We start from the raw sequence: 57,063 nt of genomic DNA, 5'->3' as shown, positions 1-57,063 counted from the left end.
CCTTGACGGTGTGCCCCTTGATCTTCGTATCGCTGGTCTGCTTCTTCTCGACCGTGCCGTGCGCTTCGCCGCCGTGCGATTTCCAGGTGACCTCGTCGCCCTTCTTCGGATCCTTCATCGCGCCATCTCCTTGATTTGAAAGGATCAAGCGCGGCAACGCGGCATTGGTTGCATCGCGTATGGGTTGCAGACGCAGGGCACGGGGGGCATCAGGGCGGCAATCAAGGAGACCCACTCATGAAGACCCGCGCCGCTGTAGCCTTCGAGGCAAAAAAACCACTCGAGATCGTCGAACTCGACCTCGAAGGGCCGAAATTCGGCGAGGTCCTCGTCGAAATCATGGCGACGGGCATCTGCCATACCGACGCCTACACGCTCGACGGGCTTGATTCGGAAGGGTTGTTTCCGAGCGTACTGGGCCATGAAGGCGCCGGCATCGTCCGCGAGATCGGCGCGGGCGTGACCAGCGTCGCGGTCGGCGATCACGTCATCCCGCTCTACACCCCCGAGTGTCGCCAGTGTAAGTCGTGCCTCAGCCAGAAGACGAACCTGTGCACCGCGATCCGCGCCACGCAGGGCAAGGGGTTGATGCCGGACGGGACGACGCGGTTCAGCTACAAGGGCCAGCCGATCTTCCACTACATGGGCTGCTCGACCTTCTCGAACTTCACGGTCCTGCCGGAGATCGCGGTCGCGAAGATCCGCGAGGACGCGCCGTTCGATACCTCGTGCTACGTCGGCTGCGGCGTGACGACGGGCGTCGGCGCGGTCGTTCACACGGCCAAGGTCCAGCCGGGCGACACGGTCGTCGTGTTCGGGCTCGGCGGGATCGGGCTCAACGTTATCCAGGGCGCGCGACTTGCCGGCGCGGGGATGATCGTCGGCGTCGACATCAACCCGGACCGCGAGGAGTGGGGCCGGCGCTTCGGCATGACCCACTTCGCCAACCCGAAGGATGTCGGCGACATCGTCCAGCACATCGTCGCGCTGACCGATGGCGGCGCGGACTATACGTTCGACGCGACCGGCAACACAACGGTGATGCGGCAGGCGCTCGAGGCGTGCCATCGCGGTTGGGGGACCTCGATCGTGATCGGCGTAGCCGAGGCGGGCAAGGAGATCTCGACGCGGCCGTTCCAGCTCGTCACCGGGCGCAACTGGCGCGGCACCGCGTTCGGCGGCGCGCGCGGCCGGACCGATACGCCGAAGATCGTCGACTGGTACATGAACGGCATGATCGAGATCGACCCGATGATCACGCACCGCCTGACGCTCGACGAGATCAACAAGGGCTTCGACCTTATGCACGCCGGCGAGAGCATCCGCTCCGTCGTGATCTACTGAGGGGCGGGACCATGTTCAGTCACATCATGCTCGGCGCCGACGATATCGCGGCCTCGAAGGCGTTCTACGACGCGGCGTTGGGCGCGCTCGGCGTTCCCGAGGGCGTCGTCGATGAATGGGGGCGGGTGGTCTACGCACACGCTGGCGGCCGTTTCCTGCTGACCAAGCCGATCGACGGGCAGCCGGCGAGCCACGGCAACGGCAGCACGATGGGCTTCGTCGCCGCGTCGCCCGAGGCTGCGGATGCGTGGCATGCCGCGGGGATCGCGAATGGCGGGACCGCGTGCGAGAGCCCTCCCGGTATCCGTCAGGGTACCGCCGGCCGCACGCTGTATCTCGCCTATCTGCGCGATCCGTCGGGCAACAAGCTCTGCGCTACGCACCGGGTCGCGTGATGGAGACCGTCTCCACCAGCAAGGCGTACGGTGGCACGCAGGGCGTGTACCGCCACGCCTCGACCGCGACCGGCACCGACATGACCTTCGCGGTCTACGTGCCGCCGCATGACGAGGGCGCGCGGTTGCCGGTGCTGTGGTTCCTGTCGGGCCTGACCTGCACGCACGCCAACGTCATGGACAAGGGCGAGTATCGCCGCGCGTGTTCAGAACTTGGCGTGATCCTGGTCGCACCGGATACCTCGCCCCGTGGCGACGACGTGCCGGATGACGAGGCGTACGACTTCGGCAAGGGCGCAGGCTTCTACGTCGATGCGACCGAACAGCCTTGGGCGAAGAGTTTTCGCATGCGGTCCTATGTCGAGGACGAACTGCCAGCGCTGATCGCGGCGGAGTTTCCCATGGCGGACATGGCGCGGCAGGGGATCTTCGGCCACTCGATGGGCGGCCATGGCGCGCTGACGATCGCGCTGCGCAATCCAGATCGCTTCCGGAGCGTGTCTGCGTTCGCCCCGATCGTCGCGCCGTTGCAGTGCGCCTGGGGCGAGAAGGCGCTCGGCGGATATCTCGGACCGGATCGAACGACGTGGCGGGCGTACGACGCGTGCGCGCTGATCGAGGATGGCGCGCGGGTGAAGGACATCCTGGTCGATCAGGGCGATGCAGACGGTTTCCTGGTCGAGCAGCTGAAGCCGGAGTTGCTGGCAGACACGTGCAAGGCGGCGGGGATCGACCTGACGCTACGGATGCAGCCTGGGTATGACCACAGCTACAACTTCATTTCGACCTTCATGGCGGATCATGTGGCGTGGCACGCCGAGCGCCTGAAATAATCGTCTCTCCTCTCCGGTGAGGAGGGGCATCTGCTATCTTCCCCCTCCCTGAAAGGGAGGGGCCGGGGGTGGGTCGGCTGCTTGGCAACCACCGCGGCCATTCCGGGCCGACCCACCCCCAACCCCTCCCTTCCAGGCAGGGGAGCAAATCGGTGGCTAGCCCTTCGAAAGCTTAAGTCTGTGCCGTACGGCAGGCACCTTGCTCCGGTTCTGTCACGCCGCCGGGAGACCGGTTAGTGTCCCCGCCATTGCGAGGCGGGGGAGGGTTTGAAATCCTCCCCCGCAAGGGGGAGGTGGCTGGCTCTTGCCAGATGGAGGGGGAGGCACGCGCCGAACTCTGCTCCGTGTCCGCCCCCTCCGTCACCTTCGGCGCCACCTCCCCCTGGCGGGGGAGGATCGTTTGCGCCGTCCCTCAGAACTTGAACCCAGCCGCAATCCCATACCGCCGCGGGTCGATCGTGAAGATATTCGTGAACAGCCCCGACGACTGGTCGCCGACCGCCTGACCTGTGATCGAGTCATTGTTCGTCAAATTCTGCACGAAGCCGCGCAGGAACCAGCGGTCTTCCGCGCCATTCAGCTGCACCTGCGCATTGATCACCTCATAGCCCTGCACGCGGTCGACCAGCTGGTTGAAGATCGATGCGGTAAAGCCGCCGGTGTAGTTGAGGTCCACGCGCGGCACGATCGACATTCCGTTGCCGAACCCGATCGTGTACTGCGCGCCGGCCGAGAATTTGTAGGTCGGTGCCTGGGGCAGCTTGCCGCCGCGGATGTTGACGCCGACGCCGTCGATGACGCTGTACGGCAGGGCACCGGTCGGCACGCCGAACAGCGCGCGCAGCGTCGCTGGAGGATTGGCCGCAGTGGAAGCCAGCACCGAACACAGGCTGTACGCGCCGGTGGTGTTGGTCGTCGGGATCGCCACGGGTGCGCGCAGGCCGAGACCTGAGTTCACCGCGCCGACATAGGTGTTCACCCCGACGATATTGCCCGCGGTGGTCGGCACGACCGCACAGTTGGCGGCGCTCTGCAGGTCCTTGATGATCACCGCGTCGGAGCGGCCGCCCGACGGATCGCGCGGATTGACCAGGAACTTGTCCGCCGACACCTCGCTGTGAAGGTAGCTCGCGTTCATATTGACGACGAACGCCGGGATCGGGCTGAGGATCGCCTCCGCCTCGACGCCGTAGACATTGGCGTCGACATTGTCGTTGACCGCGGTCCGCGCGACGATCCGGCTCAGCTGCAACTGCTTGTACTTGTAGTAGAACCCCGTGACGTTGAGCCGCAACGCGCCGTTACCGAAGGTATTCTTCGAGCCGATCTCGAAAGAGTCGATCTTCTCGGGCGTGAACGTCGTCGGCACCGAGAAGGTCGCGGGCAAGGGCGGATTGATGCCGCCAGACTTGTAGCCGCGCGAATAGGACGCGTAGATCAGATTGTCCGGCGAGATCTTGTAGTCGATCACCGCGCGGCCGGTGAGCCGCGAGAAGCTGACCTTGTCGAGCGCATATTCCTGCACCCCGGCGCGCGTGGAGTCGAAGTCGGTAGTGGTGTAGTTCAGCCCCTGCGTCATGTTCGACGCGCCGATCGGGGTCAGCACGTTCAGCGTGATGTTGCGCGCCTTCACGTCCTTCTCGTCGTGGTTGTAGCGCAGGCCCAGCGTCAGCTTCAGCTTGTCGTTGAACTCGAAATAGGTCTCGCCGAAGATGCCGTAGGATTTCAGGCGGAAATCGTCGCCGTCGTTGCGGTAGAACGGGGTGGCGAGGAACGCGTTGCCGTTGACGCCCGGGATCGCCGCCGAGCTGGCTGCGCCGAGCACGCCCGATGCGTAATCCAGCCCGAACGCGTTGACGAAATAGTCGGTGTTCTGGCTGCGCGAGTCGACATAGATGCCGCCGAGCAGGAAGTTGAACATGCCGTCGAACGAACTGTCGATATGCGCCTCGGCCGAATATTGCCGGTTCACCTGGCGCGAGCGATCGACGTCGAGGCTCTGCGCGTAACAGCCGATGCCGTTGCCGCCGAACACGCCGACATTGTTCGGATCGGCACCCGACTGGCACGCGCCGCCGGCGGGGCCATTGGGGATCAGCACGGAACGGACGCCATTGAGATAGCCGGTATTGACCAGCGCACCGCCGGGAAGCGGGATCACCACGCCGGGGCGGCCGATCGCGTTCAGCGTGTTCAGGCCGACATTGGCCGCGAGGGGATTCTCGACCGCAAGGTTGAAGTCGGTCGTGCTGTCGACCGTATTGCGCGAGAACCCGCCGGTAAAGTTGAACGAGACCGGACCGAAATCATGGAAGATCTTGGCGGTGTACTGCTCTTCCTCGGCGAAATAGGTCGGGTTGGAGTCGATCCGGACGGTGCGGACGTCGCCGGGATTGACGACCCCGGCATAGGTGTCGGTCGCATACAGGTTCTGCAGGCCGATCGCGGCAATCTCCGGGTGCCCAAGCTGCGTGCCGGCGATCCCGAAATACTGCGTCGAGGCGAGCGTCGCGGCCAGCGTCGAGTTGCCGTTCGGCGTCTCGTTGGCGAGCCGGTCGGGAAGGCAGCCCAGGATGCCGGTCGGATCGCGGTGGCATAGCTGCTTCTGGATACGGCTGCGATTGTCCTTCTCGCGGAAATAATAGCCGATCAGGTCGACGCGGGTATCGCTGGTCGGCTCCCACGACAACGTGCCGCGGATCGAATACAGGTCGCGCCCGTCGATCTTCGAATTGTCATAGGTGTTCTTGGTATAGCCGTCGCGGTTGAGATACGTGCCCGCGACGCGGATGCCGAGCGTATCGGTGAAGGGCAGGTTGATCATCGCCCGCGCACGCTTCGAGTCATAGTTGCCGTATTCGGCCTCGGCGGCCGCGTGGATGCCCGACAGGTCGGGCTTGGCGGTGATGAAGTTGACCACGCCCGAGGTCGCGTTACGGCCGAACAGCGTACCCTGCGGGCCGCGCAGGACCTCGATCCGCTCTAGATCGAAGAACTCGCTTTCGAACAGTCGCGTGGTGACCAGCGGCATGTCGTTGACGTGGATCGCGGTCGCCTGGTCGCAGGTCGCGCCGACGCACAGATCGCCGATCCCGCGGATCGTGAAGCTCGACGTGGTGAAATTGGTCTTGGTGAAGGTGACGTTGGGCAGCGTCTGCTGGAGCGCACTCGGGTTGACGATCTGCTGCTTCGAGATCGTATCCGCGGTAAAAGCGCTCACTGCAATCGGAACATCCTGCAAACGTTGCGATTGGCGTTGCGCGGTAACCACGATATCCTGCGACGCATAGGCGCTGGCGGCGGTATCGGCGGCGGCGGTCTGCGTCGATGTGCTGGGCGTCGACGGCGCTTCCTGCCCGGGGCCATTGGTGGGGCCGGCGTTTTCAGCCGATGTGGTGGCCGTCTGGGCCATTGCCGGCGCAATCGACAGGAGTATCATCGCCGAGGCGGCGAGCAATTCGAACTTGGCCATGTCAGTCCTCTCCCCGATCGTGCCGGTCTGTGCCGATTCACGATTTAGTTTTTCAGGTATGGCGAAGTAACGACGAAAACGATCTAGCGTCAACGCATTTTGAGCCCCGGAATACGGGGATTTACGGCGCGTTGCTGAAATGAAACAGTTGCAAAAGAGGACCCATGTTCCGATGGTTGGGTATGCTGACAAAGGGTGTTGCGATGCGGGATGAACTGAACGGGTCCGAGAGGCGGCCGGTTGAAGACGATGTGCTCGGTTCCGACGGCAAGGTGATTGTGCCCGAAGACGTAGCGTCGGCGATCCGTACGCTGATCCGCTGGGCGGGCGACGATCCGACCCGCGAGGGGCTGCTCGATACACCGCGCCGTGTTGCACGTGCGTGGAAGGAATATTGCGCGGGCTATGGCGACGATCCGGCGAAACATCTCGAACGCGTGTTCGAGGAAGTCGGCGGCTATGACGAGATCGTCCTGCTCAAGGACATTCCGTTCCAGTCGCATTGCGAGCATCACATGGCGCCGATCATCGGCAAGGCGCACATCGCCTACCTGCCGCGCAATCATGTCGTCGGCATCTCGAAGCTCGCGCGCGTGCTGCACGGCTTCGCGCGGCGGTTGCAGGTGCAGGAGCGGCTGACCGCGGAGGTGGCCGACTGCATCTGGGACAATCTGAAACCTCAGGGCGTCGCGGTGGTGATCGAGGCGAGCCATGCGTGCATGACCGCGCGCGGTGTCCGCACGCCGGGGGTGACGATGGTCACGAGCCGGATGATGGGCGTGTTCCGCGACGACGAGCGCAGCCGCAAGGAAGTGCTGGCATTGATGGGGCGCGGCGTTTGATGCGAACCGTCCTGGTGACGGGCGGGGCGAAGCGGCTGGGTGCGGCGATCGTCCGGCGGCTGGCGGCGGACGGACACGCGATGGTCGTGCACCAGGGACATTCCCCCGACGAGGCGGCCGCGCTGGTGGCGGAGATCGTCGACGGGGGAGGGCGTGCTGCTTCGATAGCGGGTGACCTGAGCGATCTGGGCACGATCGGTGACCTGTTCGCGGCGGCACGCTCGGCGATTGGCGGGCCGATCGACGGGCTGGTGAACTGCGCGTCGAAGTTCGAATTCGACCGACCGCCGGCCGTCGATCCGGTACTGTTCGCCGAGCTTGGCGCGATCAATTGCGGCGCGCCGGTGCTGCTGGCGTCCGCGCTAGCATCGCAGGACGACGTCGCGGACGGCGCGGTGGTCAATGTGCTCGACCAGAAGGTCGCGAACCTCAACCCGGACTTCTTCTCGTACAGTTGCGGCAAGATCGCGCTGGAGGGGGCTACGATGATGCTGGCACAGGCGCTCGGCCCGCGCATCTCGGTCAACGCGGTGTCGCCAGGGCTGACCTTACCGAGCGGAGACCAGACTGAAGAAGAGTTCGCGGCCGTGGCAAGCGACAATTTGCTCGAGCGACCGGTCGGCGCCGAGGCGGTGGCGGATGCGGTCGCGTGGCTGCTGATCGCAAAAGGCGTGACGGGGCAGAATGTGTTCGTCGATTGCGGACAACGGTTTCTGACGCGAGACGGTGACGTGATGTTCGATCGGGACCCTGGGGGGCGGAATGGCTGAATTCACGACGATCCTGGACGGGCTCGAGGTGATGATGCGCCTCGGCATCCACCCGCACGAGCTCGCGCCACAACGCGTGGTCGTCTCGGTCGAGATGACGGTCGTGTATCCAGGCCCGCTCGGCGAGGATGCGATCGAGGAAGTGCTCGATTACGACTTCGTCCGCGCAGGGATCCTTGCGATGGTAGCGGAGCGCCCGTTCGCGCTTCAGGAGACGCTGTGCGAGGCGATTGCTGCGCTGTGCCTGGGTGACGAACGGGTGCGGCGGGTCGAGATCGAGACGATGAAGACCGACATCTACCCGGACGCGGCCATCGGATGCCGCATCGTGCGGGAGCGACGGATCTAGCGGGAGATCAATACAGCGTTTGGGAAAGACTTGTTTCCCCGCGAAGGCGGGGATCCAGACTGGGCTCCCGCCTTCGCGGGAGAACAAGGAGGGGCATGGCGTCGTATGATTGCCGACCGGCCCTGCCCAGGGCGATCGTCCCACGTTCGGGCGCAATTCGTTTCACAAGCGTAAGGCGCCGATCCTAGTGCCGGGTCGTTCTCTCCCCATAAACCCCGATCCGGAGACCAAAGTTGAAAATTCTCGTCGTCCTCACCTCGCATGCCGATCTCGGCGCTACCGGCCGCAAGACCGGCTTCTGGCTCGAGGAACTCGCTGCGCCCTATTACGTGTTCAAGGATGCGGGTGCGGACATCACGCTCGCGTCGCCCGCCGGTGGCCAGCCGCCGCTCGATCCGAGCAGTGCCAAGCCCGACGCACAGACCGACGCGACACGCCGGTTCGAGGCGGACGCTGAGGCGACCGCCGCACTCGCCGATACGCGCAAGCTCGCTGAGATGCGGATCGCCGATTATGACGCGGTGTTCTATCCCGGTGGGCATGGACCGCTCTGGGATCTCGCCAACGATCCGGCATCGATCGCGTTGATCGAAACCGCGATCGGCGCAGGCAAGCCCGTCGCTCTCGTCTGCCACGCACCCGGCGTGCTGCGCGACGTGAAGGCCGCCGATGGCGCGCCGCTGGTAAAGGGCAAGACCGTCACCGGCTTCACCAACAGCGAGGAGGCCGCGGTCGGGCTCAGCGAGGTCGTGCCGTTCCTGGTGGAGGACATGCTGCAACAGAAGGGCGGCAATTATTCCAAGACCGCCGACTGGGGCGTGTACGTGGTCGAGGACGGCTTGCTGATCACCGGCCAGAACCCCGCCTCGTCGGCAAAGGCGGCGCAGGCGCTGCTGGCGAAACTGGCGTAAGAGGAAACGGCCACCGGTTCAGCCGGTGGCCGTCTTTCATAAGGTCAGGCGCGATTGGCGGCGCTCAGCACAGCACGCACCGAGGCAGTGGCAATGTCGGTGTCCATGCCGACGCCGAACACTGTCCGACCCTCGGCAGTCCGGCATTCGACATACGCCGCCGCCTGCGCATCCGCACCGTGGCCGATCGCGTGTTCGTTGTAGTCGACCACGTCGAGCGTCGGCCCGGTCGACTCCGCGATCGCCGCGATCACGCCGGAGATCAGCCCGTTGCCTCGCCCCGAGATCGACCGTTCCTCGCCATCGATCGCCACGCGACCTATGAACACGCGCTGCCCCGAGGCACCGCTTTCCTCGTAATCGCGCAGTTCGACCCGGTCGTCCGCCTGCGGCATGTACGTCCGCTCGAACAGGCTCCAGATATCCGCGGCGTTCAGCTCGCGGCTGGTCTCGTCGGCATAGGCCTGCACGTGACGGCTGAAGTCCGCCTGCAACCGCTTGGGCAGCTTCAGACCCTTGTCCTGCTCGATCACCCAGGCGACGCCGCCCTTGCCCGACTGCGAGTTGACGCGGATCACCGCCTCGTAGCTGCGACCGAGATCGGCTGGGTCGATCGGCAGATACGGGACCTCCCACAACGTGTCGTTCTTCGCTTCCTGCGCCGCGAAGCCCTTCTTGATCGCGTCCTGATGCGACCCCGAGAAGGCGGTGAAGACCAGGTCGCCAGCATAGGGCGTGCGCGGGTGGACGGGGATGTTGGTGCAGTAATTGACCGTGTTCACGACGCCGTCGATGTCCGAAAGGTCGAGCTTCGGGTCGACGCCCTGCGTGTACATGTTGAGCGCGACGGTCACGAGATCGCAATTGCCGGTGCGCTCGCCATTGCCGAGCAGGCAGCCCTCGACGCGGTCCGCGCCCGCCATCATGCCGAGCTCCGCCGCCGCGACGCCGGTGCCGCGGTCGTTATGCGTGTGCAGCGAGATCGCCACCGCATCGCGGTTGCGGATGTTGCGGCCGAACCACTCGATCTGGTCGGCATAGATGTTCGGCGTCGCGCACTCGACGGTCGCGGGCAGGTTGAAGATGATCGGGTTCTCGGGCGTCGGCATCAGCACCTCCATCACCGCTTCGCAGACCTCCAGTGAGAAATCGAGCTCGGCGGTCGAGAAGGTCTCGGGGCTGTATTCGAACTGCCAGCGGACGTTCGGCTGCTTGGCGGCTTCGTCGCGGAGCACCTGGGCGCCGTCCACAGCGATCTGCTTCACCTGCGCGCGGTCCATCCCGAACACGATCTTGCGCCACGCCGGCGACACCGCGTTGTAGAGATGGACGATCGCGGTCTTCGCGCCGACCAGGCTGGCAAAGCTCGTCTCGATCAGGTCGCGGCGCGACTGGGTCAGTACCTGGATCGACACGTCGTCGGGGATGCGGCCGGTTTTCACCAGTCCCGAGATAAAGTCGAACTCGGTCGCGCCTGCGCTCGGGAAACCGACCTCGATCTCCTTCAAGCCAACCTTGCAGAGCAGGTCGAAGAAGCGCGTCTTCTTCTCGGCATCCATCGGGTCGATCAGCGCTTGGTTGCCGTCGCGCAGATCGGTGGAGAGCCAGCGGGGTGGCTTGACGATGGTCTTCGACGGCCATTGGCGGTCGGGCAGGTCGACTTGCGGGAAGGGACGGTATTTGGTCGATGGGTCGCGCAGCATGGCTCGTGTCTCTCGTGTCGTCGGGAGCGTTCGGGTCAGCCCTTAGGCGCGAGGCGCGAGGCATGGCCACCGCGCAAACGATCGGCGCGCCTAAGGGCGCGTAAGTCGAAGCAGCAGGAGGCGGCCGTGCGTCATTGATGGCGTCCTATCGCGCGGACACGTCCCATGTCCAGCGCGATAGGGAAATTGGTATATTATTGCGCGGCGAAGGCGGCGTTGATCGTCAGGTCGACCTTGTCCGACACCACCGGGGCGTAGGCGCCGATGTTGAAGTCGCTACGCTTGATCGAAGTCGTCGCGCGGAAGCCGAAGTTGAGCTTCTTGTTCATCGGGTTCGCACCGGCACCGATGAAGGTCGCCTGGAGCACGACCGGCTTGGTGACGCCCTTGAGCGTGAGGTCGCCGGTGATCGTCGCCTTGTCGCCGGTCGCGACGACCTTGGTCGAGACGAACTTGGCGGTCGGATAGGTCGCGGTGTCGAAGAAGTCCTTCGACTTCAGATGGCCGGCGAACGGCGCTGCGGTGACCGAGAGCTGGTCGATTGCGAAGTTCACCTCGACCTTGGTCGCGTTCGGCTTGGCGGGATCGATCGTGATGCTGCCCCCCGACGCGCCGAGCTGCCCTTCGAGCATCGAGAAGCCCATGTGGTTGACCGCCCACGTCACCTGCGTGTGGTTGGGGTCGACCGCGTAGGTGCCGGCGGCAACGCGTGCCTTGACGGGGGCGCCGGGGACGCCTGCGGTTTGGGCCAGCACGGGCGCGGCGGTAAGGGCGAGGATCGTGGCTAGGACTAGGCGCATGGATATCTCCTGTTGAACGCGCGATGCTGGCCGACGGGAGGGGGCGCGTCAAACAACGTTATGCCAACGCTGTGTTTCGGAATTGGGTCGGTGGGGGGGCGCCGTTCCCGGTAGAGTGCACCGCAAGCTCTCGTTCCCCTGCGGACGCGGGGGCCCAGCTAAAACCACGAGCACCGCCCGAGATCCTGGCCCCCCGCGTTCGCGGGGGAACAGGATAGGCAGCGATTGACGCTTCTCCCAAAACGCCACCACCCCGGCGAGGGCCGGGGCCCAGTTGGAAAGGCCGGAGTAACGGAACGCCGTCTTCCGTTAGCAGCGTCTACCAACTGGGCCCCGGCCTTCGCCGGGGTGGTGGCACGCGCGGGAACGCCAGCCCGTCGGACCCGGCGAAGCCGTGCCCTATGGGCAGGCTCCGTCGTGCCGGCCGCGCTCACGCACGTTCGCTTCGCTCAGTTGCGCTCGCGATCCACCAGCGCATTCTTCCCGATCCACGGCATCATCCCACGCAACTCCGACCCAATCTTCTCGATCGGATGCGCCAGCGCCTGCTTCCGCGCCGCCTTCAGCTCAGGCTGCCCCGCACGGTTGTCGAGAATGAAGTTCTTCACGAACCGCCCCGACTGAATGTCCGCCAGCACGCGCTTCATCTCCGCCTTGGTCTCCGCCGTGATGATCCGTGGACCCGTCGTGATGTCGCCATATTCGGCGGTGTTCGAGATCGAATAGCGCATGTTGGCGATGCCGCCCTCGTACAGCAGGTCGACGATCAGCTTGGTCTCGTGCAGGCACTCGAAATACGCCATCTCGGGGGCGTAGCCCGCTTCGACCAGCGTCTCGAACCCGGCCTGGATCAAATGCGTGATCCCGCCGCACAGCACGGCCTGCTCGCCGAACAGGTCGGTCTCGCATTCCTCGCGGAAGTTGGTCTCGATGATCCCCGAGCGACCGCCGCCGACGCCGCTGGCATAGGCGAGCGCGATGTCATGCGCGTTGCCCGACTTGTCCTGGTCGATCGCGATCAGGCAGGGGACGCCGCCGCCGCGGACATATTCGCTGCGCACGGTATGACCGGGGCCCTTGGGCGCGATCATGATGACGTCGAGATCGGCGCGCGGCTCGATCAGGCCGAAATGCACGTTGAGACCGTGGGCAAAAGCAATCGTCGCGCCCTGCTTGAGGTTGTCGTGCAGGTCGGCAGCGTAGATCGCCGCCTGATGCTCGTCGGGCGCGAGGATCATGACGATGTCCGCCCAGGCGGCAGCTTCCTTGTTCGACTTGACCGCGAAGCCCGCCTCGATCGCCTTCTTGGCGGTGGCCGAGCCTTCGCGCAGCGCGATCGCGACGTCCTTGACGCCTGAATCGCGGAGATTCTGCGCGTGCGCATGGCCCTGCGAACCATAGCCGACGATCGCGATCTTCTTGTCGGTGATGAGGTTCAGGTCGGCGTCGCGATCGTAATACACACGCATTGAAATGGTCCTTTCGATAAGGTGTGTCCCTCCGCGAAGGCGGAGGTCCAGGCTGGGCTCCCGCCTTCGCGAGAGAACAAAACTTTGTAGTGGAAAAGTTAAGCCGGCTCTTTGCCGCGAGCGATCGCGACGATGCCGGTTCGGGCTACTTCGATCAGACCGACTTCACCCATAAGTTCGACGAACTTGTCGATCTTGTCGATGCCGCCGGTGACCTCGAACACGAAGCTCGACGTCGTCGCATCGACGACGCGCGCCCGGTAGACGTCGGCGAGGCGCAATGCCTCGATCCGGTGGTCGCCGGTGCCGCGGACCTTCACCAGCGCCAGCTCGCGTTCGACATGCGCGCCCTGTGCCGTGAGGTCGGTGACCTTGTGCACCGGCACCAGCCGGTCGAGCTGGGCGATGATCTGCTCCATCGTCGCCGGCGACGCGCTGGTGACGATGGTGATCCGGCTGACCGACTTGTCGGCGGTGATCTCCGACACCGTCAGGCTCTCGATATTATAGCCGCGGGCGGTGAACAGGCCGGCGATCCGGGCGAGGATGCCCGGTTCGTTGTCGACGATGACGGCGAGCGTGTGCCGCTCGGCCTTTTCCTGGGAAATGTGCATGGTTTCTTACTCTCCCCTTCCGCTTGCGGGAGGGGTCGGGGGAGGGGAGGCGAGGGCTGCCGACGACGTGGTCATCAGGCCCTCCCCTAACCCCTCCCGCAAGCGGGAGGGGGATTCTGTTGCGATCTGGGCCGTCATCACACCAGCGCCTTCGCTTCGTCGTCCATCGTGCCGGACACTTCGTTCGCCTGCAGGATCATGTCGGTATGCGCCGCCCCCGACGGGATCATCGGGAAGCAGTTGGTCAGCTGCGACACGCGGCAGTCGACGATCACCGGGCCGTCATAGGCCAGCATCTCGGCGATCCCGCTATCAAGCTGGTCGCGCGTCTCGATCAGGATGCCCTTCCAGCCGTAAGCCTCGCCGAGCTTGACGAAATCGGGCAGCGAATCCGAATAGCTCTCGGCATAGCGGCTCTCATAGGTGAGCTCCTGCCACTGGCGGACCATGCCCATATACTGGTTGTTGAGGATGAAGATCTTCACCGGCAACCGGTATTGCGTGGCGGTCGCCAGCTCCTGGATGTTCATCTGGATCGACGCCTCGCCGGCGATGTCGATCACCAGCGCGTTCGGGTTGCCGAGCTGCGCGCCGATCGCGGCGGGCAGGCCGTACCCCATCGTGCCGAGACCACCGCTGGTCAGCCACTTGTTCGGCTTCTCGAACCCGAAATGCTGCGCCGCCCACATCTGGTGCTGGCCGACCTCGGTCGTGATGATCGGCGAGCGCGCGTGCGTCGCGTCGAACAGCGCCCGGATCGCGCGTTGCGGCATGATCTCGGTCGGGTCGTTCTCGGGGAAATCGAGGCACTTCACCGCACGCCAGCCGGCGATCCGCCGCTGCCAATCGGTCGTGTCGGGCTTGGGATGCTGGCGACTTTTCCAGATCCGCACCATGTCCTCGAGCGCATGACCGACGTCCGCGATGATCCCGAGATCGACGCGCACGGTCTTGTTCACCGACGAGCGATCGATGTCGATGTGCACTTTCCGCGAGTTCGGGCTGAACGCATCGAGCCGCCCGGTCACGCGGTCGTCGAAGCGCGAGCCGAGCGCGACGACGAGGTCGGCCTGGTTCATCGCCATGTTGGCCTCGTACGTGCCGTGCATCCCGAGCATGCCGAGCCATAGCGGGCCGGACGCGGGATAGGCGCCAAGGCCCATCAGCGTCGACGTCACCGGTGCGCCGGTGATGCGGACGAGTTCGCACAGCAACTGGCTCGCGGCGGGCCCCGAGTTGATGATGCCGCCGCCGGTGTACAGGATCGGACGTTCGGCCGCGGCGAGCATGTCGACGAGCTGCTCGATCTGCGACTGGTCGGCCTTCACCTGCGGGCGATAGGTCTTGTGCTGGATCGGCCCCGGCTTCTTGTAGCGCGCGGTCGCGACCTGCACGTCCTTTGGAATGTCCACGACCACCGGCCCCGGACGCCCCGAGGTGGCGATGTGGAACGCCTCGTGGATCACGTCGCCAAGCTTGGCGGGATCCTTCACGAGGTAGTTGTGCTTCGAGCAATGGCGCGTGATGCCGACGGTATCGGCCTCCTGGAACGCGTCGGTGCCGATCAGCGCGGTCGGCACCTGGCCGGTGATCACGACCATCGGGATCGAATCCATCAGCGCATCGGTGATCCCGGTGACCGCATTGGTCGCGCCGGGGCCGGAGGTGACGAGCACCACGCCGGGCTTGCCGGTCGAGCGCGCGTAACCCTCGGCCGCATGCGTCGCAGCCTGTTCGTGGCGCACGAGGATGTGCTTGATCCGACCCGAGCGAAACAACGCGTCATAGATCGGCAGCACGGCACCACCCGGATAGCCGAAGACGACCTCCACGCCGAGATCGCACAGCGCCTCGATCAGGATATCGGCTCCACTCTTCTCGGTCATTTCATATCATCCTTTGCGAGAACGCTGCCTTTAGCGTCTCGTGGAGGGGCCGGCTACCGATATAAAAGATGCGTGTCAAACATCATTTGAGCAATATAGTTTCAAATTGCCGCAAGCGCGTTGAAAGATCGAGGGCTTCGGTGCGGGTCCAGATGGCGGGCGGCTGGTGCCGGAGCCACGTATATTGGCGCTTGGCATAGCGCCGCGTGGCGAGCGATCCGGCTGCGATGGCGTCGCGTTTCGAGGTCTCGCCGCGGACGAACGCGGCGATCTCGGGCACGCCGATCGCGCGGCGGATCGGAGCGTCCTGCGGAATGTCGGTGCGGGCGAGTAGCGCGGTGATTTCCTCGCGGCTGGTGTCCGCCATTTCGGCGAAGCGCTGGTCGATGCGCGCGTTGAGCCAGTCGCGGTCGGGGATCAGGATCAGCGCGCGGACGTCGATCGTGTCGCCGATCCCGCCGACCTTCTCGGTCTGCCACTCGGCGAGCGTCCGGCCGGTACCGCGAACGACTTCGAGCGCTCGGGCGACGCGGGTTGTGTCGGCTGCGTTCAGTTTCTGGGCAGCCTGCTGGTCGAGTTGCGCGAGCGCGGCGTGCGCTTCGGCGACGGGGAGGGCACGGATTTGCTCGCGAAGGGCCGGGTCGATCTCGGGAACAGGCGCGATACCGTCGAGCAAGGTGCGGATATAGAGCCCGGTCCCGCCAACCAGGATCGGCAGCTTCCCCTCGGCAAGCGTATCGCGGATCGCCAGCGTCGCCTCGGCAGCCCAGCGCGCGGCCGAGTAGCTCGCATCGGCTGCATCGACATGGCCGAAGAGCCGGTGCGGGGCGCTGGCCTCTTCCTCTGCTGAGGGCCGCGCGGTCAGGATGCGGAGGTCGGCATAGACCTGCGCGGAGTCGGCGTTGATGATCACACCGTCGTGGCGCGCGGCGATGGCCAGTGCGAGCGCGGACTTGCCGCTCGCGGTCGGCCCTGCGATGAGCGCGACCTTCGGGAGATGTTTAATGTTCACGGCAACGCTTATAGCCTCGGGCACGCTGACCGCAGGCGATATTTCGACCGCGATGGACCGCTTGCGCGACGCAGGCTGCGCACCGGGCGCTAGCGGCTGGATCGATGAGGGCGAGGCGGCCGACCTGATCTTCGGGATGGCGCCGGACGCGGCGCGGGTCGCGCTCGAGGGGGCATTCCCCGCGACCGACGTCGTCGTACAATCGAGCCTGACGCGAACCAAGACGCTGCTCGTAGCCGACATGGACTCGACGATGATCACCGTGGAATGCATCGACGAACTCGCCGACTACGCCGGGATCAAGCCGCAGATCGCCGACATCACCGAACGCGCCATGCGCGGCGAACTGAACTTCGAATCCGCACTCGACGCCCGCGTGGCGCTGCTCAGGGGGCTGGCGGAAAGCGACATCGAACGCTGCCTAGCCGAACGCGTCACGATCATGCCGGGCGCGAAAGCTCTTGTACGGACGATGCGGTCGCGGGGCGCGCTGGCGGTGCTGGTGTCGGGCGGCTTCACGCGGTTCGCGGAGCCGGTCGCCAAGCAGATCGGCTTCGACCGCGCGATCGCCAACGTGCTGGGGATCGAGGCCGGTGTCCTGACGGGCACGGTCACCAAGCCGATCGTCGGATCGAACACAAAACTCACGACGCTACGGGCCGCGATCGCCGAGCGGGGGATCGTGGTCGAAGAGTCACTCGCAGTCGGCGACGGTGCGAACGATCTTGCGATGATCGAGGCAGCGGGGCTGGGCGTGGCCTACCACGCCAAGCCGATCGTCGCAGCGGCCGCAGCCGCCCGGATCGATCACGGCGACCTGACCGCGCTACTCTACGCCCAAGGTATCGCAAAGCGCGACTGGGTCACGGCCTAGAACTTCACGGTGATTATGCTCATCCGACGTATAATTATCGTCATCCCCGCGGAGGCGGGGACCCATATCCTCCGACGTGGGCGATTTCGCCGCGAGGTTTGCCAGTATGGGTTCCCGCCTGCGCGGGAATGACGGCTGCCTGCGCGAAAGGTATAATCACTGAACTTCACCCCTCTCTTCCAAGGAGGGGCGCAGAAGTGAGAATCAGCCCTTCGCCAACGGCGTACCGCTTGCCGCGCAAACATACGTCGCCAGTTCCTCACGCAACGGCAGCCCCTTGATCGGCCGCAATGGTCCATCATGCGCCACGTTGGTCTCGACGAGCGCTCGGTTCGGACCCACGCCCAGCACATGGAACAGCCGCTTGCCGCAATCCGTCTCGGTACGCGCATAGGCGACCTTGCCATCATGCTCCTGCCGCAGGATCGCGATGATCGTGCCGCTTGCCGCCTTACGCTCACGCAACAGGAAATGGCGTGACGTCGGATCGGAAGGGGTAGGGATCAGCCGCCCCTTCACCGTCAGTTGCTCGGGCTTGGGCACCGCCACTTCGGTCTCGGCCAGATTGCGCAACGACACGCCGTTGTCCACCATCGCGTCGGTATTGTTAGTCGCAGGCTGCTCGCCAGAACACGCGGCCAACAGCGTTGCGCCGGCAAGTGCCAGCGCCAAGGTCTTCAAAATCATGCATCTAGCTCCCGGTCGATGTCGAAACGAAACGACCGGTCCGGCTATTTGATCCCTGCCGCATCCGATCGCTCGCCCGCCGGGCAAAGGCACGATCGCTCAGCGCGCCCTCTTCTCAACCCGAAAGTCCGCTCGCGCCACGGTCTTCGAAGGGACGGCAGGTTCGCAGATGCGACGTGTCGGCTGGCACGCAATCCCGACCGTAGAACACCCTTTGACGCTACCCGCGGTAGGACACGCGCGACACTGTTGCTTGACCTCGGTGCAAGTCGATGGCGCCGACAACAACGCCAAGGTCAGGAAGAACATGCGCACATCCTCGTCATGAGTATCGTAGCCGCCGGGCTCATCCGCTCAGGGCGCAACGATCACACACGCCACGCCAGACGCCGAGCAAGCCCGCGTCGCATCCGCCTTCGACGCAAAGCCACCCGCCTGGAGCCGCGTCACGCTGCCGGCCTTCGCGTAGAAGGGCTGAGCACCACGTAGCTTGCCGCGAACCTTGTTCCACTGCGTCTCGGCATTGCCCTGGTCGCGGAACGCGCCAAGCTGGACGCGCCAATTGCCCGTCGCACGCACGGGCGCGGGCTTGGCCGCTATAGCTTTTGCCGGAGCAGGTTTCGTCGGCGCAGGCTTGGGCGGCTTCACCTGCGCCTGCCTGACCGGTGCCGGCTCGCGCGTCGGCGTCGGTTCCCGCGTAGGGGCCGGTTCGCGGGTCGGCCCGGGAATGCGCGCAGGAAGCGAACTCGGCGGCAGCTTCGACGGACGCGGCGCGCTGGCGATACGCGACGGCGCCATCGGCGTCTGCCCGACCGTAGCACGCGAAGGCCCCGGCGGCGGGGATTGCAACGCATATTGCTGCGCCAGCGCGGTGCCCTTCTCGCGGTCGGCTGGCGAGATATACTGGTCCATCTGCGCGAGCGTCTGCGAGGCCGACTGCAATCCCGACGCCGAGGCCCGCGTCATCAGCGCATAGGCCCGCGGGAAATCGCGCGGTATGCCGTCGCCGTTGAACAGCATCGTCCCGAGCACGAGTTGCGCCCGCGGCTCACCATGCGCGACCGATTTCTGCAGCCACGGCAGCGCATCCGTCTTCTTGCCGGCCTGGAACAGCGCGAGCCCGTAATTGTCGGCGGCCTGCACATGCCCTTGCATCGCCGCCTTCCGGAACCAACTCTCGGCCAGCACCGGATCCAGCGGTACGCCGCGACCAAGCTTGTACGCCTGCGCCAGGTTGAACTGCGCATCCGCATCGCCTGCCACCGCCAGCGGGCGCCACTCGGTGATCGCACGCGGATAATCGCCCTTCGCCCAGGCATCGACGCCGGCCTTCACATCGGCAAACGCGGGGACGGCGGCCAGCATCCCGCTCAACGCGATCGCACCCACCAAAAGCTTACGCCGAACCGTCATCGCCATCCCTCATACCGTCTCGCCGCCACCATGCCGCCGTTCGTCGCCCAAGGCAAAGGGCGACCGTTCCCGATGCCCAACATCGCGCCTCAGTAAGTCATTATGAAGTCGCGTTAACCGCTTCTTTAAACCGACATGGCACTGCGTATGCGAATACCGGGAGTGGGAACTATGTGCGGTCTAGCGTTTGCCATGAAACAGGGATTGCCCCGATGACCACGCGCGCTCTCCTCCTCGGCGGGATCTCCGCCCTCCTGCTCGGGGGTACGATGGTCGGCTGTGCCGCGAACGGGGGCGGCATCGCCTCGGCCAGCGACCGTAATGCAGCGCTCGCGACAAAGGCCGCGGCCGGCACTGCGGGGCAGGCGCAGGCGGCACTCGCGCGCAACGATGGTCCCATCGCGATCGGTTACGCAGAGCGTGCGGTGGCACTCATGCCGCAGCAGGCGGACTACCGGATGCTGCTCGGCCAGAGCTATCTCAAGGGCGGGCGGTTCGCCTCGGCCTCGCACGCGTTCGCCGACGCGCTGCAACTGTCGCCGACCAACGGCAGGGCGGCGCTCAACCTCGCGCTGTCGCAGATCGCGACCGGAGACTGGCAGTCGGCGCGCCACAGCCTCGAAGCGAACGCCGCGATCATCCCGGCGGTCGATCGTGGCCTTGCGTTGTCGCTGGCGGGCGACACCGCGGGCGGGATCGCGGTCCTGACCGAGGCCGCCCGTTCGCCAGCTTCGAATGCGAAGATACGCCAGAATTTGGCGTTGAGCTTCGCGCTGGCGGGACGCTGGCAGGAGGCACGCGTCGTCGCGGCAACGGACATGGCACCAGCAGACGTCGGCGCCCGGCTCGAGCAATGGGCGCTATTCGCTCAGCCGGCCAAAGCGTCGGACCAGGTGGCGAGCCTGCTTGGCGTTCGCGCAGTGGCGGATGCGGGACAGCCGGTCGCGCTGGCGTTGAACGCGCCTTCGCCGGAGACACCGGGTGTTCCCGAACAGGCCTTGGCGGCCGCGGATCCGGTCGTCGCGCCGACCGAAGCTGCCCCTGTGCAGCTCGCTTCGGTGTCAGCGGCTGGCGTCTCGAAGATCGCGTTCGGACCGCGGCAGGAGGTCGTCCAGGCGTTGCCGACGATGATGCTCCGTCCGGCCGGCGGCCCGATCAAGCTCGCGTCCGCGCCCATGTCGTCGGGTCGCGCCATGGCGACTGCGGCGTATCAGGTGAAGGCGCCGGCAACCGGCAACTGGTACGTCCAGCTCGGCGCCTTCGAGAGCGCGGGGGTCGCAAGAGACGGCTGGGCCCGCGCCGCACGCCGATTCGCGGTGCTCGCCAGCTATTCGCCGAACGGCATGACGTTCAAGGCGCGGGGCGAGGATGTCTACCGCCTCTCGGTAGGCGGGTTCAGCAAGTCGGCGGCGAATACGATGTGCCGCCAGTACCGCGCCAAGGGCGGCGCCTGCTTCGTCCGCCAAGGCGCGGGCGACATCATGGCACAGTGGTTGCGCAAGCCCGGCATGCAGATGGCGTCGCGGTAACGGGCGCTGCCGCCTTGTTCGTCCCACCGCTTCGATAGACGCCACCCCGGCGAAGGCCGGGGCCCAGTTGGGAGGTAGGCGTAACGGAGCGTTGTCCTCAGTTTGCGACGTCCCCCAACTGGGCCCCGGCCTCCGCCGGGGTGGTGCACCCTCACGGAACCTCGCGCCCACCCTTCCACAACCGCAACACGCGCCCCTGAACCGGCAAGCCATCGAACGGCGTATTCCCCGCCTCCGCCAGGAACGCCTCCCCGACGATCTGCCAAGGCGCCAGCCGGTCGAACAGCATCAGGTCGGCAGGCTTGCCGACCTCCAGAGTCCCCGTATCCAGCCCCAGCACCCGCGCCGGATTGCTGGCGAGCAGCGCGATCAGCCGCTCCAGCGTCAGCAGTTCGTCACGCACCAGCATCAGCGCGAGCGGCAACAGCGTCTCCGCCCCCGCCATCCCACTGCTCGAATCGGTGAACGGCAGCCGTTTCTCCTCCGGCCCGCGCGGCTCGTGCCCCGAACACAGCACGTCGATCGTCCCGTCTGCGATGGCATCGAGCGCCGCCTGTCGGTCACTCTCCGCGCGCAAAGGCGGCGACAGCAGCGCGAACGACCGGAAATCACTGACCGCGATCTCCGACAGATGCAGATGCGCCGGCGTGATTCCGCAGGTCACCGGCACGCCGCGACGCTTCGCCGCACGGATCAGGTCGAACCCGGCCGCCGTCGTCACCTGGCGAATATGGATCCGAGCCCCAGTATCCTCGGCAAGCATCAGGTCACGCGCAATCGCCAGCGCCTCCGCCACCGCCGGTGCGGCAGGCAGGCCAAGCCGCGTCGCCGTCTCACCCTCGGTCGCGACCGCGCCGGCGGTCAGTCCGCCATCCTCGGCATGCGCGATCACCGTCACGTCGAGATCGCGCGCATAGGCGAGCACGCGCCGCATCACGCCGCTATCGGCGATCCAGTGCTTGCCCGTGCCCACCGCCTTCGCGCCAGCCGAAAGACAGATCGCCATCTCGGCGAGGTCATGGCCTGCAAGTCCGCGCGTGGCGGCGGCGATCGGGTGGATCCAGAGGTCGGGCTTGCCGATCAACGCCGCCCGCTGGACGATGCCGGGGTCGTCGAGAACGGGCGACTGGTCGGGCATGAGGCCGATCCGCACGATCCCGCCGGCGCGAAACGCCGCACGATCCACCTTCGCCACGCCGAGATCGACGATCCCGGGCGCGACCGTCTTGCCGCCGCAATCGACGATGTCCGCATCAGCCGGAATGTCGACGATCCCGGTCGCGACGATCACGCCGTCGCGGACCAGCAGATTACCCTTGGTCACGCCCCCGACCGGGCAGGCGAGTGTTGCGTTGGTGAGCGCGAGGATCATGCCCAACCCTCCACGCCGCGCGCTCTTCGCGTCAGTACATCGAGGCACGCCATCCGGACGGCGACCCCCATCTCGACCTGCTCGGTAATCGCCGAGCGTGCGTGATCCGCCACTGCGGAGTCGATCTCCACACCCCGGTTCATCGGCCCGGGATGCATCACCAGCGCGTCAGGCGCCGCCTTCGCCAACCGGTCGAGCGTCAGGCCGTAGCGCATACGGTATTCGCGTGTGGAGGGCACATAAGCGCCATCCATCCGCTCGTTCTGCAACCGCAGCATCATAACCACGTCCGCACCCTCCAGCGCCTTGTCGAAATCGGTAAACGCACGCACGCCCATCCGCTCGATCATCGGCGGCATCAGCGTCGAGGGCGCGCAAACGCGCACCTCTGCGGCAAGCGCGGTGAGCGCCAGGATGTTAGACCGCGCGACCCGGCTATGCAGCAGGTCCCCGCAGATCACGACGCGCTGGCCGGCGATCGAGCCCTTCCGCCGCCGGATCGTCAACGCATCGAGCAACGCCTGCGTCGGATGCTCGTGCCGTCCATCGCCCGCGTTCAGCACCGGACAATCCACCTTGTCCGCGATCAACCGCACCGCGCCGCTCGACATATGCCGGATCACGATCACGTCCGCGCGCATCGCGTTCAACGTCATCGCCGTGTCGATCAGTGTCTCGCCCTTCTTCACGCTCGACTGCGCCGCATGCATGTTGACGACGTCCGCCCCCAATCGCTTTCCCGCAATCTCGAACGACAGCAAAGTCCGCGTGCTGTTCTCGAAAAACGCGTTGATCTGGGTAAGCCCGGCCAGCCGCTTGTCGGGAGTCGCGTGCGTGCGGTTCGCCTCGACCCACGTCTCCGCCTCGTCGAGCAGGAACGCGATCTCATGTGGCTGGAGCCCGTCGATGCCGGTGAGATGCCGGTGCGGGAAGACGGCGCCGCCTTCGATGAGGGCGGCGGGGCGGTGATCTGAGGTTCGCATTAAAAGCGCGGGATAGTGTCCGCGGGGGCAGGGGGCAAGCGTCGCGCGACGCCTCGCCACAACCGCATGGTTAACTGCATTTTAGCGCAGGCATGGGATGGCGATGGCGAACGGGGAAAATGATGCAGGACGCAGCGGCACGGACGATGGTGCGATGGTGGGAAACGCGGTGGTTCGCGCTGGCCCTCGTCCTGGCATCCGCGGTGCCGTTGCTATGGCCCGCGCTGCCCCCGCTCGGCGACCTGCCCGGCCATATGGGCCGCTGGCATATTGCGATGGCACTGCCGAGCTCGCCCGATCTGCAGCGCTATTATGCCTACCACTGGGCGCTGATCCCCAATCTGGGCATGGACCTGCTCGTACCGGCGCTGTCGCACCTCTTCCCCTTCGAGGTCGCGACCAAGCTGGCGGTGATCGCGATCCCGATGCTGACCGCCACCGGACTGTTATGGGCCGCGCGCGAGGCGCAGTGGCGCATACCGCCGACCGCGATGTTCGCGTTGCCGCTCGCCTATGCGTGGCCGTTCCAGTTCGGCTTCGTCAATTTCGCGCTGTCTCAGGCGCTGGCGTTCTGCGCGCTGGCGCTGTGGATCCGGCTAGGGCGACAGGATCGCCTGATCGTACGCGCGCTGCTCTTCGTACCCATTGCGTGCGTGATATGGATTTCGCACAGCTTCGGCTGGGGGCTGCTGGGGCTGATGGCGGCAGGCGCGGACATCGCGCGGCTCCGCATGGCAGGTCGTGGCTGGCCGGCGGCGCTCGTCGGTGGCGCGATCCAGTGTCTGTCGATGACGGTCCCGCTCCTCGTCATGCTGGCGTCTATCGGGGCCGGGACGGGCGCGGCAGCGGGCGGACTCGGTGGGGAAGGCTGGTTCGACGCACCGGTGAAGCTGGTATGGCTTGTTTCGCTGTTCCGCGATCACTGGCCATGGTTCGATCTCCTCTCGCTGCTGCCGTTGATCGCCATGCTGTATGCAGGAATGCGGAGCGCCCGCCTCGGGTTCTCGCCGCTATTGGGCATACCCGCGCTGCTGTGCCTCGCAGCGTTCGTCGTCCTCCCACGATTGCTGATGGGGGGCGCCTATGTCGACATGCGGATGGCACCCGCCGCGGTGATGCTGGGATTGATCGCGATCGCGCCGCGCGATTCGCGAATGGCACGCACGCTGGCCGTGATGGGCACTGCATTCCTGGTCCTGCGCCTGGCAGGCACGACGCTGAGCTTTGTCGAGCGCTCCAGCGACCAACAACGCGAACTTGCGGCTGTTGCAGCCATCCCGCACGGCGCTGCGGTACTCTCGTTAGTCGAGTTGCCATGTGGGGGCGCATGGGACGACCTGCGGCGCAATCACCTTCCAGCCCTCGCGATCGTCCGACGCGACGTGTTTACCAACGAGCAATGGGCGATCGAAGGACAGCAATCGCTGCACATCCGCTACGCGGTCGCCGCACCCTATACCGGGGACCCGACCCAGAGCGTCTTTCCGTCGATCTGTTCGACCGTCGGCTCCAACTTCGTCAAGACGATCGCACAGTTTCCCCGCGCCGCCTTCACACACGTCTGGACGATCGGCTTCCCGCCAGGGGCTGCAAAGGCCGCCGACCTGCGCGTCATCTGGACCGACGGCCAGTCCACCCTCTACCGGGTGGCGCGCTAGATCTGCGCTGTCACCAGTGCATCGATTGCACCCTGGAGGATGTAGGCGGCGGCCATCTTGTCGACGAGTTCGGCGCGTTTGGCGCGGCTGGCGTCCTGTTCGATCAGCGTGCGGGTGACCGCAACGGTCGACCAGCGTTCGTCTTGCAACAGGATCGGTAACCCCATGTCCTTGAGGTTCTGCGCGAATGCCCGCGTCGATTGCGACCGTGGGCTCTCGCTACCGTCGAGGTTGATCGGCAGGCCGATGACGAGCCCGACGACCGCCTGGGCCTTGATGATCTCGGCAAGCGCGGCCTTGTCCTTCTGGAACTTGGTCCGACGGATCAGGAGGGCAGGGCTCGCGAACGACCAGCCGGCGTCGCAGAGCGCGGTGCCGATCGTCTTGGTGCCGACGTCGAGACCGATCAGCCGGCCGCCGTTCGGGAGCGCGTCGCGGAACTGCGCGGCGGAGAGCGTGATCATTTGAAGGCCTTCAGGCGGCGGTTGGCGTCGGTGCGGATGTTCGCCCAGAACAGGCTGTAGTCGTAGACGTGGTAATTGTTGCCGGGCAGCACGTACGGCCCCAGGTTCGGGCCCTCGCCGATCAGCAGGAAGCCGCGGTCGGCGCAGCGTGCGGCGACGCTACCGATCGCGATCGTCGCGGTCTTCAGGTCGGCCGACGGGACAAGCGTGCCAAGGTTGGCGGTTGCGGGCGCGGTCGCGTCGGCGGTGCCGGTCAGCGGGTTGGTGCAGACCATCGGCGTGGCTTTCCGCGGCTGGCCGTTGAAGCCGGTGGTCTGGTCATAGGCATCGACGATCAGCGACGGATCGGCAGGCTCGGCAAAGCTCTCCCATGACAGGATACAGCCGGTCTGGTCCGCGGCTCGGCATTCGGGGAGGCCCATGCGCGGCAGGTCGGTCGCACGCGAGACGGGCCAGCCGACGACATAGGCCGCGACGATCCGTGCCTTCAGCTTGGGATCAGTGGCGATGCGGTCGCGGAGTAGGCGGGTGAGATGGAGCGCGCCCTGGCTGTGGCCGGCGAGGATGATCGGGCGGGTCGGGCCGGCTTCCTTGAGGAACCGGTCGAACGCCGCAGAGACATCGCCATAGGCGAGCGCCAGCGCGCGTTCGCTATCCGCGACGCTGGTCAGGAACGCCCCGAACGTCGCCTGGCGATAGCGTGGCGCCCAGATGTCGCCCGCTTCGTTGAACGCGCTCGCCTGGCCGCGCAGGAACAGTTCCGCTCGCGCATTGGTCTCGGGGTCGTTGATCGGCGCGTTCCAATGGTCGCGGTTGATGTACGAGGTCGGGTGAATGAAGAAGATCGCTGCGCCCGTGCCGGGCTTGCCGGGCGTGTAGCCGGGCGGCGTCCAGAGCGCCGGATTACCCGGCGCATCGGGGCGCGCGAGCCACATGATCTTTCGTGCGTAGATGTTGCGCGGGGCTTCGCGCTGCGCCTGAAAATTCTCGCTCGGCACCATCACTGCGCGCATCAACTGCGTGCCGAACAGGCGGTAGGCGAGCAGGGCGGCGATCGCGAGGACGATCATCGCGGCGACGAAATAGAGAAACTTGCGGGCCAAGCGGGACCTTCCGTGCAGGCGGTTTGGCCCCCGTGCCGCAAGCGGAGGAAGGTTGCAACGGGCGCCTGATTGTAGAGGAAAACGCCGGCGGCCGGAAAGTGGCCTGTTCCCCCGCGGAGGCGGGGGCCCAGGATCTCGGGCGGTATCGTTTGTAATCCTGGGCCCCCGCCTCCGCGGGGGAACCAGAAGAGGATGCTGCGCTAGAAGGGTGTTGCGCCCCCGCCGCGCCGGGTGCTAGCCGCAGCCCATGTCCGTAGATACTGCAACCGTGAAGCGGATCGCGAGCCTTGCGCGCATCGCGATCACCGACGAGGACGCCGCCCGCATGGCGCCGGAACTCGGTAACATCCTTGGCTGGATCGAGATGCTCGAAGAGGTCGACACGACCGGTATCGAGCCGATGACCGCCGTCATCCCCAACACGCTGCGGCTGCGCGACGACGTCGTCAACGCCGACCCGCTGACCGGCGGCGGCATCCGCGAGCAGGTCCTCGCCAACGCGCCCGTGGCCGAACACGGCTTCTTCGCCGTGCCGAAGGTGATCGAATAATGACCGACCTTACCGATCTCGGAATCGCAGGCATCCGCGACGGCGTCCGCGATGGCAGCTTCAAGGCGCGCGAAGTCGCCGATGCGTTCATCGTAAAGGTGAGCCAGGCCAAGGCCTTGAACGCGTTTCTTGTCGAGTCGCCGGAACACGCGATCACCGCCGCCACCGCGGCCGATACCGCGCGCGAAGCCGGCGAGACGCTCAAGCCGCTGGCCGGCGTGCCGATCGGCATGAAGGACCTGTTCTGCACGAAGGGCGTGACGACGACCGCGGCGAGCCATATCCTCGAAGGCTTCACGCCGACCTACGAGTCGACCGTCTCGCAGAATTTGTGGGACGCGGGCGCGGGGATGCTCGGCAAGCTGAACATGGACCAGTTCGCGATGGGCTCGTCGAACGAGACCTCGGCGTTCGGCAACGTGATCTCGCCGTGGAAGCGCAATGACGGCGGTAACGCCTCGCTCGCCCCCGGCGGCTCGTCGGGCGGTTCGTCGTCGGCGGTCGCCGCACGGCTCTGCCCAGGTGCGACCGGCACGGACACGGGCGGGTCAATCCGCCAGCCCGCCGCCTTCACCGGCATCTCCGGCATCAAGCCGACCTATGGCCGCTGCTCGCGCTGGGGGACGATCGCGTTCGCGTCGTCGCTCGACCAGGCCGGGCCGATGGCACGCGACGTCAAGGACTGCGCGATCCTGCTCGAGGCGATGGCCGGGTTCGATGCGAAGGACGGCACCTCGTTGCAGCTCGACGTGCCGAAGTGGGAAGCGGGTTTGTCCGGCAATCTCAACGGCCTGCGCGTCGGTATTCCCAAGGAGTATCGCGTCGACGGGATGCCCGAGGAGATCGAAGCGCTCTGGCAGCAGGGCATCGACTGGCTGAAGGACGCCGGCGCGACGATCGGCGAGGTCTCGCTCCCGCACACGAAATACGCGCTGCCCGCCTATTACATCATCGCGCCCGCCGAAGCGTCGTCGAACCTCGCGCGCTATGACGGCGTCCGTTACGGGATCCGCGACCTGCCGACCGGGGCCGGTTTGCAGGACATGTACGCCGCGACGCGTGCGGACGGCTTTGGCCCCGAGGTGAAGCGCCGCATCATGATCGGCACATACGTGCTGTCGGCCGGTTTCTACGACGCGTATTACACGCAAGCGCAGAAGGTTCGTACGCTGATCGCGCGCGATTTCGAGCGGGCTTGGGAGACGTGCGACGTGCTGCTGACCCCGACCGCCCCCTCGGCAGCGTTCGCGCTCGGCGAGAAGTCGGCCGACCCGATCGCGATGTATCTGAACGACGTCTTCACCGTGCCGTCGTCGCTTGCGGGGTTGCCGGCGATGTCGGTGCCGGGTGGTCTCGACAAGCAGGGTCTGCCCCTCGGATTGCAGATCATCGGCAAGCCGCTCGACGAGCAAGGCGTGCTGAACGCAGGGCTCGCGATCGAACAGCGAGCAGGATTTACCGCGCGACCAGAGGCTTGGTGGTAACATGAGCGATTACAGGATTCAGGGCGAAACCGGCGAGTGGGAGGTCGTGGTCGGCCTCGAAGTGCACGCGCAGGTGACGTCGAACGCCAAGCTCTTCTCAGGCGCGGCGACCGAGTTCGGCGCGGAGCCCAACACGCAGGTGTCGCTGGTCGATGCGGCGATGCCGGGGATGCTGCCGGTGCCGAACCGCGAGTGCATCCGCCAGGCGGTCCGCACCGGCATGGCGATCGAGGCGCAGATCAATAAGTGGTCCCGGTTCGACCGTAAGAATTACTTCTACGCCGATCTGCCGCAGGGCTATCAGATCAGCCAGCTCTATCATCCGATCGTCGGTGAAGGCGCGATCGACATCAGCCTCGACGAGAAGAATCCGGACGCGGCCGGCAAGCGGATCGGCGTCGAGCGCATCCATGTCGAGCAGGATGCGGGTAAGCTGATGCACGACCAGCATCCGACCCAGTCGTACGTCGATCTCAACCGCTCGGGCGTCGCGCTGATGGAGATCGTGTCGAAGCCCGATTTGGCTTCGCCAGCGGAAACAGGGGCTTACCTGCGGAAGCTGCGATCGATCCTGCGCTATGTCGGGTCGTGCGACGGCAATATGGAAGAGGGCTCGATGCGCGCCGACGTTAATGTCAGCGTGCGCAAGCCCGGCGACGAGTTGGGCACGCGGACCGAGACGAAGAACGTCAATTCGGTGCGCTTCGTGATGGCGGTGGTCGAGCAGGAGGCCAAGCGTCAGGTCGAGGTGCTCGAAGCCGGCGGCAAGATCCAGCAGGAAACGCGGCTCTACGATCCCGATCGCAACGAGACGCGGTCGATGCGGTCGAAGGAAGATGCGCATGATTACCGCTACTTCCCCGATCCCGACCTGCTGCCGCTGGTGCTCGACGATGCGTTCCTGGCCGAGTGCCGGGCGTCGCTGCCCGAGCTGCCGGATGCGAAGCGCGCGCGGTACGAGGCGCTCGGGATCACCGCGTATCAGGCGACGGTGCTGACCGCCGAGGTCGAGGCGGCGCGGTGGTTCGATGCGTTGCTCGACGCGGGCGTGAAGCCGGCGGCGGCGGCGAACTGGACGACATCGGAACTGTTCGGCGCGCTGAACCGCACGGGTAAGGATATCGAGAATTCCCCGGTGTCCCCGGCGCAGGCGGCGGAACTGCTGGGGCTGATCGCGGACGGGACGCTGTCGGGGAGTCTTGCCAAGCAGGTGTTCGAGGTGATGCTCGAGACTGGTGACGGCGCGGCGAAGGTCGTCGAGGATCGCGGGTTGAAGCAGACCAGCGATACCGGGGCGATCGAGGCCGTGATCGCTGATGTGATGGCGGCGAATGCTGACAAGGTTGCGGACTACCGCGGCGGGAAGGACAAGCTGTTCGGGTTCTTCGTGGGTCAGACGATGAAGGCGATGGGGGGGAAGGCCAACCCTGCTGTCGTGAACGAGGTTCTGAAGGGGATGCTTGGGGAGTCGGTGGCTTCGTAAGGCTACCGACTTTCGCGCTCTCTCCCGCACCTGCTGGTCTCCCGTGCTTTCCGTTCTCCCGTGAAGGCGGGAGTCCAGGGTAACCGAACGCAGCGCTGCTTGATTCCTGGGCCCCCGCGTTCGCGAGGGAACTAGCAGAAGTGTAGTTCGCCCGCACTCAAAAGGCATCACCCCGGCGAAGGCCGGGGCCCAATTGGGGGCCGTTGCTGACGGAGGGCAGCGCCTCGTTACTGCAGACGTTTCAATTGGGCCCCGGCCTTCGCCGGGGTAGTGCAGTTGGGTGAGGTGGGGTCAGTTTAAAAGCAAGCGCAAGGGCTGTGCGGATGCACCGTTACCAGTCCACCTTCTGCGGATGATGCGGCACGAGGATCAGCGTGTTCTCCTCCACCCGCCATGACGCCAGGCGCGACAGGAAGTTCATCCCCAGCACGTTCGTTTCGCCAAACGCCGGCGACACCACCACCTGCAAATCGCGCGCGACGATCGCGCCGAGACGCAGCGAGGCAATCGTCCCCGTCTTCGCCGCGATCGACCCGTTGGCGGTCTGCAAGACGATCGGCACCACGCCAACCCGCGCCTCAACCCCAGCTTTCTCAGCCGCCTTCGCCGAAATCGCCGTGATCGTCGCGCCGCTATCGATCAGCAGCCGCTGGCTCACCCCATCGATCGTCGCCCGTGCCCAGAAATGCCCATCCGGCGACATCCGGATACGGACCTCGCCGCCAACCACCTGCTGGTCCTCGATCTTCAGGAACCGCGCAATCTTGCCGACATAGGGATCGAACTGACGCCGCTGGTCGATCGCGACGAAAAGCAGTCCGACAAGGACAAACGTCATCGCCAGATTGACGAGCGTTCGGATGATCGGGATGCGCTGCGCCAGGATCAGCAGCAATACGGCGAACCCGAGCGCGATATACAGGCTCTGGTGCTCGGCAAAGGTGGGTATCGTGTAAATTATCAGGTCCTGATTGGCGGGAATGGCATTATCTAGATATCCACCCCCGCCTGTACGGTTGCTGACGCGAGCTTACTGCGCGTCGCCGTCCTGGTTCTTCACGATGCCACCGGTACCACCGACGCCATCGGGCATGCCGGTATCCGTGAACGTCTCGGGCTCATCGCCGCCTTCGCCGCGCTCGACCGCGTCGGAACGCGACTCAACCGCCTGTTCGATGTCGCTGCGCGTGTCCTCGTCACGGTCCTCGGGGAGCGTTTCGGGATTCGTGCCGGAATGCGGATCGCTCACGCTCAAAACTCCGGCTGGACGGGCGCGGGATCGTTCGACGGCGTTCCCGGCGCGGGAACGTCGACGTCCGGTGCGGGCGGATTGAACTCGGGCGGCGGCGCAGTCGGCTCGACGGGCGACGTCGGGGTCGGAAATTCTGCCGGGGGTTGGGTAGCCATGATGTCTCTCCTTCGAGGTGTTCAACGCCCGTAATCACCGGGAGTTGCCTATCTGCTTGCCCCCGCATGCAACGTTGGTATAGACGCGCCCGCTACGGCGATGTCCTGTGCGGGCGTGGCGGAACTGGTAGACGCGCTTGGTTTAGGTCCAAGTATCGCAAGATGTGGGGGTTCGAGTCCCTTCGCCCGCACCAGCCCGCCGCGCAGGCGAGGCGACCGCCCGAAGAATTATCCTGAATGCTCTTTTAGACAAAGGCCGGACATGCAGACTGTCGAGACGTTGAACGAGGGCCTCAAGCGCGCCTTTACGCTCACCATCACCGCGAAGGATATCGATGCCAAGGTCGATGTCGAGCTGAAGCGCCTCGCGCCGCAGATGAAGATGCCGGGCTTCCGTCCGGGCAAGGTGCCGGCGAACCTCATCCGCAAGATGCACGGCCCGGCGCTGACGCAGGACGCGCTGAACGCGGCGATCCAGGAGAGCGTACAGACGCTCGTCGCCGAGAAGCAGCTTCGCCCCGCGATGCAGCCTTCGGTCGAGCTGGAAGACGGCTATGACCTCGGCAAGGACGCCGTGGTCAAGGTCGAGATGGAGGTCCTCCCACAGGTCCCCGCACCCGCGATCGACGGCATCAAGCTCGAGCGCCTGACCGTGCCCGTCGCCGACGACGCGGTCACCGAGCAGCTCCAGAAGTTTGCCGACCAGCAGAAGAAGTGGGACGACGCAGCTGACGATTATGTCGCGGCGATGGGCGATCTCGTCACCGTCGATTTCGTCGGCAAGACCGCGGACGGCGTTGCGTTCGACGGCGGCACCGGCACCGACATGGGCGTCGAGCTCGGTTCGGGTCGTCTCATCCCGGGCTTCGAGGATCAGCTCGTCGGCGTGAAGACCGGCGACGACAAGGTCCTCAACGTGACCTTCCCCGAGGAGTATCAGGAGAAGTCGCTCGCAGGTCAGCCGGCGACGTTCGACATCACCGTCAAGTCGGTGAAGACCGCGGGCGAGAGCAAGATCGACGAGGACCTGGCCAAGTCGCTGGGTCTCGAAAGCCTCGAGCAGCTCACGGGGCTGCTCAAGGGTCAGATCGAGCAGGAGCATAACGGTCTCACGCGCACGCACATGAAGCGCAAGCTGCTCGACCAACTCGCCGAGGGTCACGACTTCGAAGTGCCGCCGTCGATGGTCGAGGCCGAGTTCAACCAGATCTGGTCGCAGCTTCAGCACGAAGCCACGCACGAGGCCGACCCCGAGGCTGCGATGGCCGAGATGGAAGGCGAGCGCGACGATTACCGCAAGATCGCCGAGCGTCGCGTGCGCCTCGGCCTGCTCCTGTCCGAGATCGGCCAGGCCAACGGCGTCGAAGTTTCGAACCAGGAAATGCAGCGTCTGCTGGCACAGGCAGCGCAGCAATATCCCGCCGAGCAGCGCCAGCAGTTCATGCAGTACGTCCAGCAGGAGCCGATGGCGGCCGCCCAGCTGCGCGCGCCGTTGTATGAGGACAAGGTCGTCGACTTCCTGTTCGAGAAGGCCGAGATCACCGACCGCGAAGCGACGCGCGAGGAGCTCGAGGCAGCAATCGAGAGCGAGGACGGGTTCGCCAGCGGCACGCACACGCATGACCACGACAACCACAAGCCGAAAAAGAAGGCTGCTGCCAAAAAGGCCAAGCCAGCGTCGGACGAGGCTGCTTCGGATGACGCCGTGACGGACGACGCGCCTGCTTCGGACGCGACGGACGAGGCCAAGCCTGCGAAGAAGGCGCCTGCCAAGAAGAAGGCGGCTCCGGTCGAAGCAGAGACCGCCGTGACGGAGTCGTCGCCGGTTGCTGCCGAGAACGCAGAGGGCACCGAGGCTGCCGACGCACCGGTGAAAAAGCCGCGCGCGAAGAAGGCTCCGACCAAGACCGAGGCGTAACGCACCATCGAGCGCCTCAGGGTTGAGGCGCTCCACCCCACCGGGTCACCTCCCCGGCGGAGGCCGGGGTCCAATTAGAAAGGTAGCTGTAACGGCGCGCAACGCTTCGTTATGGACCTTTCCCAATTGGGCCCCGGCCTTCGCCGGGGAAGTGCGTTTCGAAGGTGGTTCGGTGGCCGATAATACCGTTTTGAACTTCGCTGGGCAGGGCAGGCCATGACCGAACCAAGAACCGCCGTCCTGCTCCCGTGCTACAACGAGGAAGCCGCGATCGCGCAGACGATTGCGGGCTTCCGCGACGCGCTGCCCGGCGCCACCATCTACGTCTACGACAACAACAGCGCCGATCGCACGATCGAGGTCGCCCGCGCTGCCGGTGCGGTCGTCCGCACCGAACGCATCCAGGGCAAGGGCGCAGTCGTCCGCCGCATGTTCGCCGACATCGACGCGGACATCTACGTAATGGCCGACGGCGACGCGACCTACGACGCGGCTTCCGCCCCAAATCTGGTCGCTCGCGTTCTCGACGAGCAGCTCGACATGGTCGTCGGCTCCCGCATCAGCCAGGTCCAGGAAAGCTACCGCCGCGGCCACCGCTTCGGCAACGCGCTGCTAACCGGCATGCTCGCCCGCCTGTTCGGCCGCAGCTTCACCGACATCCTCTCGGGCTACCGCGTCTTCTCGCGCCGGTTCGTGAAGAGTTTCCCGTCGCTCTCCGCCGGGTTCGAGATCGAGACCGAGATCAGCGTCCACGCGCTCGAACTGAAAATGCCGATCGGTGAGGTCGAGACGCCCTATTACGCGCGTCCCGAAGGCTCCGAATCGAAGCTCAGCACGTACGGCGACGGCTGGCGCATCCTCCGCACGATCATGACGCTCTACCGGATCGAGCGCCCGCTCTGGTTCTTCGGCGCGATCGGCAGCGTGTTCGGCCTGCTCGCGCTGATCCTCGGCATCCCGCTGGTGCTGACGTACATCGAGATCCACCAGGTCCCCCGCTTCCCGACCGCGATCTTGATCACCGGCCTCGGCATCTTCGCCGCGCTCAACGTCTTCACCGGTCTGATCCTCGACACGGTCGTTCGCGGCCGCCGAGAAGTCCGCCGCCTCGCGTACCTGGCCTATCCCGCCCCAGGCATCTGACTCCCTCGCCCCTACGGGGAGAGGGAAGGAGGAGCCACTCGGCGACGGGAGGGTGAGGGGCGGTTGGCGGATCCCCACCACCCCTCACCCTCCCACCCGCAAGTGCGGGCGGGCCCCTCCCTCCCCCCGGAGGGGCGAGGGGTTAAGCAGGGCTTGAACTCCCCTCTCGGACCGCCGATGTTAGCGGTTCACTGGGGCATAAGAGAGATTTCCATGCACAATCCGTTCGAGACCGGCGATTTCGCGAGCCCGTTGGCCAGCGCCGGGCTCGGCCTGCAGCAGACGCAAGCAGGCCTGGTTCCCATCGTCATCGAGCAGTCGAACCGCGGCGAGCGTTCGTTCGACATCTTCTCGCGCCTGCTCCGCGAGCGCATCATCTTCGTGACCGGCGGCGTCGAGGACGGCATGGCCTCGCTGATCACCGCACAGCTACTCTTCCTCGAGTCCGAGAACCCGAAGAAGGACATCTTCATGTACATCAACTCGCCGGGCGGTGTCGTCACGGCGGGCATGGCGATCCACGACACGATGCGGTACATCCGTCCGCGCGTCGGCACCGTCTGCATCGGCCAGGCCGCGTCGATGGGCAGCTTTCTGCTCGCGAGCGGCGAGCCCGGCATGCGCGTCGCGATGACCAACGCACGCATCATGATCCATCAGCCATCGGGTGGTGCACAGGGCATGGCCAGCGACATCGAGATCCAGGCGCGCGAGATCCTGCGCATCCGCAAGCGCATGAACGAGCTGTATTCGCAGTATACCGGCCAGCCGATCGAAGAGATCGAGCGCCGGATGGACCGCGATACGTTCCTCGAAGCGAACGAAGCGAAGGATTTCGGGCTGATCGACGAAGTGTTCGACAAGCGTCCGGCGGTATCCGAGGATGGTGCGAAACCGGCCTAAGCGACACTGGCATGGGGCGAATCGTAAACCCCGCCGGTTTATTTGATTGTAGGAACTCCGGGGTGCGTTACGGTAGCGGCCCCGGAAACGGCACGTGCACCGACATGCGCGAGAGGTGATTGAATGACGAAGCTGAGCGGTGGCGACTCGAAGAGCACCCTCTATTGCTCGTTCTGCGGGAAGTCGCAGCACGAGGTCCGCAAGTTGATCGCCGGGCCGACGGTCTTCATCTGCGACGAGTGCGTCGAGCTATGCAACGACATCATCCGTGAGGAGACGAAGTCGGCGCTGGTGTCCAAGAAGGACGGCGGCGTGCCGACTCCGCAGGAGATCTGCGACGTCCTCGACGATTACGTAATCGGCCAGAAGCGCGCCAAGCGCGTGCTGTCGGTGGCGGTGCACAATCACTACAAGCGGCTCAACCACGGCGCCAAGGGTGCCGATGTCGAGCTGTCCAAGTCGAACATCCTGCTCGTCGGGCCGACCGGTTGCGGCAAGACCTTGCTGGCACAGACGCTCGCCCGCATCCTCGACGTGCCGTTCACGATGGCCGATGCGACGACGCTGACCGAGGCGGGTTACGTCGGCGAAGACGTCGAGAACATCATCCTCAAGCTGCTCCAGGCGTCCGACTACAATGTCGAGCGGGCGCAGCGCGGGATCGTCTATATCGATGAGATCGACAAGATTTCGCGCAAGGCCGAGAACCCCTCGATCACGCGCGACGTGTCGGGCGAGGGCGTGCAGCAGGCGTTGCTCAAGCTGATGGAAGGCACGACCGCGTCGGTTCCTCCGCAGGGTGGGCGGAAACATCCGCAGCAGGAATTCTTGCAGGTGGATACGACCAACATCCTGTTCATCTGCGGCGGTGCGTTCTCGGGTCTCGAGAAGATCATCGGCGACCGCCTCCAGGGCAAGTCGATCGGCTTCGGCGCGTATGTCGCAGGGCCGGACGAGCGCAAGACGGGCGAGACGCTGAAGTCGGTCGAGCCGGAGGATCTGCTGAAGTTCGGGCTTATCCCCGAGTTCGTCGGCCGCTTGCCAGTGATCGCGACGCTCGAGGATCTCGATGTCGACGCGCTGGTGAAGATCCTGAAGGAGCCGAAGAACGCGCTGGTCAAGCAATACCAGAAGCTGTTCGAGATGGAGGACGTCGCGCTCGGCTTTACCGACGATGCGCTTGTGTCGGTCGCCAAGAAGGGCATTGAACGCAAGACTGGCGCGCGCGGTCTTCGCTCGATCCTGGAGAGCATCCTGCTCGACACGATGTTCGACCTGCCTGGCATGGACGGCGTCGACGAGGTGATGATCGACAAGGACGTGATCGAAGGCCGCAAGGAACCGATCCGCGTTTATGCGGAGAAGAAGAAGACTGGCGACGCTGCGTAAGCGCTGATCGGTTTGGGAATACGGGAAAGGGCGTCGAGCGATCGGCGCCCTTTTTTTATTTGGGGCATACGCGCGAAAACCCCCGTCCGTCATCCTGACGAAAGTCAGGATCCAGAACCACGAGGATCAGCCCGCCGTAACCCTGGATCCTGACTTTCGTCAGGATGACGGGGAAGGGTAGGGCAGCGCATCCGTATCAACCGTCGCGTCCTGACCCACCGCGGTCTCCGACGTCTCACCCTCTCCCAACTGGAATTGGGAAACGCCCCACGGCGACTGCGCCGTAGAAACAGCGCGGACGGCTCGGGTGCTAAATCTATGAGGTCAAAAGCCGAACGCGTTCCAAATCCTTTGGACGTCCGAACAGCCTGAGCATCTCGGCCAATTCAGCACGGTCAGGCACATAAACCACGCGCTCATCCACAAAAATCGGCACGCGCGTCCGAGGCAGCACCTCCGCCCAACCCGCGCTCGTCGCAACATGAAACCCCGCCATGATCTCGACGACCAAAGGCGGCATCGTCCACCGCCCGAACAGCGTCGACCGGAACAACAAACTCGCGCCATCCTCGATCGGTACGACGCCAAGCCTGTCCATCATTCGCCGAGCATCGCCCACGCTCATCAGCACATCGACGTCGCCGACCTCGATCGGCGTCACGCCGTGAAGCGCCACCGCCGCGCTGGAAATGACCCACCACGGGTCGTGAGCATCCCGCATCGCACCGGCGGTCATGACGAGCGTTTCGCGGAGATCGCAAGCCAACATCGCTGCAACCTAGCCGATCCTTACCGCCCCGCAATCGCCCCGACTCGGACCCTTATCGGCCCTCACGCATTCGTTGACCAAGTGGAACGAGGGAGCATGCATGACGATCGAAGTGGCCGACCGACCGAGTGAAGAAATTGTGGAGACGATGCCCGACCGCCTCGCGCTCCCGATCTGGACGCTGATCGCGCCGGGCCTTGGCCTCATCGCCGTCCTCGTCGGACTCGCCAAGATGGGCACGCTCGGCACCGCGGCGGCCGTCATCGTCCTGATCGGCAGCGTGCTCGCCGCCGTCCACCACGCCGAAGTAATCGCGCACAAGGTTGGCGAGCCGTTCGGCACCCTCGTCCTCGCGATCGCGGTCACCGTGATCGAGGTCTCGCTGATCGTCTCGCTGATGCTCTCCAACGCCGGCGACGCCACCACGCTCGCGCGCGACACGGTGTTCGCGGCGATCATGATCATCCTCAACTTCATCATCGGCATCTGCCTGCTCGCGGGCGCGGTGCGGCATCATGAGCAGCGGTTCACGCTGAAGGGCATGACGGCGGCCCTCGGCGTGCTCGCGGCGATGGCGGTGCTGTCGCTGATCCTGCCCAACTATACGTCGTCGACACAGGGCCCGACCTACGCGGCATCGCAGTTGATGTTCGTCGCGGTCGTATCGTTGATCCTCTACGGCACGTTCGTGCTGGTACAGACGGTGCGCCACCGCGATTATTTCCTGCCGTCGACCGACGACAAGGACGATCACGCTGCGCCGCCATCGGGCCGCGCGACGGGCATCGCCTTCGCTGCGCTGCTCGTCGCGCTAGTCTCGGTCGTGCTCCTCGCGAAGACGCTGTCGCCGACGATTGAGGCAGCGGTGCTCGGTGCCGGGCTGCCGCTTACCGTGGTCGGCGTGGTGATCGCCGCGCTGGTGCTCGCGCCTGAGAGCCTGGCTGCTTACAAGTCGGCGCGCCGCAACCGGTTGCAGACGAGCCTCAACCTCGCACTTGGCTCCGCGCTGGCGACGATCGGGCTAACGATCCCAAGCGTCGCGATCGTGTCGCTGGTCCTCGACCTGCCGATTGCGCTCGGCATCGACGCGAAGAGCATGACGCTGCTCGCGTTGTCGCTGTTCGTCGCGACGCTGTCGCTCGGCACCGGGCGGACGACGGTGTTGCAAGGTGTCGTCCACCTCGTGATCTTCGCGGCCTATCTGTTCACGACGGTGGTGCCGTAAGCTCAGGGGCCCTGCGTAGACAGATAGGCGATGACGTCGGCGCGGTCCTTCGGATCGGGGAGGCCCGCAAACGCCATCGTCGTGCCGGGCACCATCTTGCGCGGGTTGGTGAGCCAAACGTCCATACGCTTGGCGTCCCAGTTGCCACCAAGCGCCTTCAGCCCGGCGGTGTAGGAGAAGCGCGGGCGCCGCTCGCCGATCGGGCCGCCCATAACGCCGTAGAGGTTCGGGCCGTCGGTATCGCCGGCATATTGCCCGATCGTATGGCACGCGGTGCAGCGGCGGAAGACACGTTCGCCGCTGGCGATCTGGCTGATCGTGCCGGTGTCGGAGTTCGAACCGCAGCCGGCGAGCGCCAGCGCCAGCAGGGGCCACCGCGGCAGGGTCATCGCTTCTGACGTGCAGCCAAGGCGAGACCGGCGGCAATCTGCACGACGGCGTAGAGGCGACGGCGGCCCGGCCGGTCGACGAAGGGCTTCACCAGTTTTTCGGTCCCGAGCGCATCGTCTTTCCAGAGATCGACGTGGCGGCTGGGTTGGAGCAAGCCGATCAAGCCGTCGCCGACCATGAAGATCGCCGCCATCTCCGCCGCGCGAGACGCCCAGATGTTCTCCTGCGCACGCAGGAGTCCAGGAGTCACGAGCGTCGTCTCCTGGGACCCTGGGCCCCCGCCTTCGCGGCGGAACGGTGGAAAGGTCATTGGGACTTGGCCTTCGCAGCTTGCGCGGCTTTCCAGGCGGCCACGTCTTCCAGTGCGATACTCCGACGCAGGACCAGCGCATCCGGGTCGATCACAACATGCGCGCCGGCCGGGACCGACAAGCTCGCCTTCCCCCCAGTCATCGGCAAAGTCCGCGTCTTCCCATCGATCTGCACCTCCACCGGAAGGGGGAACGGGCCGTTCCCCGGCACTTTCCAAACTAAGCCCAGCGTATTTCTCGTCCGCGTCTCAACCAGTTCAGGAAGCGCGGCCTGCCGAAGATACACGTCGAAGAACCATTTATAGTCCTTCCCCGTCACCTTCCGGACGAGCGCTTCATATTCCTTCGTCGACCCGAACCGCGGCGCGAAATTCCCCGGCTTCGGATCCGCGCGCCCATATACCGCCAGCCGCGTCACATCGAAGAACGCCTTGTCGCCGATCAGCGCGCGCAGCGTGTGGAGCATCCACGAGCCCTTGTAGTAGATGTCCTGCCCCGCACCGCCCTTGTCGAGTTCGTACACCTCCTCCTCGGTGGTGACGCGCTGCTGCGTGATCGGCTTGAGGTTCATGATCGACGCGCGCTCGGTCTGCATGATCGTCGCGTACCGCGCACGCCCCTCGCGCCACTGGCCGTAGAGCGGCTGCATGTACGTGCCATAGCCCTCGTGCAGCCAGTAATCGTCCCAGTTGGCGGCGGTCAGCTGGTTGCCGAACCACTCATGCGCGAACTCGTGCTGGAACAGCCAGTCGAACCCCTCGGGCGCCTTGGCATATTCGTTGCCGTACGCGTTGATCGTCTGGTGCTCCATGCCTTTGTGCGGCGTCTCGACCACGCCGACCTTCTCGTCGCCGAACGGGTAAGGGCCGATCATGCGCTCGAAGAAGTCGAGCGTCGGCGCGAACTCGGCGAACAGCTTTTCCGCCTGCAGCTTTTCGCCTGGCAGGTACCAGTAATACATCGGGATGCTGTTGCCGAAGCGGCTCTTGTAGGTACCGCTGATCTCCTCATACGGCCCGACGTTCAGCGCGATACCATAGGTATTGGGATGCTTGGCCCGCCAGTTCCACGTCGTCCGCCCGTCCGCCAGCGTGTCGACGCCGAGCAGCACGCCGTTGGAAGGCGCCTTCAGACCCTTGGGCACGGTGATGTGCAGCGTCACCAGCGCGGGCTCGCCGGTCGGGAAATCCAGGCACGGCCAGAACAGGTCGCAGCCATAGCCTTCCGCGGTCGTCGCAAACCAGGTGCGGCCATCCGGCGTCTTCGACCAGACCATCCCGTCGTCCCATGGCGCCTTCACCGCGACGTGTGGCGTCCCGCCATAGATGATCTTCGCGGTGACCTTCCCGCCAGCGGGGACGGGCTTGGGCAACGTGATGGTCAGCCGTCCCTCGGGATTGCTCCAGGCCGACGGAGCGAGCGGCACGCCGTCGATCGCGATCTTGCTGACCGGCAGGTTGCGGTCGAGGTCGATCGGCAGGCGGGTGAGGGGGGCCTTCGCCGTAAAGACCAGCGTAGCCACGCCGTTCAAGCTCTCCGTCTCGGGCAGCACTTCGAACGCCAGGTCCGCGCTGTCGAACTGGAGTGCGGTCTGCTCGGGTGTCAGTACGCCACCAGACCGCTGCGTCTGCGCGGTAATCGCAGGCTCGCCCTTCTTGGGGAGCGGGGCGGCGGCGAGAAGCACGGTGGCGCTGGCGGCGAGGAGAAAACGCGAAATCATGCCGCGTTCTCGCGCCTGGGCGGCTCGCGCACAAGTGCGATCCGCCACCGCCGTTCTCCTGCGAACGCAGGAGCCCAGGATCACTCAAACCGCCGCCCGTTACCCTGGACTCCTGCGTTCGCAGGAGAACGGCGGGGCTTCGGGGAACGCGCGAAAACCCCTAACCACCGCCAACCAATTGATGGACGGTTCATCCTCACCATATAAGCTGTAGATTATGCCCCCATGCAGGCACCTACCGGAGCGTTCATGACCCAGTACCCCGTCCTTCCCCTTCGCGACATCGTCGTGTTCCCGCACATGATCGTGCCGCTGTTCGTCGGCCGCGATAAGTCCGTTGCCGCGCTCGAAGCGGCCATGGCGGCGGACAAGGAGATATATCTCGTCGCGCAGGTCGATCCCGCAGAGGACGATCCCTCGCGCGACGATCTGTATTCGATGGGCGTCACCGCGACCGTGCTCCAGCTTCTGAAGCTCCCCGACGGCACCGTGCGCGTGCTGGTCGAGGGCAAGGGCCGCGCGACTTTGGAGACCTTGGACGAGTCGGGCGAGTACCTCACGGCCACGGTCGAACCGGTCGCCGATGCCGAGGTGGAAGGGCCCGAGCTCATCGCGCTGATGCGATCGGTGGTCGACCAGTTCGAGAACTACGCTAAGCTCAACCGCAAGCTCTCGTCGGAAACCTCGGTGCAGCTGTCCGAGATCGAGGACGCGTCGAAGCTTTCCGACGCGGTGATCGCCAACGTCCAGATCAAGGTCGCCGAGAAGCAGGCGATCCTGCTCGAAACCAATCCGTCGAAGCGTCTCGAAATGGCGTTCGCGGCGATGGAGGGCGAGCTGGGCGTCCTTCAGGTCGAGAAGAAGATCAAGAGCCGCGTCAAGCGCCAGATGGAGAAGACGCAGCGCGAATATTACCTCAACGAGCAGTTGAAGGCGATCCAGCGCGAACTCGGCAACGAGGACGGCGAGGGCGAAGGCGACGAGATCGCCGAGCTGACGCAGAAGATTGCGACGCTCAAGATGAGCAAGGAAGCCCGTGGCAAGGCGACGTCCGAGCTGAAGAAGCTCAAGACGATGGCGCCGATGAGCGCCGAGGCGACCGTCGTGCGCAATTATCTAGACGTGCTGCTCGGGCTCCCATGGGGCAAGAAGTCGAAGATCAAGAAGGACATCGCCGCCGCGCAGGTGACGCTGGACGAGGATCATTACGCGCTCGAGAAGGTCAAGGACCGGATCGTCGAGTATCTCGCCGTGCAGGCGCGCACCAACAAGCTGAAGGGCCCGATCCTGTGCCTCGTCGGCCCTCCGGGTGTCGGCAAGACCTCGCTCGGCAAGTCGATCGCCAAGGCGACCGGGCGCGAGTTTATCCGCCAGTCGCTCGGCGGCGTGCGTGACGAAGCGGAGATTCGCGGCCATCGCCGTACGTACATCGGCTCGCTGCCGGGCAAGATCGTGACGAACCTGAAGAAGGCCGGCACGTCGAACCCGCTGTTCCTGCTCGACGAGATCGACAAGCTCGGCCAGGATTTCCGCGGCGATCCGGCGTCGGCGCTGCTCGAGGTGCTCGACCCGGAGCAGAACGGCAAGTTCCAGGATCATTATCTGGAAGTCGATATAGACCTGTCGGACGTGATGTTCGTCTGCACCGCCAACTCGCTCAACCTGCCGCAGGCGCTGCTCGACCGCATGGAGATCATCCGTCTGGAGGGTTATACCGAGGATGAGAAGGTCGAGATCGCCGAGCGCCATCTTGTCGAGAAGCAGATCGAGGCACACGGCCTGAAGCCGGGTGAGTTCACGCTGACGCAGGAAGGGCTTCGTACGCTCATCCAGCAATACACGCGCGAGGCCGGCGTGCGTACGCTGGAGCGCGAGATCGCCAAGCTGTGCCGCAAGGCGCTGCGCCAGATCCTCGAGAACAAGACCACCAGCGTCACGATCACGCCCGAGAACATCGGCGAATATGCCGGCGTGCAGAAGTATCGCCATGGCCTCGGCGAGACCGAGAACCAGATCGGCGCGGTCACCGGCCTCGCCTGGACCGAAGTCGGCGGCGAGTTGCTCACGATCGAGAGCGTGACCGTCGCGGGCAAGGGGCAAGCCAAGCTCACCGGTACGCTCGGCGACGTGATGAAGGAGTCGATCGAGACCGCGTTCAGCTATGTGAAGGCGCGTGCGCCGAGCTACGGGATCAAGCCGAGCCTGTTTGCGCGGAAGGATATCCATATCCATCTGCCCGAGGGTGCGGTGCCGAAGGATGGTCCGTCGGCGGGTATCGGCATGGTCACGTCGATCGTCTCGACGTTGACCGGCGTGCCGATCCGGCGCGAGGTGGCGATGACCGGCGAGGTGACGCTGCGTGGTCGCGTGCTGCCGATCGGTGGCCTCAAGGAGAAGCTGCTCGCGGCGTTGCGCGGGGGCATCGAGACGGTGCTGATCCCGGCCGAGAACGAGAAGGACCTCGCGGAGATCCCGGCGAACATCAAGGCGGGGCTCAAGATTATCCCCGTTTCGCATGTCGACGAGGTACTTCGCCTGGCCCTCACCGAGCCGCTCGAAGCGATCGAGTGGACCGATGCGGACGAGTTGGCGGCATTGCCACCGGCGCCGATCGCGCCGGTCGGGGGTGGCCTTCACCACTGATCCATGTTTGGATCGTAAGCGACAATACGGCGGTTTCGTTTGACAGCAGACGGGGCCGCCGCATTATTGCGCGCTGATTGCGGTCGCGAGTCCATCTCGGCCGATTCGAGTTTTTCCGGGGGATTATATGAACAAGCAGGAGCTGATCGCGACGGTCGCCGATACGTCCGGGCTGGTAAAGGCCGACGCAGTCAAGGCGGTCGAGGCGGTGTTCGACGCGATCGAGGCATCGCTCAAGAAGGGCGACGAGGTTCGCCTGGTTGGTTTCGGCACGTTCTCGATCTCGAAGCGCAAGGCGTCGACCGGCCGCAATCCCCGGACCGGCGAGCCGATGACGATCAAGGCCTCGACCCAGCCGAAGTTCAAGGCCGGCAAGGGCCTGAAGGACGCGGTCAACTAGGACCGGTGCCGATAGGGCTGGACAGGTGGACGGGGTCTGCCTAAAGGCCCGCTTCCGAACGAGTTTCGGGCGCGTAGCTCAGTGGTAGAGCACACCCTTCACACGGGTGGGGTCGCTGGTTCAATCCCAGCCGCGCCCACCAGATTTACGCCGGTTCCTTCGCACGAAGGGGCCGGCGTTGCTGTTTCTGGCAATGCAGGCAACATTATCTGGCGGCATGCTTCGCCCCCAAAGATCCGTCATCCTGACGAAAGTCAGGATCCAGGGTAACGAGCGTCGCACCCCATGGCTCTGGATCCTGACTTTCGTCAGGATGACGGGCGCGCGGGGAAAGGCCGCGTGACCTGCTGATCACTCCTCCACACAACATGACAGCTTCTTCATTAGGCTGGTTCGTTCGATCGAACTAAACGCCCCTCGTGCTCCAGTCCCGACTCCTCGACATCGCGATCAGCGAATTCGGCACCAAGGGGCTGGAGGGCGCGAGCACGCGCGGGATCGCCGCCGCCGCGGGCACTGCGATGTCCTCGATCACCTATCATTACGGCGGCAAGGAGGGCTTGTACCTCGCGGCCGCCGACCGGATCGCCGAGCGCATGACGGCCGTTTTGGGCGACCCGTCCGAACTGTCGCATGACGTCGCAGCGGACGACGCCAGCGAAGCCCGCGCCCAGATTCACCGCATCTTCGGCCGACTGGCGGACAAGATGGCGAGCAACGAAAGCGCCGACTGGACGCTGTTTGTGCTCCGCGAACAGATGAAGCCGGGCGAGGCGTTCGAGCGCATCTATGGCGGCGTGATGGGCCAGATGGTGCGCAGGCTGAGCGACCTGGTCTGCATCGCCACCGGCTGTGCCGAGATCCGCACCGGCAGGATCGCGACGATCACCTTGATGGGGCAGGTCATCACGCTGCGGGCGAACCGCGCGACCTGCCTCAAACTGCTTGAGCGCGACACGCTCGAACCCAACGACATCCTCGATATCAAGGCGCGTATCGACGCCAATATCGACGCCATTCTCGATTCGATGCGTGCTGAAGAACAGGGCCAGGCATGACCGACCAGACGAACCACTCCGACGCCAACCACGACGACGAGGATCCCAAGGACGATCCGAACGGCGAGGACCAGCAGTCCGATACCGACCAGCAGGACGAGTCTGACGACGACAAGGCCGAGGGCGACGACAAGAAGCCGTCGGTCTTCAAGAAGCCGCTGTTCTGGATCATCCTCGTCATCGTCGTCGGCGGGCTGATCATCGGCGGCGTGCTCTACTGGCTCCACGCGCGGCAGTTCGAATCGACCGACGACGCGTTTGTCGACACGCATATCGTCCGCCTCGCGCCACAGGTCGCGGGTACGCTGGTCCAGGTCGCGGACATCGACAACCGCCACGTCGAGGCCGGCCGCCTGCTCGCGGTCATCAAGGCGTCCGGTCGCGATGCCCAGGTCGCCGAGGCGCAGGCAAACGAATCGCAGGCCCGCGCACAGTTCGCGCAGGCGCAGGCTCAGGTCACCGCCGCCGAGGCGCAACGCCAGCAGGCTGCGGCACAGGCGCGCGTCCCGATGGCGGCGGCGGTAAAGGCCCAGCAGGATCTCGCGCGCTACGAGGCGTTGCTGCGGCTCGATCCGAGCGCGGTCGCCGGTCAACAGCTCGATCAGGCGCGCGCCACCGCTCGCCAGACCGCCGCCGATGCCGCCGCCGCCCGCGAGCAGATCGACACCGCCACCGCGCAGATCAGCGTCGCCAGGAAGCAGGTCGGTGCGGCCAAGTCGGTAATCGACGCCCGCCGCGCGCAGGTCGACCAGGCAAACGTCACGATCGGCGATCTCCGCCTGACTGCGCCGGTCGCGGGGCAAGTCGTCAATCGCTCGGTCAACGTCGGCTCCTATGTCGCGCCCGGCACGCAGCTGATGGCGATCGTCCCCGACACAATGTGGGTGACGGCCAACTTCAAGGAAACGCAGCTCACGCTGATGAAGATCGGCCAGCCCGTCGACATTCATGTCGATGCGTATCCCGGCGTCGATTTCAAGGGTCATGTCGACTCGATCCAGCGCGGCGCTGGCCAGGCGTTCGCCCTGCTGCCCCCGCAGAACGCGACCGGCAATTATGTGAAGGTGGTCCAGCGCGTCCCAGTCCGTATCGTGTTCGACGCGAAGAACGGCCCCGATCCGAAGCGCTATCCGATCGGTCCCGGCATGTCGGTGGTGCCGACCGTCAAGGTCCGCTGAGGTGGCGAAAGCTCCTGCAAAAGCCGATGCGGGGGGCGGTCATACCTGGTCGCCAAGCCGGTCGGCGGCGGGCAAGTACAGCCCGTGGCTGATCGTTGCGATCATCTCGATTCCGACCTTCATGGAGGTGCTCGACACCTCGATCGCCAACGTCGCGCTCGATCATATCTCGGGCGGGCTGTCGATCACCACCGATCAGGCGACCTGGGTGCTGACCAGCTACCTCGTCGCCAACGCGATCGTCATCCCGATCTCGGGCTGGCTGTCGGACGCGATCGGTCGAAAGCGGTATTTCCTGCTGTCGATCGCCCTGTTCACGCTCGCCTCGCTGATGTGCGGCCTAGCGCCCAATATCGCTACGCTCGTCGTCGCCCGCGTGCTGCAAGGCATTGGCGGCGGTGGCCTGGCGCCGGTCGAACAGTCGATCCTTGCCGATACCTTCCCGCCGAAACAACGTGGGATGGCGTTCGCCGCCTTCGCGATCGTCGTCGTCGTCGGCCCCGTGCTCGGGCCGACGCTCGGCGGCTACATCGTCGAATATTCGAGCTGGCACTGGGTCTTCCTGATCAACGTGCCGGTCGGCATCGCCGCGTGGTTCCTGGTCGAGACGTTCGTCGACGAGCCGGACCAGGTGAAGAAGGACCGCGACGAGCGCTTCAAGAACGGCTTGACGATCGACTATGTCGGCGTCGCGTTGGTTGCACTCGGGCTTGGCTTCCTCGAACTCACCTTCGATCGCGGCGAGCGCGAGGATTGGTTTTCGAGCGGCTTCATCGTCATGTCGGCGATCATCGCCGCGGTGTCGCTGGTGACGCTCGTCATCTGGGAGCTCAACCACAAGGACCCGGTGATTGACCTCAAGCTGATGAAGAACCGCAACTTCGCGCTGACGATCGGCGTGATGGGCGTCACCGGCATGATCCTGTTCGGCACCACGCAGCTGATACCGCAAATGCTGCAACAGGTGCTCGGCTACAGCTCGCTCGATGCCGGCCTAGCGCTGACCGCGGGCGGTCTCGCGACGCTCGTCATGGTGCCGTTCGCAGGGCGGCTTAGCGGGCTGGTCGACGTTCGCTTCCTGCTGTTCCCGGCGTTGCTGGTACAGGCGTTCGCGCTTTGGAACATGAGCCACCTGACCGCCGACATCGCGTTCTCCGACGCGGCGTTCGCGCGGCTGTTCCAGGCGATGGCGCTGCCGTTCCTGTTCGTGCCGATCAACGCGATCGCCTATGTCGGGCTCAAGCAGACGCAGACCGCGCAGGCGTCGAGCCTGCTCAACGTCTCGCGCAACCTCGGCGGGACGATCGGCATCTGCTTCGCGCAGACGCAGCTCGCGGGCGGATTGCAGCGGCACCAGTCGGAACTGACGCAGACGCTCAACCCGCTCGATCCGAATTACAACGACTGGATGCAGAAGGCGACGAGCGTGTTCGGCGGGCAGGGCGATGCGACGACGCCTTTGGCCGTTCTCTACAGCCAGATGCAGCGGCAGGCGACGATGCTCGCGTTCCTCGACGTGTTCCGCGCGATGATGGTGGTCGTGCTGGTCGTCGCGCCACTGGTTCTATTCATGCGCTCCGGCAAGACCGGCGGCGCCCCCTCGGGAGGGATGCATTGATGCGTGCGCGGTTCATGGTGGTTGCGGTTGCGGCCCTGCTCGCGGGGTGCACCGTCGGCCCGAATTACATCGCTCCCGAGATGACGCTGCCGCCGGCGTTCGTCGGTCCGCAGGCCACAGTTGGGACGACGGTCGATCCAGCGCGCTGGTGGTCGGCATTCGGCGATCCGCAGCTGGACGGCCTCGTCGAGCGCGCGCTTAAGGGCAATCCCGACATCGCGATCGCCGCCTCGCGCGTGCGCCAGGCGCGGTTGCAGGAGATCGTCGCGCGCTCGCAGGGGTTGCCGAGCGTCAACGCGAGCGCCAGCCCGAGCCATATCGAGTTCAGCAAGAACGCCGGCCTCTCGTCGATCGCGCGTGCGTTCAGCGGCGGCACGGGGGCAGGCGGCACCGGCTCGACCGGCGGCATCGCGCTGCCTGGCAGCGGGATCACGACCTATTCCGTCGGCTTCGACGCCAGCTGGGAGCTCGATCTGTTCGGTGGCGTTCGCCGCAGCACCGAAGGCGCACGGGCACGAACGGAAGCGGCGGTCTGGTCGAAGCGCGACGCCGCAGTGACTTTGGCCGCCGAAGTCGCGCAGGCGTATTTCGCGCTCCGGCTCGATCAGGCGCAGATCGTGACGATCGAGGGCGAGATCGTCCGCCAGCGTCGTGCGCTCGAGATCGCGGGCAACACGGCCAAGGTAGGTCTCGTCCCGCCGATCGACGTCACCCGCCAGCGCGCCTCGATCACCTCGACCGAAGCGCGCGCCGAGCCGGTCCGCGCCGATGTCGATGTCCGCATGCACGCGCTGGCGATCCTGCTCGGTGAGCCGCCTGCGACGCTGATGGCCGAACTCGCCGCGCGATCGGTAGCGCCGCTCGGCGTACCGGCTATTCCGGCTGGCCTGCCTTCGGAACTGTTGCGACGTCGCCCCGATATCCGTGCGGCCGAACGCGACTTGGCTGCCGCGACCGCGGATATCGGGGTTGCGGTTGCGGATATGTATCCGAAGTTCAGCCTCACAGGCATGAGCCAGCTGATCTCGACCGCACTCGGCAATCTGTTCTCGGGCGACAGCCTTCAGCTGACCGCCTCCGGCGCGGCGCAATTTCCCCTGCTCGACTGGGGCCGGCGCAAATCAACCGTGAAGTCGCGCGAAGAAGATCGAGAGCAGGCGTATCTCCGCTATCGCTCCACCGTGTTGCAGGCGCTGCGCGACGTCGAGGATCCGCTCGCGCAGATTGCCGCCGAGCGTCGCCGGAACGCGGCGTTGCAGCGCGCGGTGGTCGATGCGCAGAGCAGCGCGAAGGCGGCGGAATCGCAGTACCGGACCGGCTTCGTGGCGCAGACGACGCTACTGAACGCGGAGACGGACGTGCTGACGGCGCGCGAACAGCTGGTGTCAAGCGATGCGCAGTTGCGGCAGCTGACGGTGACGCTGTTCAAGGCGCTGGGGGGCGGTTGGGAGCAGGCGGAGTAGGGGGCCGCTTCACCACATCCGTCACCCGAACCTACTTGTTCTCCCGCCTTTGCGGGAGAACACGCTTGTTAGTAGGGCTCGTCCATTCATTAGCCACCACCCCGGCGAAGGCCGGGGCCCAGTTGGGGGACGTTGCCAACGGAAGACTGCGCTTCGTTACCTCGACCTTGCCAACTGGGCCCCGGCCTTCGCCGGGGTAGTAAGTCTTGGCCTGAAAAGTCAATCAGTCGCGCAGGTGAAGAGCGGGCGGCCAAACGACCGCCCAAAGATCACTTCTTCTTGTTCTTCCGCGCCGCATACTTAGCGTCACGAATCGCCTTCTTCTCGGCGTCGGTCAATTCGACCTTAGCCTCGGCCTCGCGCTTCTTAGCAGCAGCAGCCTCGGCCTCAGCCTTCTTCGCAGCCTTGGCCTCGTCCTCTGCAGCGCGCTTCGCAGCGCGCTTCTCGCGCTCGGCCAATTCCTTGGCCTCGCGCGCGGCAAGGCGCTCGGCTACGACGGCTTCGTCGATCGGCGGCTTGGCACGCAGCGCTTCGAGCGCCTTCTGCTTGGCGGCGGCTGCGCTGCTCGTACGGTCCTGGAAGCTGGGGTCCTTGAAAGAGGCCATTGTCGTGAGATAATCCTGTAATATCGGTCTGACCGTCCGGACGCAGGATTGCGCCAGAGGTCTTGGGAGCAGTGACTCTGGCAGCGCCTGTAAATCATCGCGCGCCGGATCGGAAGAGATGTGTTCGATAGCGCGGTTTTCAACCCCGCAGGCCAGCGGCACCCCAATCGACAGTCATCGAACCGTCATATCATAGTCATGCAAGCGTCATCGAAATCGCATCGCGGCGTCATCTGGCCAGCCTAACCGCCATGTCACGGTCGGCAGGGGGGAGCCTGGGTCGATCCGAACAATCAACGGTACGACTCGGGAGTCCTTCGCATGACCAGCTTTACTCGCCTCGGCACGATCCTGCTGACCGGCACGGCCTGCCTCGCACTCACCGCTTGCGGCGGTGCCGACGACGTCGCTTCGCCGGGCGCAGGCACGGTGATCATCACCCCGCCAGCTACGCCGACTCCGACGCCGTCCACCCCGACGCCGACCCCATCGGCGATCACGGCAGCCCAGTTCGCCTCGACTTCGGGCGGCCGCTCGGACGGCACGATCACGATCAGCGCCGACGAGCAGCTTGCGATCGTCAACGCCGGCACCAACAACAACGTCAGCGGCACGAACGTCCTGACCGGCGTGTACCCGACCGCCGCGACGTCCGCCACGACCGCGACCGACCCGTCGTTGATCAACCCGTTCTTCGCCAGCACCAACTTCGTCGGCGCGCTCAACGGCCCGACCGACACCGCATTCCAGGGCTGGACCTGCGCCTCCACGTCGGCCGAGTTCGGCGGCAGCACGACCGCGCGCTGCACCGCGGTTCCTGCCGTCGGCGCCGGCGGTTCGGCCGCAGCGTGCCCGACCGGCACGATCGACGACGGCCTGGTCCAGACGTTCCGCGCCTGCCGCCTGCCGACCAACATCACGTCCAGCCTGACGCTGCCGAAGATCGCTGGCGTGTTCTACCGCCTGCGTGGCCAGACCGAAGTCGGCGCCGATGTCGGCACGACCGGTGCCGATACCGGCGTGACGCTGACGATCGCACCGGGCGTCGTCGTCGCCGCGGACTCGACCGAAGTCACCGCCGATCTCCTGCTCGTCAATCGCGGGTCGAAGATCAGCGCCGTCGGTACGCGCGACGCGCCGATCATCTTCACGTCGCAGCAGAACCTGACCGCCAACGGCGTCAGCGATGCGACGCAGGGCCAGTGGGGCGGGATCATCCTGCTCGGCCGCGCGCCCGTCGCGGTTTGCGCCACGGGTACCGGCCCGAACAACGCCGGCGGCACGAGCACGACCTGCCAGCAGGCGATCGAAGGCGTCACCGGCCGCTTCTACGGTGGCCCGACGGCAGCCGACAACAGCGGCACGATGCAGTATGTCCAGATCCGCTACAGCGGCATCGCGATCAGCGACGGCAACGAGCTGCAGGGCCTGACGCTCGGCGGCACCGGTTCGGGGACGACGATCGATCACGTCCAGAGCCACAACTCGGCCGATGACGGCATCGAGATCTTCGGCGGCACCACGAACATCAAGTATTTCGCGGTCACCGGCGCAGACGACGACGGCTACGATATCGACAACGGCTATCGCGGCTTCATGCAGTTCATCATCGCCGCACAGCGCCTGCTGGGTGCGACCGCCGACTCGTTCTCGACCGAGATCGACTCGAACGGTGCCGAGGACCTGCTGCCTCGTACGTTCGGTCAGTATTCGAACTTCACGTTCGTGCAGACCGCGCTCGCGCCGGCCGCTATCCGCCAGCGCGGTGGTTCGGACATGCGCTTCATCAACGGCATCGTGAAGTCGCCGGCGACCGTCGCCTGCCTCAACCTGATCGCGCAGGAAACCAGCCAGGCCGATCGCTCGACGATCCGCGCGGCCGATGCCTCGAAGCAGGACCAGGGCCCGCCGATCTTCACCTCGGTCTACTTCAACTGCAACGGCCGGTAACGCTTCCGGTCGGCTCTCCGCAGTCGATGATGTGAGCAGCGATGCCGGGGTGGTTCCAAAGACCACCCCGGCATTCGCCCATAGACCCCCTGATCTGGATATTCGGCCATGCAAACGCGCTTCGGCTATGCCACCTTACTTCTCCTGACCTCGCAGCTGGTCGCGCCCGCGGTGCTCGCCCAGACCGGCGGCGCTGCACCCGCTCCAGCCGCCTCGCCACCCGCCTCGACGACGCAGACCGGTCCGACCTCGACGCCGGTGGACGTGTCTGCGCCACAAGCAGCCGGAGCAGAGGCCGAAGTGTCGACGCCGGGCTATGATCCCAATGGCGGCGAGGACATCGTCGTCGTTGGCCGCAACATCCCGAATTTCGTCCGCGCGACCCCGCAGGTCGTCTCGATCCTGTCGACCGAGGACATCGCACGTACCGGCGAAGGCGACATCGCCGGCGCGCTGTCGCGCGTTACCGGTCTCAGCATCGTCGGCAATGGCTTCGTCTATGTCCGCGGTCTCGGCGATCGCTACTCGTCGTCGCTGCTGAATGGCTCGCCACTGCCAAGCCCCGAGCCGCTGCGCCGTTCGGTCCCGCTCGACATCTTCCCGACCACGATCGTCGGCTCCGCGCTGGTCCAGAAGACCTATTCGGTGAACTATCCCGGCGAGTTCGGCGGCGGCGTGATCAACCTCACGACCAAGGCAATCCCGGACAAGAACTTCCTGTCGTTCGGCGGCTCGGTCTCGGCCGACACCGCGACCACCAGCGAACTCGGCTACACCTATTATGGTGGCGATGCCGACTGGATCGGCTTCGACGACGGCACGCGCAAGGTGCCGAGCTTCATCAAGAACGCACCGAGCGGCACCGGCAACATCTCGGCCGCGCAGGCCGCGACGCTCAGCAACGCCTCGACTTCGCTGCTCCAGCGCAACAACCAGCTCCCCGCCAATTTCTCGGGCGAGATCAGCGGCGGCTCGGTGTTCGACATCGGTTCGGGCCGGCTCGGCGTGATCGCGTCGGTCAGCGCGAGCAACACCTTCCGTACCCGCAGCATCACGCAGCAGGATTCGGTCACCAACGAAGGTCTGCTCCGCAACGATTTCCAGACCCTGCTGACCGACAACCGGATCGTCGCCAACGCGCTGATCGGCGTCGGCTACGAGTTCGGCGAGAACAGCATCAAGCTGACCAACGTCTATATCCACGACACGCTGAAGCAGGCGCGTGGGTCGGCGGCGACCACCTATAACAACTCGAGCGGTCTTCGTTTCCAGCAGAATACCAACTGGTTCGAACGCCAGCTGTTCGAGAGCCAGCTGGTCGGTGCGTTCAAGCCCGTCGACGCGCTGACGCTCGACGTCCGCGGCGCGTATGCCAATTCGAAGCGCAATGCGCCGTACGAGCGGCAGTTCGACTATCTCTGCTCGAACACCACCACGACCGGCCAGCCGATCACGGTGCAGGATCCGAACGGGACCGGCGGTGCGCAGTGCAACGGCGCGTACCAGGTGACGCAGCGCTTCTCGCCGTTCGCGTCGATCATCTTCAGCGAACTGAAGGAAGACCTCTACAGCGGCCAGGCGGACGCCGCGTACAAGCTGTCGACCGATCGGCCGATGACGCTGTCGACCGGCTATTTCTACTCGGATACGAAGCGTACGTCGTCGCGTCTGCAGTTCAACTACCAGACGCCGCGCGGTGGCGGCACCGCGCCGGGCTATCCGTACAATTTGCTCCGTCCGGATTACCTGCTGGCGATCGATACAAACGATCCGCTCAACTCGCTCGAATTGCAGTTCAACACCCCGCTCGGTGCGTATCAATATGATGCGTCGCTGCGGATCCATGCGGGCTACGTCCAGGCTGAAGCCGAGGCGACCGACGGCGTCCGCGCGACGATCGGCGTACGCTACGAGACGGCGGACGAGCGGGTTACCCCAATCGGTGCGACCACGACGCGTCTGAAGAACGATTACTTCCTGCCGGCCTCGACGCTGACCTGGAACTTCGCGCCCGACATGCAGCTTCGTGCGAGCGCCTCGAAGACGATCTCGCGCCCGCAGTTCCGCGAGCTTGCACCACAGCAGTTCCGCGATCCCGAATCGGATCGCTTGTTCTTCGGTAACCCGCTGTTGCAGGATACCAAGCTCTACAATCTCGACGCGCGCTACGAGTGGTTCTTCGCGCGTGATCAGCGCTTCACGCTCGGCGCGTTCTACAAGCGGATCGACAAGCCGATCGAACAGGTCGGCTTCTACACCGGCGCCGACGATCGTCTCCAGACGGGCTTCACCAACCTGCCCAAGGCCAAGCTGTACGGCGGCGAGGTCGAGTTCCAGAAATACGTCCCGCTCGACACGCTCGGCAGCGATTTCTTCGCGACACGCCGCCTGCTGTTCATCGCCAACTACACCTATACGCAGTCGTCGATCACCGTGGACGGCAGCTGCGTCCCGAACGTGGTGGACCAGACGACCAAGGTTGCGGGCTGCCAGACCGGCTTCGCGCCCGCCACGGGTAACTTCCGCGACGGCGCGCCGCTCACCGGCCAGTCGGACCACCTCGTCAACGTCCAGCTCGGGCTGGAGGACACCAAGCGGCTGTCGCAGATCACGTTGTTGTTCAACTACGCCAGCGACCGCGTAACCAACCGCGGCCCATCGAACCTCGGCGGCACGGGCTTCCTGCCCGACATCATCGAGAAGCCCGGCATCCGCCTCGACCTCGTCGCCCGCCAGGGTGTCGAACTGCGCGGCGCCAAGTTCGAGGTGAAGGCAGAGGCACGCAACCTCACCAAGACGCGCTTCACCGAGGGCCAGACGTTCGAGAACGGCAACAAGGTGTACATTAACCGGTATAACCTGGGTCAGGTGTTCACGCTGGGCATCAGCACGACGTTCTGAGGAAGGGGCGGTCGTTCGGGTTCCGCTCCAGTGGCGAGCGCAGTCGGAGCGACCGACCTCCCAAGAAGATGACCTCCCCGGCGAAGGCCGGAGCCCAGTTGGAAAGGTCGGTGTAACGTAGCGCCGTCCTTCGTCACCAGCGTTGCCCAACTGGACCCCGGCCTTCGCCGGGGAGGTGCTTTGAGAGTGCTAGGTGCTGAGGCGCAGGAGTCGCCGTTGCGCCAATCCGTCCGTTCTCGCCAGACCAATCATGGCCCTAGACCAAGCCTAACCCCAAGGCTTCTCGCGAAACCATTTGGTGATCACATACTTGACCCCCGCGCGCACCTTCATCCCGTGATGCAGCGTCGCCGGGTTCATGCTCCCATCCGCCCGCCGGTTGTTCCACGCCAGCAGCTTGCCAGTCTCCGGCTGGACGATCTTGTCGATCGCCTTGAACCGCGTCGCGCCGCCAGCTTCTGGCTGGTTGAGGTAGATCATCACGGTCCACGTCCGATTGCCCGCGACCCCGCAATAGCGCTGATAATCGACGCCGTTCGGCTCGAAATAATCGGTGTGTCCCTTGAACTCCTGCCCGACCGCATAGCGCTGCCCCTGGAGCGGTTCGCCGTACACCGGGTCGAGGCCGGTCAGCGCGGCGATCCGGCGCTCGACCTCGATCGCGACCGGATCGAGCGGAGAAAGATCGCCCGTCTCGCTCGTCCGATAGTTCGCATCGCCGTTCGAATCGGAGATCGTCGACGGCCGTCGCGCTGCGTCGATCCGCTCGATCAGCGTCGCACACAGGTCCGGCGGCAGGAAATCGCGCCGCACGAACAGGTCGAGCTTCGGGCTTGGTACGCGCTGCACGCCGGGTACGGAGAGCCGCGCGATGATCGCTTCGGGAGGCAGGCCGGAGCCGCTGGACGGGACAGGATCGGACATGAGCGTCTTCTGCCCATCGCTGACGCGAAGCGCTACCCCATCAGAATCGAAGCAACCAACGCGCAAGCCATTGACGCGGAATTGTAACATGGCATGCCTACGCGACGAAGAGAGCGGGAAATTGGGGTGGGTCGCGGATGCGATTGAAGCTGGACGCGCGGGCGCGCCGTATCTTGCGGCGTATGCCCGTCGTGAATGTCTATAGTGTCGTCGAACTCGCGCTGCTGGCCGGGCTGGCGGTGCAGTGCGCGCGGCTGGCGTGGACGATCGTGACGCCGATCACGCCACTCGGCGACTGGCGTCCCGCCACGCCGATGGTGGTGGGTTCGCCCGCCGACATCTTGCGTGGCTTCGACCCGTTTTTCCGCCTTGGTGGCGCGGCCGGCGCACCCGCCACCGTCACGTCGCTTCAGTTGACCCTGTTCGGCACGCGGATCGATGAAGCGATGGGCCGCAGCTCCGCGATCATCGCCGGTCCCGACGGCGTCCAGCAGAGCGTTGCGGTTGGTGACGAGATCCAGCCCGGCGTGCGCCTCAAGTCGGTTGCGTTCGATCACGTCACGATCGACCGCGGCGGTGCCGACGAGGACCTGTTCCTCGACCAGTCGGGCGCCGTCACGCCGGTCGTTCCGGGGGCGGCACCGGCAGGTGCGACCGGAGCGGTGGCGCCGGTCGTTGGTATTCCCGTGGCGCAGTTGCGGAGCGAGATCGGCTTCATTCCCCGCATCGACGGCGGCCGCATCAGCGGGCTCACCGTCCGCTCGCAAGGCTCGGGCAACGCGTTCCGCTCGGCCGGGCTCAAGGACGGCGACGTCGTTACGTCGATCGGCGGGCGTCCCGTTTCCGGTCCCGGCGATCTCGACCGCATCGCCAAGGATTTCGCGGGCGGCGGCAACGTCCCCATCACTGTAGAACGCGGCCAGGATACCCTGCCGCTCGCCATCACGATCGCGCCCCCCCAATGAAAAAACTGTTTCTCGGCCCCGTCGTAGCCCTCGCGCTGGCGGCCGGCGTTCATGCCCAGACCACGCTAAACGTCCGCGACGCCGACATCCGCGCGTTCATCGCCGATGCCGCCAAGGTCACCGGGCGCACTTTCATCATCGACAACCGCGTCGCCGGCAAGGTGACGGTGGTCACCGATCGCC

The 57,063-nt window shown here is 65.4% G+C and carries 51 protein-coding genes and 2 tRNA genes (2 of these 53 running past the window's edge); 30 read left to right on the top strand and 23 right to left on the bottom strand.

Annotated elements, in window-relative coordinates:
- Positions 1 to 118, bottom strand: partial view of a DUF2945 domain-containing protein gene (locus J4O76_RS22355; protein WP_056048079.1) — the 5' portion only. 86 nt of this gene lie to the left of the window's left edge; 118 of the gene's 204 nt are visible here — the first part of the coding sequence; the start codon lies at positions 116 to 118; the stop codon falls past the left edge of the window.
- A gap of 119 nt (positions 119 to 237) precedes the next feature.
- Here J4O76_RS22355 and J4O76_RS22350 point away from each other — a divergent pair, with 119 nt between their 5' ends.
- Genes J4O76_RS22350 through fghA form a run of 3 tightly spaced genes read left to right on the top strand, consistent with a single transcriptional unit; the run spans position 238 to position 2,572 of the window.
- Positions 238 to 1,344 carry an S-(hydroxymethyl)glutathione dehydrogenase/class III alcohol dehydrogenase gene (locus J4O76_RS22350; protein ID WP_107954987.1) on the top strand — a complete coding sequence of 369 codons (1,107 nt, stop codon included), beginning with the start codon at positions 238 to 240 and terminating at the stop codon, positions 1,342 to 1,344.
- Between the two features lie 11 nt (positions 1,345 to 1,355).
- Positions 1,356 to 1,739 (top strand): VOC family protein, encoded by a 384-nt coding sequence (locus J4O76_RS22345; protein ID WP_426284321.1) that lies wholly within the window; start codon positions 1,356 to 1,358, stop codon positions 1,737 to 1,739.
- On the top strand, positions 1,739 to 2,572 hold the full coding sequence (gene fghA, locus J4O76_RS22340) for an S-formylglutathione hydrolase (RefSeq protein WP_426284320.1): 834 nt from the start codon (positions 1,739 to 1,741) through the stop codon (positions 2,570 to 2,572). The genes J4O76_RS22345 and fghA overlap by 1 nt, the downstream gene beginning before the upstream one ends.
- A gap of 412 nt (positions 2,573 to 2,984) precedes the next feature.
- Here the strand turns inward: fghA and J4O76_RS22335 are convergent, their stop codons facing one another.
- Positions 2,985 to 6,044: a TonB-dependent receptor gene (locus tag J4O76_RS22335; RefSeq protein WP_426284318.1), complete on the bottom strand. Its 3,060-nt coding sequence runs from the start codon at positions 6,042 to 6,044 to the stop codon at positions 2,985 to 2,987.
- Between the two features lie 203 nt (positions 6,045 to 6,247).
- On the opposite strand from J4O76_RS22335, the gene folE reads away from it, so the two are divergent.
- From folE to J4O76_RS22315, 4 genes are all read left to right on the top strand, one after another.
- Positions 6,248 to 6,886 carry a GTP cyclohydrolase I FolE gene (folE, locus tag J4O76_RS22330; protein ID WP_426284317.1) on the top strand — a complete coding sequence of 213 codons (639 nt, stop codon included), beginning with the start codon at positions 6,248 to 6,250 and terminating at the stop codon, positions 6,884 to 6,886.
- Positions 6,886 to 7,656 (top strand): SDR family NAD(P)-dependent oxidoreductase, encoded by a 771-nt coding sequence (locus tag J4O76_RS22325; protein ID WP_426284316.1) that lies wholly within the window; start codon positions 6,886 to 6,888, stop codon positions 7,654 to 7,656. The genes folE and J4O76_RS22325 overlap by 1 nt, the downstream gene beginning before the upstream one ends.
- Entirely contained in the window at positions 7,649 to 8,005 is a 357-nt protein-coding gene (locus tag J4O76_RS22320; protein ID WP_426284314.1) for a dihydroneopterin aldolase, read from the top strand. The genes J4O76_RS22325 and J4O76_RS22320 overlap by 8 nt, the downstream gene beginning before the upstream one ends.
- A 233-nt stretch (positions 8,006 to 8,238) precedes the next feature.
- Positions 8,239 to 8,916 carry a type 1 glutamine amidotransferase domain-containing protein gene (locus J4O76_RS22315; protein ID WP_426284312.1) on the top strand — a complete coding sequence of 226 codons (678 nt, stop codon included), beginning with the start codon at positions 8,239 to 8,241 and terminating at the stop codon, positions 8,914 to 8,916.
- 44 nt (positions 8,917 to 8,960) lie between these two features.
- Here J4O76_RS22315 and leuA read toward each other — a convergent pair whose 3' ends face one another.
- The 6 genes from leuA to miaA all read right to left on the bottom strand — a co-directional run bounded on the left by leuA (position 8,961) and on the right by miaA (position 16,400).
- Positions 8,961 to 10,619, bottom strand: a complete 1,659-nt coding sequence (leuA, locus tag J4O76_RS22310; protein WP_426284311.1) for a 2-isopropylmalate synthase — start codon at positions 10,617 to 10,619, stop codon at positions 8,961 to 8,963.
- Positions 10,620 to 10,813: 194 nt separating this feature from the next.
- Positions 10,814 to 11,419 carry a YceI family protein gene (locus tag J4O76_RS22305; RefSeq protein WP_426284308.1) on the bottom strand — a complete coding sequence of 202 codons (606 nt, stop codon included), beginning with the start codon at positions 11,417 to 11,419 and terminating at the stop codon, positions 10,814 to 10,816.
- A 449-nt stretch (positions 11,420 to 11,868) separates the two neighbouring features.
- On the bottom strand, positions 11,869 to 12,888 hold the full coding sequence (gene ilvC, locus J4O76_RS22300) for a ketol-acid reductoisomerase (RefSeq protein ID WP_192977086.1): 1,020 nt from the start codon (positions 12,886 to 12,888) through the stop codon (positions 11,869 to 11,871).
- Positions 12,889 to 12,986: 98 nt separating this feature from the next.
- Positions 12,987 to 13,502: an acetolactate synthase small subunit gene (ilvN, locus tag J4O76_RS22295; protein ID WP_056048113.1), complete on the bottom strand. Its 516-nt coding sequence runs from the start codon at positions 13,500 to 13,502 to the stop codon at positions 12,987 to 12,989.
- 137 nt (positions 13,503 to 13,639) lie between these two features.
- On the bottom strand, positions 13,640 to 15,388 hold the full coding sequence (locus J4O76_RS22290; RefSeq protein ID WP_426284305.1) for an acetolactate synthase 3 large subunit: 1,749 nt from the start codon (positions 15,386 to 15,388) through the stop codon (positions 13,640 to 13,642).
- An 82-nt stretch (positions 15,389 to 15,470) separates the two neighbouring features.
- Complete coding sequence (gene miaA / locus J4O76_RS22285) at positions 15,471 to 16,400, bottom strand: tRNA (adenosine(37)-N6)-dimethylallyltransferase MiaA (protein WP_426284304.1); 930 nt, start codon at positions 16,398 to 16,400, stop codon at positions 15,471 to 15,473.
- Here miaA and serB point away from each other — a divergent pair.
- Positions 16,393 to 17,274, top strand: a complete 882-nt coding sequence (serB, locus tag J4O76_RS22280) for a phosphoserine phosphatase SerB (RefSeq protein ID WP_426284302.1) — start codon at positions 16,393 to 16,395, stop codon at positions 17,272 to 17,274. The two genes, miaA and serB, sit on opposite strands and share 8 nt — an antisense overlap.
- 204 nt (positions 17,275 to 17,478) lie before the next feature.
- Here the strand turns inward: serB and J4O76_RS22275 are convergent, their stop codons facing one another.
- Together J4O76_RS22275 and J4O76_RS22270 are read right to left on the bottom strand one after the other, a co-directional pair.
- Positions 17,479 to 17,961 carry a hypothetical protein gene (locus J4O76_RS22275; RefSeq protein WP_426284300.1) on the bottom strand — a complete coding sequence of 161 codons (483 nt, stop codon included), beginning with the start codon at positions 17,959 to 17,961 and terminating at the stop codon, positions 17,479 to 17,481.
- Positions 17,962 to 18,315: 354 nt separating this feature from the next.
- A complete protein-coding gene (locus J4O76_RS22270; protein ID WP_426284297.1) occupies positions 18,316 to 19,374 on the bottom strand; it encodes an SPOR domain-containing protein in 1,059 nt (352 codons plus the stop codon).
- 212 nt (positions 19,375 to 19,586) lie between these two features.
- Between J4O76_RS22270 and J4O76_RS22265 the strand changes: the two genes are divergently transcribed.
- Positions 19,587 to 20,903, top strand: coding sequence for a tetratricopeptide repeat protein (locus J4O76_RS22265; RefSeq protein ID WP_426284295.1), 1,317 nt, complete (start codon positions 19,587 to 19,589; stop codon positions 20,901 to 20,903).
- Positions 20,904 to 21,054: 151 nt separating this feature from the next.
- Here J4O76_RS22265 and J4O76_RS22260 read toward each other — a convergent pair whose 3' ends face one another.
- A complete protein-coding gene (locus tag J4O76_RS22260) occupies positions 21,055 to 22,275 on the bottom strand; it encodes a dihydroorotase (protein ID WP_426284294.1) in 1,221 nt (406 codons plus the stop codon).
- Positions 22,272 to 23,258, bottom strand: a complete 987-nt coding sequence (locus J4O76_RS22255) for an aspartate carbamoyltransferase catalytic subunit (RefSeq protein ID WP_056482600.1) — start codon at positions 23,256 to 23,258, stop codon at positions 22,272 to 22,274. Before J4O76_RS22255 ends, J4O76_RS22260 begins: the two co-directional genes overlap by 4 nt.
- Positions 23,259 to 23,377: 119 nt before the next feature.
- Between J4O76_RS22255 and J4O76_RS22250 the strand changes: the two genes are divergently transcribed.
- Positions 23,378 to 24,916, top strand: coding sequence for a hypothetical protein (locus J4O76_RS22250; RefSeq protein WP_426284293.1), 1,539 nt, complete (start codon positions 23,378 to 23,380; stop codon positions 24,914 to 24,916).
- Here J4O76_RS22250 and ruvX read toward each other — a convergent pair.
- Both ruvX and J4O76_RS22240 read right to left on the bottom strand, forming a co-directional pair.
- Entirely contained in the window at positions 24,913 to 25,380 is a 468-nt protein-coding gene (ruvX, locus tag J4O76_RS22245) for a Holliday junction resolvase RuvX (protein WP_060524389.1), read from the bottom strand. The two genes, J4O76_RS22250 and ruvX, sit on opposite strands and share 4 nt — an antisense overlap.
- On the bottom strand, positions 25,377 to 26,483 hold the full coding sequence (locus J4O76_RS22240; protein WP_426284292.1) for a DUF3089 domain-containing protein: 1,107 nt from the start codon (positions 26,481 to 26,483) through the stop codon (positions 25,377 to 25,379). The genes ruvX and J4O76_RS22240 overlap by 4 nt, the downstream gene beginning before the upstream one ends.
- Before the next feature lie 247 nt (positions 26,484 to 26,730).
- Between J4O76_RS22240 and gatC the strand changes: the two genes are divergently transcribed.
- The 3 genes from gatC to gatB are packed head-to-tail and all read left to right on the top strand — an operon-like array spanning position 26,731 to position 30,000.
- Entirely contained in the window at positions 26,731 to 27,033 is a 303-nt protein-coding gene (gene gatC / locus J4O76_RS22235) for an Asp-tRNA(Asn)/Glu-tRNA(Gln) amidotransferase subunit GatC (RefSeq protein WP_056048145.1), read from the top strand.
- Positions 27,033 to 28,517, top strand: coding sequence for an Asp-tRNA(Asn)/Glu-tRNA(Gln) amidotransferase subunit GatA (gene gatA, locus J4O76_RS22230; protein ID WP_426284291.1), 1,485 nt, complete (start codon positions 27,033 to 27,035; stop codon positions 28,515 to 28,517). The genes gatC and gatA overlap by 1 nt, the downstream gene beginning before the upstream one ends.
- A 1-nt stretch (position 28,518) precedes the next feature.
- Positions 28,519 to 30,000, top strand: a complete 1,482-nt coding sequence (gene gatB / locus J4O76_RS22225; protein ID WP_426284288.1) for an Asp-tRNA(Asn)/Glu-tRNA(Gln) amidotransferase subunit GatB — start codon at positions 28,519 to 28,521, stop codon at positions 29,998 to 30,000.
- 331 nt (positions 30,001 to 30,331) lie between these two features.
- Here the strand turns inward: gatB and J4O76_RS22220 are convergent, their stop codons facing one another.
- The 3 genes from J4O76_RS22220 to J4O76_RS22210 form a co-directional block, all read right to left on the bottom strand.
- The gene (locus tag J4O76_RS22220; protein ID WP_426284286.1) at positions 30,332 to 30,895 is read right to left on the bottom strand and encodes a retropepsin-like aspartic protease family protein; all 564 of its coding nucleotides are present in this window, start codon (positions 30,893 to 30,895) and stop codon (positions 30,332 to 30,334) included.
- Positions 30,896 to 31,030: 135 nt separating this feature from the next.
- On the bottom strand, positions 31,031 to 31,249 hold the full coding sequence (locus tag J4O76_RS22215) for a hypothetical protein (RefSeq protein ID WP_426284284.1): 219 nt from the start codon (positions 31,247 to 31,249) through the stop codon (positions 31,031 to 31,033).
- Positions 31,250 to 31,251: 2 nt separating this feature from the next.
- Positions 31,252 to 31,407 carry a hypothetical protein gene (locus J4O76_RS22210; protein ID WP_426284282.1) on the bottom strand — a complete coding sequence of 52 codons (156 nt, stop codon included), beginning with the start codon at positions 31,405 to 31,407 and terminating at the stop codon, positions 31,252 to 31,254.
- 109 nt (positions 31,408 to 31,516) lie between these two features.
- Between J4O76_RS22210 and J4O76_RS22205 the strand changes: the two genes are divergently transcribed.
- The 5 genes from J4O76_RS22205 to clpX all read left to right on the top strand — a co-directional run bounded on the left by J4O76_RS22205 (position 31,517) and on the right by clpX (position 36,760).
- Positions 31,517 to 31,601: transfer RNA gene (locus J4O76_RS22205), tRNA-Leu, on the top strand.
- Between the two features lie 68 nt (positions 31,602 to 31,669).
- Complete coding sequence (tig, locus tag J4O76_RS22200; protein WP_426284280.1) at positions 31,670 to 33,325, top strand: trigger factor; 1,656 nt, start codon at positions 31,670 to 31,672, stop codon at positions 33,323 to 33,325.
- Between the two features lie 216 nt (positions 33,326 to 33,541).
- Positions 33,542 to 34,468, top strand: a complete 927-nt coding sequence (locus tag J4O76_RS22195) for a glycosyltransferase family 2 protein (RefSeq protein WP_426284279.1) — start codon at positions 33,542 to 33,544, stop codon at positions 34,466 to 34,468.
- Between the two features lie 213 nt (positions 34,469 to 34,681).
- The gene (locus J4O76_RS22190; protein WP_107954964.1) at positions 34,682 to 35,371 is read left to right on the top strand and encodes an ATP-dependent Clp protease proteolytic subunit; all 690 of its coding nucleotides are present in this window, start codon (positions 34,682 to 34,684) and stop codon (positions 35,369 to 35,371) included.
- 123 nt (positions 35,372 to 35,494) lie between these two features.
- A complete protein-coding gene (gene clpX / locus J4O76_RS22185) occupies positions 35,495 to 36,760 on the top strand; it encodes an ATP-dependent Clp protease ATP-binding subunit ClpX (protein WP_056048170.1) in 1,266 nt (421 codons plus the stop codon).
- A gap of 316 nt (positions 36,761 to 37,076) precedes the next feature.
- Here the strand turns inward: clpX and J4O76_RS22180 are convergent, their stop codons facing one another.
- Entirely contained in the window at positions 37,077 to 37,529 is a 453-nt protein-coding gene (locus J4O76_RS22180) for a hypothetical protein (RefSeq protein ID WP_426284277.1), read from the bottom strand.
- A 100-nt stretch (positions 37,530 to 37,629) separates the two neighbouring features.
- Here J4O76_RS22180 and J4O76_RS22175 point away from each other — a divergent pair, with 100 nt between their 5' ends.
- A complete protein-coding gene (locus J4O76_RS22175) occupies positions 37,630 to 38,754 on the top strand; it encodes a calcium:proton antiporter (RefSeq protein ID WP_426284276.1) in 1,125 nt (374 codons plus the stop codon).
- A 2-nt stretch (positions 38,755 to 38,756) separates the two neighbouring features.
- On the opposite strand, the gene J4O76_RS22170 is transcribed toward J4O76_RS22175, so the two are convergent.
- Genes J4O76_RS22170 through J4O76_RS22160 form a run of 3 tightly spaced genes read right to left on the bottom strand, consistent with a single transcriptional unit; the run spans position 38,757 to position 41,175 of the window.
- The gene (locus tag J4O76_RS22170; protein ID WP_426284274.1) at positions 38,757 to 39,143 is read right to left on the bottom strand and encodes a c-type cytochrome; all 387 of its coding nucleotides are present in this window, start codon (positions 39,141 to 39,143) and stop codon (positions 38,757 to 38,759) included.
- Entirely contained in the window at positions 39,140 to 39,394 is a 255-nt protein-coding gene (locus J4O76_RS22165) for a hypothetical protein (RefSeq protein ID WP_426284273.1), read from the bottom strand. The genes J4O76_RS22170 and J4O76_RS22165 overlap by 4 nt, the downstream gene beginning before the upstream one ends.
- Before the next feature lie 56 nt (positions 39,395 to 39,450).
- Entirely contained in the window at positions 39,451 to 41,175 is a 1,725-nt protein-coding gene (locus J4O76_RS22160; RefSeq protein ID WP_426284271.1) for a M1 family metallopeptidase, read from the bottom strand.
- A gap of 249 nt (positions 41,176 to 41,424) precedes the next feature.
- On the opposite strand from J4O76_RS22160, the gene lon reads away from it, so the two are divergent.
- The 7 genes from lon to J4O76_RS22125 all read left to right on the top strand — a co-directional run bounded on the left by lon (position 41,425) and on the right by J4O76_RS22125 (position 49,535).
- A complete protein-coding gene (gene lon, locus J4O76_RS22155) occupies positions 41,425 to 43,818 on the top strand; it encodes an endopeptidase La (RefSeq protein WP_120300468.1) in 2,394 nt (797 codons plus the stop codon).
- 103 nt (positions 43,819 to 43,921) lie between these two features.
- Complete coding sequence (locus J4O76_RS22150; protein ID WP_268795398.1) at positions 43,922 to 44,218, top strand: HU family DNA-binding protein; 297 nt, start codon at positions 43,922 to 43,924, stop codon at positions 44,216 to 44,218.
- A gap of 67 nt (positions 44,219 to 44,285) precedes the next feature.
- Positions 44,286 to 44,360 (top strand) — tRNA-Val (locus J4O76_RS22145).
- Positions 44,361 to 44,637: 277 nt separating this feature from the next.
- On the top strand, positions 44,638 to 45,276 hold the full coding sequence (locus tag J4O76_RS22140; protein WP_120299981.1) for a CerR family C-terminal domain-containing protein: 639 nt from the start codon (positions 44,638 to 44,640) through the stop codon (positions 45,274 to 45,276).
- Complete coding sequence (locus J4O76_RS22135) at positions 45,273 to 46,454, top strand: HlyD family secretion protein (RefSeq protein ID WP_426284268.1); 1,182 nt, start codon at positions 45,273 to 45,275, stop codon at positions 46,452 to 46,454. Before J4O76_RS22140 ends, J4O76_RS22135 begins: the two co-directional genes overlap by 4 nt.
- 1 nt (position 46,455) lies before the next feature.
- Positions 46,456 to 48,072: a DHA2 family efflux MFS transporter permease subunit gene (locus J4O76_RS22130; protein ID WP_426284267.1), complete on the top strand. Its 1,617-nt coding sequence runs from the start codon at positions 46,456 to 46,458 to the stop codon at positions 48,070 to 48,072.
- Positions 48,072 to 49,535 (top strand): efflux transporter outer membrane subunit, encoded by a 1,464-nt coding sequence (locus J4O76_RS22125; protein ID WP_426284265.1) that lies wholly within the window; start codon positions 48,072 to 48,074, stop codon positions 49,533 to 49,535. The genes J4O76_RS22130 and J4O76_RS22125 overlap by 1 nt, the downstream gene beginning before the upstream one ends.
- A 269-nt stretch (positions 49,536 to 49,804) precedes the next feature.
- Here the strand turns inward: J4O76_RS22125 and J4O76_RS22120 are convergent, their stop codons facing one another.
- Positions 49,805 to 50,140, bottom strand: a complete 336-nt coding sequence (locus tag J4O76_RS22120; RefSeq protein ID WP_056058003.1) for a DUF6481 family protein — start codon at positions 50,138 to 50,140, stop codon at positions 49,805 to 49,807.
- Positions 50,141 to 50,461: 321 nt separating this feature from the next.
- On the opposite strand from J4O76_RS22120, the gene J4O76_RS22115 reads away from it, so the two are divergent.
- On the top strand, positions 50,462 to 52,090 hold the full coding sequence (locus tag J4O76_RS22115; RefSeq protein ID WP_426284263.1) for a hypothetical protein: 1,629 nt from the start codon (positions 50,462 to 50,464) through the stop codon (positions 52,088 to 52,090).
- Positions 52,091 to 52,198: 108 nt separating this feature from the next.
- The gene (locus J4O76_RS22110) at positions 52,199 to 54,991 is read left to right on the top strand and encodes a TonB-dependent receptor domain-containing protein (RefSeq protein WP_426284261.1); all 2,793 of its coding nucleotides are present in this window, start codon (positions 52,199 to 52,201) and stop codon (positions 54,989 to 54,991) included.
- A gap of 267 nt (positions 54,992 to 55,258) precedes the next feature.
- Here the strand turns inward: J4O76_RS22110 and J4O76_RS22105 are convergent, their stop codons facing one another.
- A complete protein-coding gene (locus J4O76_RS22105) occupies positions 55,259 to 55,915 on the bottom strand; it encodes a prolyl hydroxylase family protein (RefSeq protein ID WP_426284259.1) in 657 nt (218 codons plus the stop codon).
- A gap of 182 nt (positions 55,916 to 56,097) precedes the next feature.
- Here J4O76_RS22105 and J4O76_RS22100 point away from each other — a divergent pair, with 182 nt between their 5' ends.
- Both J4O76_RS22100 and gspD read left to right on the top strand, forming a co-directional pair.
- Positions 56,098 to 56,880 carry a type II secretion system protein N gene (locus J4O76_RS22100; RefSeq protein WP_426284258.1) on the top strand — a complete coding sequence of 261 codons (783 nt, stop codon included), beginning with the start codon at positions 56,098 to 56,100 and terminating at the stop codon, positions 56,878 to 56,880.
- Positions 56,877 to 57,063: the 5' portion of a type II secretion system secretin GspD gene (gene gspD / locus J4O76_RS22095; protein ID WP_426284256.1), read on the top strand. It continues 2,030 nt past the right edge of the window; 187 of the gene's 2,217 nt are visible here — the first part of the coding sequence; it begins with the start codon at positions 56,877 to 56,879; its stop codon lies off the right edge, out of view. The genes J4O76_RS22100 and gspD overlap by 4 nt, the downstream gene beginning before the upstream one ends.

Origin of the sequence: Sphingomonas sp. NFX23, assembly GCF_049887795.1 — a bacterium.
Classification (GTDB): domain Bacteria; phylum Pseudomonadota; class Alphaproteobacteria; order Sphingomonadales; family Sphingomonadaceae; genus Sphingomonas.
The sequence above is the reverse complement of the archived record's forward strand: the minus strand, read 5'-3'. Positions and strand labels throughout refer to the sequence as shown.

Coding starts and splice junctions, on each gene's coding strand:
- J4O76_RS22195 (WP_426284279.1), top strand. CDS start 33,542: ATGACCGAACCAAGAACCGCCGTCCTGCTCCCGTGCTACAACGAGGAA.
- J4O76_RS22320 (WP_426284314.1), top strand. CDS start 7,649: ATGGCTGAATTCACGACGATCCTGGACGGGCTCGAGGTGATGATGCGC.
- J4O76_RS22335 (WP_426284318.1), bottom strand. CDS start 6,044: ATGGCCAAGTTCGAATTGCTCGCCGCCTCGGCGATGATACTCCTGTCG.
- J4O76_RS22305 (WP_426284308.1), bottom strand. CDS start 11,419: ATGCGCCTAGTCCTAGCCACGATCCTCGCCCTTACCGCCGCGCCCGTG.
- J4O76_RS22180 (WP_426284277.1), bottom strand. CDS start 37,529: ATGTTGGCTTGCGATCTCCGCGAAACGCTCGTCATGACCGCCGGTGCG.
- J4O76_RS22105 (WP_426284259.1), bottom strand. CDS start 55,915: ATGTCCGATCCTGTCCCGTCCAGCGGCTCCGGCCTGCCTCCCGAAGCG.
- J4O76_RS22260 (WP_426284294.1), bottom strand. CDS start 22,275: ATGATCCTCGCGCTCACCAACGCAACACTCGCCTGCCCGGTCGGGGGC.
- fghA (WP_426284320.1), top strand. CDS start 1,739: ATGGAGACCGTCTCCACCAGCAAGGCGTACGGTGGCACGCAGGGCGTG.
- J4O76_RS22110 (WP_426284261.1), top strand. CDS start 52,199: ATGCAAACGCGCTTCGGCTATGCCACCTTACTTCTCCTGACCTCGCAG.
- gatC (WP_056048145.1), top strand. CDS start 26,731: ATGTCCGTAGATACTGCAACCGTGAAGCGGATCGCGAGCCTTGCGCGC.
- J4O76_RS22270 (WP_426284297.1), bottom strand. CDS start 19,374: ATGACGGTTCGGCGTAAGCTTTTGGTGGGTGCGATCGCGTTGAGCGGG.
- J4O76_RS22350 (WP_107954987.1), top strand. CDS start 238: ATGAAGACCCGCGCCGCTGTAGCCTTCGAGGCAAAAAAACCACTCGAG.
- J4O76_RS22125 (WP_426284265.1), top strand. CDS start 48,072: ATGCGTGCGCGGTTCATGGTGGTTGCGGTTGCGGCCCTGCTCGCGGGG.
- gatA (WP_426284291.1), top strand. CDS start 27,033: ATGACCGACCTTACCGATCTCGGAATCGCAGGCATCCGCGACGGCGTC.
- J4O76_RS22255 (WP_056482600.1), bottom strand. CDS start 23,258: ATGCGAACCTCAGATCACCGCCCCGCCGCCCTCATCGAAGGCGGCGCC.
- ilvN (WP_056048113.1), bottom strand. CDS start 13,502: ATGCACATTTCCCAGGAAAAGGCCGAGCGGCACACGCTCGCCGTCATC.
- J4O76_RS22170 (WP_426284274.1), bottom strand. CDS start 39,143: ATGACCCTGCCGCGGTGGCCCCTGCTGGCGCTGGCGCTCGCCGGCTGC.
- J4O76_RS22275 (WP_426284300.1), bottom strand. CDS start 17,961: ATGATTTTGAAGACCTTGGCGCTGGCACTTGCCGGCGCAACGCTGTTG.
- gatB (WP_426284288.1), top strand. CDS start 28,519: ATGAGCGATTACAGGATTCAGGGCGAAACCGGCGAGTGGGAGGTCGTG.
- J4O76_RS22175 (WP_426284276.1), top strand. CDS start 37,630: ATGACGATCGAAGTGGCCGACCGACCGAGTGAAGAAATTGTGGAGACG.
- ruvX (WP_060524389.1), bottom strand. CDS start 25,380: ATGATCACGCTCTCCGCCGCGCAGTTCCGCGACGCGCTCCCGAACGGC.
- leuA (WP_426284311.1), bottom strand. CDS start 10,619: ATGCTGCGCGACCCATCGACCAAATACCGTCCCTTCCCGCAAGTCGAC.
- J4O76_RS22325 (WP_426284316.1), top strand. CDS start 6,886: ATGCGAACCGTCCTGGTGACGGGCGGGGCGAAGCGGCTGGGTGCGGCG.
- lon (WP_120300468.1), top strand. CDS start 41,425: ATGACCCAGTACCCCGTCCTTCCCCTTCGCGACATCGTCGTGTTCCCG.
- J4O76_RS22135 (WP_426284268.1), top strand. CDS start 45,273: ATGACCGACCAGACGAACCACTCCGACGCCAACCACGACGACGAGGAT.
- serB (WP_426284302.1), top strand. CDS start 16,393: ATGTTCACGGCAACGCTTATAGCCTCGGGCACGCTGACCGCAGGCGAT.
- J4O76_RS22190 (WP_107954964.1), top strand. CDS start 34,682: ATGCACAATCCGTTCGAGACCGGCGATTTCGCGAGCCCGTTGGCCAGC.
- clpX (WP_056048170.1), top strand. CDS start 35,495: ATGACGAAGCTGAGCGGTGGCGACTCGAAGAGCACCCTCTATTGCTCG.
- J4O76_RS22120 (WP_056058003.1), bottom strand. CDS start 50,140: ATGGCCTCTTTCAAGGACCCCAGCTTCCAGGACCGTACGAGCAGCGCA.
- J4O76_RS22345 (WP_426284321.1), top strand. CDS start 1,356: ATGTTCAGTCACATCATGCTCGGCGCCGACGATATCGCGGCCTCGAAG.
- J4O76_RS22210 (WP_426284282.1), bottom strand. CDS start 31,407: ATGGCTACCCAACCCCCGGCAGAATTTCCGACCCCGACGTCGCCCGTC.
- J4O76_RS22290 (WP_426284305.1), bottom strand. CDS start 15,388: ATGACCGAGAAGAGTGGAGCCGATATCCTGATCGAGGCGCTGTGCGAT.
- J4O76_RS22100 (WP_426284258.1), top strand. CDS start 56,098: ATGCCCGTCGTGAATGTCTATAGTGTCGTCGAACTCGCGCTGCTGGCC.
- folE (WP_426284317.1), top strand. CDS start 6,248: ATGCGGGATGAACTGAACGGGTCCGAGAGGCGGCCGGTTGAAGACGAT.
- tig (WP_426284280.1), top strand. CDS start 31,670: ATGCAGACTGTCGAGACGTTGAACGAGGGCCTCAAGCGCGCCTTTACG.
- J4O76_RS22115 (WP_426284263.1), top strand. CDS start 50,462: ATGACCAGCTTTACTCGCCTCGGCACGATCCTGCTGACCGGCACGGCC.
- ilvC (WP_192977086.1), bottom strand. CDS start 12,888: ATGCGTGTGTATTACGATCGCGACGCCGACCTGAACCTCATCACCGAC.
- J4O76_RS22250 (WP_426284293.1), top strand. CDS start 23,378: ATGATGCAGGACGCAGCGGCACGGACGATGGTGCGATGGTGGGAAACG.
- J4O76_RS22265 (WP_426284295.1), top strand. CDS start 19,587: ATGACCACGCGCGCTCTCCTCCTCGGCGGGATCTCCGCCCTCCTGCTC.
- J4O76_RS22160 (WP_426284271.1), bottom strand. CDS start 41,175: ATGATTTCGCGTTTTCTCCTCGCCGCCAGCGCCACCGTGCTTCTCGCC.